Raw genomic sequence first — 57,671 nt, forward strand, 5'->3', positions numbered from 1 at the left:
TGCCGGTCGCGGTCAGTGCCGCGGCGGCCGCGACGGCCGCCGCGATCGCGTGGGAACGGTTCATGATCATGTCGCTTTTTCTCCTTCTCGGTCTCAGAGACAGTCCCGCTGTGACAGCCGGTGCATGATCGAACGTACTCACACCCCCTATTGCTGTCATATCGAGCAAATCGGAACCCCTGATTTGATGGGCCGATCGGGTCTGCGGAAACCCGCCACACCACCCCGGAAAGAAGCTGAACAGTCGTCAAAGTTCTAACGAGCAGGGGAGATTGAAAGTGAATTAGCCCTTGCAGGTGATCTTCTGACGCCTGCTCACCCCCTGCGGCGGGTGGGAAGTACCGGCGAGTCGCTGCTTGACACACGGCCCACCATAGGCGCCAGGAGGCCGAACGACCCCGTTGAAGTGATCAACGCCCACATCGCCCGCTGCCCGGTACCCCTACGAGGACGGCCACTACCACGTCACCCTCATGGAGGATCCGGGCCGCGCTACACCATCACCGCCGCCCTCCAGACCCGGACCGGGAGGCAAGCATGAAACGCAAGGTCGGCTACACCTGGCGGCCGCGCGACGTCATGGCCCAGCACCAGATCTTCACGGCCACCGAACTGGTACCGCTGCTGCGCGAACGCGGCATCGGCCTGTCCGCCTCCCAGGTCCACCGCCTGGTTTCCGGCACCCCGGAACGCCTGTCGTTTGCAGGTCATGGCCGCGCTCTGCGACATCCTGTCCTGCACCCCGGCCGACCCGGTGACCACCACCGCCGAGAACGCCGGAGTCCGTAAGACCGCCACCGCCGACCTGCCGGCCCCGCCCGCGAACGTCGCGAAGCTGCGGCCCCGCGCCGCCCGCATCCTGCCCGACGCATGACCCGCACCTACGCCACCGACGAACAGTGCGAACGCTGGTACAAGGCCGAGTGCTGCCGCTGCGGCCGCCGCAGGCACAAGGCCGACAGCCGGCCGGACGGATACGTCTGCTGGACCTGCTCGGACCGCGCCGTCCGGATACGAAGAACCTGCCCGGGATGCGGCCAAGAGCAACGGCCACCGGCGAGGCGGGCTGCTCCGGCGGCGCGCTCCACGGCCCGCAGCCGGCCAACCCACCAGTACCAAGGCCTCAGCAGAAGGCCATGTGCTCTAGCGGAGGCGGGCCAGCAAGTGGGCGTCGAGGAAGCCCCGCTCAGAGGCCGGATCGTGGAGCAGCCGGGCGAATGTGACGAGCCCGGCCCCGGCCAGCAGCTCGGCGAACCGGTCCGCCGGCCAGCTATAGGCGGGCGTCACCTTGTGGTCGAAGCGGACCGGCTCGGGCGCGTCGGTCGCGAAGAACGAGACCAGGAGCAGGCCCCCTGGTGCCAGGACACGCGCCTGCTCGGCGAGCAGCGCGGGTAGTTCCCCAGGAGGCGTGTGGATCATCGAGTAGTGGGACAGCACTCCCCCGAGCGCGCCGTCCTCAACTGGGAGGGCCTCCATCCGCGCCTCGTCGAACTGCAGCGCCGGATGGGCCTGCCGGGCGTGGTCGACCATGGCTGGGGAGAGGTCGAGCCCGACTGCATCCAGCCCCAGGTCGTGCAGCATGGCTGTCACATGTCCGGGCCCGCAGCCGACGTCGGCCACCCGCGGATTCCCCGTCCCACGCACCAGCTCGGCGAAGGTGCCAATCATGTTCCGCGCGAACGGACGCGTCTCCAGTCGATCAGCGAACATCGACGCATACAACTCGACGACCCCGTCGTAGGCCGCCCTGGTCTCATCCTGGTGCTCTGCCACGGGAAGGAAGTTAACACCCCCATGCGCAGCTGTTCTCCGGCCCCATGCCGAATCCCGCGCCGTCGTAGCGGACTCGCTCGGCTACCACAACAAGACCACCACCTGGCTCCGCAACGAGGCCAGGGGCCCGAGCGTTCCGCTGCTGGCGATCACAATCGGTCACCGACTGGCCGGGTTCCTCAGGAAACCGGCGACAGTTGGTCAGGCGGGCGATCACACCAGTAGACCCCCGCATTGCGATCCTCGGTCGCCTCGAATGATCACGGCGTCCAGCACAAAAGACATCACCGCTGCTGCTTTTCGCCTGGCGTGTGCCGACGCGTGACCCGGCGGCAAGTCAGGAATGCGATCGCGGCAACCACCAGGTACAGCGGAACGAGCAGCACCGCGTCACCGGACGCCTGCACCACCATCACGCCCGCGTCGCGCTCCTCGCCCTGCAGCATGATGCGGTTCACCGTCAGCACGGTCAGGTGCGTGCCGATCGCCGCCCACAGCGGGGCGTGACCCACGCCCGCACGGGCGGCGATCAAGGTCAGGCCGAAGACCGTCAGGAGAATGAGGTAGTCGACCGGGTGCTGCCCCTCCGGGACACTGCCCGTGCGGCCCGGCTCGTCACCGGCCAGCCGGGCGATGCCGACCGTCACCAGCGTCGAGGTGCCGGGTACGAGCAGGAAGACCGCCGTGGTGCCGAGCGCCGCCAGTACGGGCCCGAACCGTCTGCGCAGCGATGTCCACGTGTAGCCGCGCAGTGTCGCCTCCTCGGGCAGGGCTTCGAGCAGGAACGCGACGACGGCGTTGGTGACGAGAAAGCCGGCCAGGGTGAGGAGGTCCAGTTGCTGCCAGATGAGTAACCCCACGGCTGTGCCCGCGCCCAGGACCAGCGCTGCTGCCGCGGCCGTCACCCCAACGCCGGTGAGGAACGACCGTAGGCTCGCACCCGGACTGCCGAAGCCGACCGTCCGGGGGTGTGACAGGCGCAGGACGAACGGCACGGCCACGACGGTGACGAGGGCCGCAGGGATCAGCCGGGCGGCCAGGCCACTGGCTCCGGTGGCGTCCGCCAGTACGGCTCCGAGGCCGTTGCCGGCACCGAGCGCCACCGCCATGATCAGGCCGCCGGCCAACGCGCGGCCCATGGCCCCGGCGGCCGTGGGCGCGGGTGAGAGTGCGGGTGCGGGTTGTCGTATGTGCAGCTCGGTCACAGTGCTCCTGGTGACGGTGGGGCCGACTCCTATCGACAACCCCGTGTGCTTTCCAGGCTCGCCCGGCCACCAGTCAGGGGCGTCGTGCGCGCGGACGACCCCCGTGTACATCCTTCGGCGCAGTGGACGACAGAGGTCGAACGGTCGTTGGCCACCGGCTCCGGCACCGGGAACACCCAGGGGCTGAGTGGATGGTCCATGCGCATTCCAACGCCGCTATGTGACTGATCGGATCAGTTTCATGAACCTCCGGGAAACCGGTGGAAAAGCTCAGTCCATTGACGTGAGCCGGGCAAGGAGTACCGAACGAGCTGCGCTGCAGGATGAGCAGCGAGCGAAGATGCGATGGGCGACCGAGACCAACTGGGTGGGTGACCTTCCGATATTGAAATCGAAGTACTTCAGGCGCCATGTCCGGCCGGGCACCGCGGCGAGCACCTCACCGCGCGGCCGACCCGAGGTCCTGGCTGACCGGCTACCGCCCACTCAACCACCGCTACGAGCGCAAACCAGGCAACTTTCTGGCCTTTCTCGGAATCGCCGCCGCCCTCTGCGGCCACGGTCTTGGGGCGGCTTCAGCAATTGCGGGCCGCAATCGAAGTTGTCCGTGCCGGATGAGGAAGCGTCATGGACGGCCCTGAAGGAAGGACGGCTCGATGTGGTGAGTCATGACGGAGGCTGTCCGCGGGGACGGTGAACGGGTCGGCGTCAGAGTTCTTCCGGGTCGGAACCACCGGTGTACGTGCGCGGTACACGCGCACCGATGCGGGTGACGATCTCGTAGGAGAGGGTTCCGGCAGCACGTGCCCAGTCCTCGGCACCGGGCTCCCCGTGGTCTCCGGGGCCGAAGAGCACGATCTCGTCGCCGACTGCGGCCGTGTCGTCGCCGAGGTCGACGACGAACTGGTCCATGCAGACCGTGCCTGCCACCGTGCGCTGGCGGCCGACGGCGAGGAGCGGACCGGCACCGGAGGCGTGCCGGGGTACGCCGTCGGCGTACCCCAGCGGGATCAGACCGAGCGTGGTCTCACGGGAGGTGCGGTAGCGGTGATTGTAGGAGACTCCGTACCCGGCGGGGACGCGCTTGACGGAGACCAGCCGGGCGGTGAGCGTCATCGCCGGACGCAGCCCCAGGGCCGCCGGCTCGGCCACCTCCGGCACCGGGCTCAGTCCGAAGAGCGCGAGCCCGGGGCGCACGAGGTCGAAGTGGGTCTGCGGAAGGTTGAGGGTGGCTGCCGAGTTGGCCAGGTGGAGAACTTCGGGACGAAGGCCCGCCTTCCGTGCGAGCTCGACCGCGTCGCGGAAGTGTTCCACCTGCCGGTCGGACTCGGGGTGGCCAGGGGAATCGGCGTGGGCGAGATGGGACCAGATCCCAACGACCCGGACATGCCCGGATGCCTCCGCACGTGAAGCCGCCTCCAGCAGCGCGGGCCAGTGGGCGGGGGAGGCGCCGCCGCGGCCCAGCCCGGTGTCGATCTTCAGGTGCAGCAGGCCCGGCCGGCCCGCAGCCGGTGCCGCCCGGGTCGCGGCCTCGACCGCCCAGGGATCTCCGGCCGACAGTTCGATCCCGGCGGCAACGGCGGAAGCCCAGTCGTCACCGGGGCCCAGCAGCCAGGCGAGGATCCGGCTGCCGATCCCCGCTGCGCGCAGCGCCAATGCTTCGTGCATACGTGCGACGCCGATCCACGTGGCGCCGCCGGCCAGTGCCGTGCGGGCGCAGGCGATCATGCCGTGCCCGTAGCCGTCGGCTTTCACCACGGCCATCACTTCGGCGGAACCTGCCGCATCGCGCAGCCGAGTCGTGTTGGCTCGGATCGCCGTCAGATCGATCCGAGCCTCCACAAGCGCGGGTTCTTCGTGAACCCGGTGCGCGCGACTGATGACCTCGCGGCTGTTGGCCGCGTGAGAACTGCTGATCTTCACACCATCGTCCTTCCAGTGAATCCACCGATGCCCGGCTGGGTTATGGAGTGGAGCCATGGTGTCGATGGGGAGAACCCGCCGTCATCGTGTGAACTGCACTGTTCTTGGGCGGCCGGGAGTGCGGCCGGAACAACGCGTCAGTGGATCTGCCGGGCGCGGTAAGGGGCTGTTCGCTTCTTGGCGATTACCCCTCACTCGGGCGGTCAGGCGCGGTGGTCCACCTCGGCGCGCGGGGTGCCCTCCGTGCCGTAGCGGAGGGCCGTGAGCTGAAGGAGCAGCGCGGACCGGACCTCTGGGCTGTCCAACCGCAGCTCCACGATTTCCTGCAGGCGGCGCATCCGGTGGCGGAGCGTGTTCGGGTGGACGTGCAGCCGGGCGGCGGCAGCCTTCAGGTCGCCCATCTCCTCCAGCCAGGCCTCCAACGTCGGCACATAACTGGTGCGGCACTCGCGGTCGTGATCCATGAGTCGTCGCAGAGGTCCGATGTCCGTGGTCCGGGCGGTTGAGGTGGCCAGGGCCATGCGGCGGAGGACCACCTCGGCCCATACGTCGTCGTGGACAGCCTGGGATTTCGCGACCAGGCCTGCCGTGAGCAGCCCGAGCGTGTCGTCGGCCTGCTCCCGGGAGGCGGCAAGTTCCGGAATCGAGGCCGCGAGCCCGCCCACGGCGATGAGCGGTGTTGCCCGGCCGGTGGTCTCGCCGACCTCGTAAAAAGCCAGTCGGGCCGGCGTCCGGAAGTGGTAGTCACCACCTCGGCAGCCACAATGCTGTAGACCACGCCGCCGATATCGGCTGCGGGTGAGCGCAGACGTGACCCGGGGAACCGGGACAGCCGTTCCCGTACTGTGAGGCGCTGCGTCTCGGCCTCGTGGGCATCCTCGCAGCGCACGCCGACGGCGACCACCCGCCACGGTCCTGCCATCAGCCCGAGGAGGCGTGCCGCGCCCGCGGCATCCAACGTCCTTGCGCTTCCGTGCGGCCATGAGCTCTGCCCACGGCGGCCGGTCGCCCGATCGTCCGAGATCAGCGAGCTTGGCGATGTCGTGGACTCCACCACGTCGATTCGGCCGCATGCCTCGCAGCGTCCGGCGACGAGCCAGGTGACCATCTCCTTGCCTTTGGGGTCGACCGGGGCCGGTCGACGGGCGGTTCAGTGGCATGAGCATCAGCCTGTAACCGTGTTGTCCGGCTCCGTCTGGGCTGGCTCGTCACGATGGAGATGTGCCTGCAGCACCAGGGTCACGGCCAGTCGCTGTTCGGGATCCGACAGGTCCACTCTGTGGATGAGCTGCTCGATCCGGCGCATTCGTTGTCGCACGGTATTGGGGTGGAGCCGCAGGATTCGCGCGGCACGGTTGTAGTCGCCCCAGTTCATCAGCCAGGTCAGCAAGGTGGAGGCCAGCACCTGCCGATCGCGGCCCTTGTCATCCAGCCTGCTGAGGTCGTGGATCAGGTCACTAGACAGGCTGGCGTGGGTCCGGCGGATGACCACTTGGGCCCAAACCTCTTCGTAGCTGACGGCCGGGCGCTCCAGAGCCACGCCGGTGCCCAGCACTTCGAGGGCCTCCCGGTTCCTGGCAGGTAGAGCCGTCGCCGAAGAGGTAGGGCGACTTGCGCCGACCTGCCCGATCCGCCCGTTCAAGCTCAGGGAGCGGGCCCAGGTCCAGCTACCCGGTCCGTCACCATCTGTGAGGATCGCGAACACCAACCCCTCCATGTCGGTGAGGATCGGATCGGCCCAAGCGTGGCGTCGGAAAACGGTGCGCCATACGGCGAGGTCATTCTGTGCGCTCGTGCCGTTCAAGCGGCCCAGCGCCGCCACCCGGACTTCTCGAGCGGGCAGGACCAGGGGCTCGGTCGAGGAGCTGTCAACGGGTCTGCGGAACGCCTCACGGATCCGGTCCGCGGTGTAACGGCTGGAGAGCTCGTCGTGCGCACGCAGTCGAACGAGCAGCAATCCCAGGGAACGTGCCATGTCGAGAAGGCGCTGCCGCTTCTGTGGCGTCAGCTCACCGTTGTGGATTGCCCAGACCGAGCCGATGACCTCGGGGCCGACGCGGATGGGGACAACCAGACGTGTCAGGAAGCTGGGATCCTCGATTTCGACCTTGAACGGCTCATGACTCACTGCAAGGCGGCGGAAGGTGCCTGCTGCGCGCAACTGCGTCACGATTCTGTCTGGTACCGCGCGCCCCAGGATGCTGTCCATTCGTACTTGATCGGCCGTCTCTCCAAAAGCCGAGTAGGCCACTACTTGGCTCCGGAGGTCCTCCACCGTGATGGGGGCGGCCAGCAGCTCCGCGACGTCGTCACTGAGTCGGAAGATCCGTTGGTGCGCGTCGTGGGCGTTGTCGAGTGGCGCGTGGACTTGCTGGAGCATGGCATCGGCCATCGAGATGAACTGTACCCAGCCGACATCCTCGGCCAGCTCCCCCAAGGCGAGGTGGCCATCAACGGCCCATTGCCGCACCCGATCGCCGACAGGGCCACGCAGCAGAACACCCGCCGCCTGCCGTTCAGTGGCGCTGTCCATCACCTCGAGCTGAGTCTCTGCCGTGAGAGCTCCGGTGGCGAGAACGAGCGCGCCACCCACCGTCGCGCCGGTCGGGTCGCCGTACACGTGGAGCCCGGTCACTTCCACCGGCCGTCCCGCAACCAGCGTCGTGGCTACACCCGGGCCAAAGCTCTCAAAGATGCGATAAGCCGTAACCATGCTTCAGGAATGTACTCTCGGAACAATCCAGGGTGCCAAAAGTAGCGGAATCCGACATTCAATTGTGATGAGGGCTCACCTCATCATGGAGGCCATGGCGAAGGTGATGAGTGATCGGCCCCCGCGGCGTGCGGCCGTCGTCGGCGCCGGCATGGGGGCACGCTCCACGGCTCGGCATCCCCTCTTCGCCGGTGTACGTGGCGCCGTCGGCAAGTGCGCGCCTTCCCCGCTTCCTCGCTCGCTTCGTCGACAGCAGCACACAGCGGTGCCGGGATGGCGCGATGGCGGCGCACGCCCCGCTGAACCATCAAGGGCGCGCTCTGAGCGACTGGCGCCCCCGAGACGAACTACGAACTCGCCGCCACGTTATCGACCAGCTGATCAGCAACCACCCGACCGACGACACAGCCTGGCGCCCCCACCATCCGACTGGTGGGCCCGTGACCGGATGGCGCGCTGATCCATCGCCGGCGCACACGCGTCAGGCCGCACGGTTCTCGCTCACGTGCCGCTGGTCCATCCCGGCCGACACGAATGTGCACGGGCGTATCACGAAGGAACTCGAGCTTGTCTGCGGAGAGTGTGAACACTTTGTCAAGTGCACGGCGAAAGGTGCGGATATGACCACCCCGAGGATCCCGGAGGCGGCAGCTGCTGACGCCTCCGCAGAGGGCTACGAGCGTGGACTCGGCAGCCGCCAGGTGCAAATGATCGCCATTGGCGGCGCGATCGGCGTCGGACTCTTCCTGGGAGCCGGCAAGAACATCGAGAAGGCCGGTACCAGCCTCATCCTGATGTACGCGCTCGCGGGCGTGATCATCTTTTTCATCATGCGGGCGCTCGGTGAGCTGCTCCTGTACCGCCCGGTCTCGGGCTCGTTCGCGGAGTACGCCCGCGAGTTCCTGGGCCCGTTCTTCGGCTACGTGACCGGATGGACGTACTGGCTGATGTGGGCCGTCACCGGCATGACCGAGCTGACCGCAGCGGCCATTTACATCAACTACTGGTTCCCGGGCATCCCGCAGTGGACCAGCGCGCTTGCCTTCCTGGTGGTGCTCTTCGGCGTCAACCTGATCTCGGTGAAGATCTTCGGTGAGCTGGAGTTCTGGTTCTCGATGGTCAAGGTGACGGCCATCATAGGCATGATCGTCATTGGCGCGGGCGTGCTGACGCTGGGATTCTCGCAGGCCGGCGACACCGCCACGGTGAGTAACCTGTGGTCGCACGACGGCATCTTCCCGAACGGCATCGGATCCAGCCTGATGACGCTACAGGGCGTGATGTTTGCGTACCTTGCTGTCGAGCTGGTCGGCGTCACGGCGGGCGAGTCCGAGAACCCGGAGAAGACCCTCCCGAAGGCGATCAACACCCTCCCGTGGCGCATCATCGTCTTCTACGTCGGCTCGCTGATCGTGATCCTGTCGGTCGTGAAGTGGACGGAATTCCACGCCGGCGTGAGCCCGTTCGTGGCGGCCTTCGACAAGATCGGCATCCCGCTGGCGGCCGGCATCGTGAACTTCGTCGTGCTGACGGCAGCCCTGTCGTCCTGCAACTCGGGCATGTACTCCACCGGCCGCATGCTGCGCGACCTTGCGGCGAACTCCGAGGCGCCGAAGATCTTCGGCAAACTGAACGGGCGGAAGGTCCCGGCCGCGGGCATCACAGCGTCGGTGATCGTGATGTCGATCGGCGTGATGCTCAACTACCTCGTGCCGGAGAAGGCGTTCGGGTACGTCATGTCGGTCGCAACCGCGGCAGCCATCTGGACCTGGGCGATGATCCTGCTCAGCCACATCCGCTACCGCGCCAAGGTGCTCAAGGGGCTGCTGCCGGCCTCTTCCTTTCCGGCGCCCGGCGGCACGGTGTGCAGCTGGATCGCGCTGACCTTCCTCGCCTTCGTCACGGTGCTGACAGCGATGGACCCCGATGGCCGGATCTCGCTGTACGTCGGCGTGGTCTGGGCGGTGCTGCTGACGATCGGCTGGTTCGTCGGCAACCGCGGCAGCCTGGCGGCTGAGACCGAGCCGGACTACGCGGGTGCGACATCGCGCTGACCCACGTGGGGTTCACAGGCCCGTTCCACCGCTCAGGGGCAGCTCGTCGAGATCGGGATCGGGGTCCTCGTCCGCAAGGCCAGGCGAGGTCGGACGCTCTGCACTGACCGTGGTGGTGCATGCCCAAGGACCAGCGCGTCGAGCCGTCGCCTGGCAGGCCCTCCCACCGGAACTGATCCAGGCCCGCCTGGGGCGCCTGAACAGAGAAGTTCTGCTGTTCGACGGGGGCCAGGCGCTCTACGACGGAGCCCCCGCGCTGGCCGAATTTCTCGACTCCTCCCCCGCCCGCAGATACCGGCTGGCAGGGCGCTGCCCGCGGCTTGCCCCTATCAGCCTGGCAGCGCACGTCGTCCACCGAACGGAGGCCAGGAACCGACATCGCATGCCGGGCGGTACAGCGGCCTGCGCACTGCCCCGCATCACAGGCTGAAGGCGCGCCATGTCCCCGGTACCCATCTCAGCAGCAACCACGCCCCCCAGATCAGCCACGGCCACGGCCTCGACCGCTTCGTCCAGATCGGCTCGCCGACCAAGCCGCTCACCGGAACCCTGCTCGCCCGGCTGGCTGAAGCGGGCGCGCTCCAACTCGACAACCCGCTCGACCAGTTCCTCCGCATACCTGCCGGGACCGGCATCACCCTGCGGCACCTCGCGGAACACACCGCCGCGCTGCCCCGGGTTCCGCCGCGTCTACGACGACTCGACCCGTACGCCGACTTCGACTTCGAAGCCCTGAACGCCATCCTGGAACGCCTCGACACCTTCACCGCAAGACCTCCGGGTGGAGAAGCGGAGTACTCCAACCTCAGCTACGCCGTCCTCGGCGCGGCACTCTCCGCTGCGGCGGGCGCACCGTACGAAGAGCTGCTGAACCGTCACGTGCTCACTCCCCTGAACATCACCGAGGTGACCTCGAACCCGCCGTCGGCCAGACGGCTCAGTGGACGCGGGTTCCTGGGCCGGCCTCTGCGCCCCTGGACCATGAATGGCGCGATCCTGCCCGCCGGAGGGATGTGGGCCACCCCACGCGAAGCGGCGCGTCTGGTGACCGAGCTGCTCGTCGAACGAAAGCTGGGTGAACCCGCACTGACCTGGCAGACATCAGGGCGCCTGCGCTGACACAACGGCGCCACCCGGGGCGCCTCCGTCTTCGCCGGCGCCTTGGAGAACGGCACTTGGGTCATGGTCCATCGCCTCTCCGGCCGGCCGGCACCGACCGAGAACACAGCCGTCCAGATCCTGAAGGACGCGATCACCAAACCGTCCGACTAGGGTCTGTGTACGCTGAGGGGCTCGCGCCGGAGGCGCAGCACGGTATCCGGCTTCCGTTGCTCAATTCGTCCGGGCTCAGGGACCGCTGATACGCGAGGGCGACTTGCCCGATCCTTGACGTTCTGATGGTGAGGCTCCCGGCACGGGAGGTGCTGACGAACCAGCTGCTCAGAAACAAGGAGTTGTGGGCGGCGGCCCGGCTGACCGAGGCGCTTGGAGACCCGTTGCCGCGTTGCAGACGGTTAGCCTGTCGGTATGTCAGAGCATGTCATGCCCGGTCGCACGGACGGCCTGATCACCCTGGGGGCCGCGGACGCTCTGTGGGTCGATTTGACGGCCGACAGTGCTGTGCCGACGGCTTCTGGAGCATTCACCCGCTCTCCTGCCCATGCCCGGGTGGGGTACGTCCTGCTCGGCGGCTGTGTGGTGGCGACGGTGAGGGCGAGCGGCGGGCAGTGGGGGGTTCCGGAGGTTGAGGTGTGCCGGGCTGCCGCGGAACTGAACGCGGTTGGGATGGATCGGCAGGACCTGGTCCGCATCGGTCCGTTTCGTGGGACGCCGAGGCAGGAGTGCAACGAGGAAACGCCCCTGCGTTGGCGCCGGCGCATCACGAGGGAGCTGCAGGAACTGGGCGGCCCCGAGCGGGCAGCACGACGTAAAGTCGGCCGGCCGTACCACCTGGCGGGGATCGACTGGCGACAGATAGTCGTGGAACAGACCCGCGACGGGACGCGGCGGACGTGGTGGCTGCCGCGCGCCGTGGTGAAGCTGCTCGACGCGGCCGAGCACTCCGAAACGCAGTGGGTGCAAGCCGCGCGGACCCGCCAGGCAAGCCCAGCCGCCACCGAGCCGCCCTCCCACCTCCGGCAGGCCCGAGACGCCGACGGTCGGCGGACGACGAGCCCCGAGGGCCCCGCCACCTCACTGCGCCCGTACAACGGGGAGCTGGAAGGCCAGCTGTACTCGGTGCTCAGCAGGAAGCCCGGCACCTCCCGCAGGGTGGCCGGGTGGGCGTGCGCCGTCTGCCGCACCGCGCCCGCCACAGTTCTCGACCACTGCCACGAGCACAGCTATGTCCGCGCCCCCGTCTGCCAGTCCTGCAACACACAGGAACGCCCCGACCACCTGTACAGCAACGACATCCGCGTGGCGAACCGCTACACACGCCTCTTCCACACCGACGCCGACAACTGGCTTCCCCACTGGCACCGCTGCCCCGGCTGCCGCGCACGCACCACCCTGCCCCTGCCGCACCTCGCCGCATGGACCGCCCACATAGCCTGCCGATCGCTGCGCCCGACCCACCGCGCGCCCCGCGGTCGCAAGCCTTGCGGTGTCCTGCGCGTGTCCTGGACGGGCAGTCAGAACGCGCCCCGTTCCTGCCTGCTCACTGTCGCCGTCGACTTCTGCCCCTCCGGCGAGCATCGTGTCCTGGCGCGAGTCCCCTACCGCGAAGCCGCCGAGCGGTTTCGTGTCTGGTTGGCCGAGTCGGCCCCTGCCGTGGCCGCCGCGGCCGGCCCTGACCGCTTGGACGGCCTCCCTGCCCAGTTCCGGCCCGTCATCGCGGACACCAGCGGCGAGGGCCTAGCACTGTTCTGAGCATGTCCGCTGATCAGGCTGGTGCACTCGGAATTGCCCGCACCGGGCAATTCCGAGATCCTCGACACGGTCAAGCCGAGTGCTGGTCTACCAGGTCTTCTTGCGGGCAGGGGTCAGGGAGCGGGCGCCAGTGTCGGTCACGAGGATCTGGTCCTCCATCACGCCGCAGCCGAGGCCCTGGATGACGATCATCGGTTCGAGGGCGAACACGTGCCCGGGCTGCAGGACTGTCTCGCTCTTCCAGTGCAGGCTGGGCAGTTCAGCGACGTTGGTGCCGATGCCGTGCCCGAAGCCGGTGGGCCAGTAGTAGGCGCCGTAGCCGGCTTCCTCGGCGATGCCCTGGGCGAGGTCCTGCAGGTCGGCGACCCGCACGCCCGGGCGGGTCTCGGCGAGAGCGGCTTCGAACATGTCCAGTCCGCACTGCAGGACCTCTCTCTGGCGCCGCCCGACGGTGCCGGCGCACAGGGTGCGGGCGGTGTCAGTGAAGTAGCCCTGGTAGTGGACGCCCATGTCCATGAAGACAAGGTCGCCGTCCTCGATCCGGCGCGGGGTCGGGTAGAGGTGTTTGAGTCCGGAACGCGGGCCGCCCGCGATCATGCAGTGGCCTATCCAATCCGCGTCAGCCGCCATCGCCTCGTGCGCGGCTGCGGACAGTTCCAGCTCCGTCACGCCCGGGCGAGCCAGTTCCATGGCCGCTTCCAAGCCCGCTGCGGTGGCCCGGCCCGCGTGCTCGATGAGCTCGATCTCGCGCGGGCTCTTGATCTGCTTGGCCTGCCAGAACAGCAGCTGGGCGTCGGCGAGTTCAGCGTCCGGCAGTGCAGCGCGGATCTCGTCCACGACAGCCGCCGGGATGAAGCGCCCGCCGACCACGCCGATGCGCGCACCGTCCAGGCCCCGCTCCAGGAGGAAATCGCGCACGTGACCGCCGACCTCCTGCGGGTCCACCACCGTGCCCGGCAGGTCGCCCGGCCGGACGTCGGTGATCCAGGTGTGGTGGACGAAGGAGTGCATCGGTGCCGAGTGCAGGATCGAGTCGGTGGTCAGCATCAGCGGCCCGTCGGCAGGAAGCACCACGACGGTGTTGCCGATCACGGTCAGAAAGTTGGATATCCACCGCACGTCGCCGTTGAGCCAGCCCGGGGCGCCGTGGATAACCAGGGCGTCCAGGCCGGTCTCGGCCATCCGCGCGCGCACGGCGGCTACGCGCGCGTGGTACTCCTCGATCGGGAATGGGATCTCCAGCGACTGCTTGCGACTCTCCCAGTCGAACGGGACACGATTGTGGCTCATGTCCAGCTCGGTGAACTGCCTGCTCATCGCTCTTCTCCTCGCCGTCGTACTGTCGTCGTCCTGCCGTCCGCGCGGAGGCCGGCGGCCGTCACCTGCGGGGCGACGGCGCCACCTGCCCCAGGTCCCGCATCACCTCACGCAGGCCGCGGCACATCAGCTGCGCCGCGCCGTCCGGCAGCCCCGCGCAGGCCTGCTGGTTGATCCGGTCGGTAACCGGCCACAGCCGCTCCAGCAGGCCCCGGCCGGCATCGGTCAGTTCCAGCCGGGTGATCCGCAGATCGGCCGGGTCCGCGCTGCGGGTGAGCCATCCGGAGCGGGTCATGCCGTCCACGGTGCGGCTGAGCGTGGTGGGGTCGACCATGGCGTGCTCTGCGGTCTCCTTCAGAGAGATCCCCGGCCGGACCGCGACCGACAGCAGCACCCGCCACTCCGCCACGCGCACGCCGAAGGCCCGGAACTCCTGGGCCAGCAGCCGGTCCCGCCTCCCCGCGACCTGGGTGATCCAGAAGAAGAGGTGGCTGTGGGCCACCTCCGCAGGCACTCCGAGGCGCCCGCCGCCCGCGGCCAGCTCCTCCAGCAGAGGAAGTGACTCGATCGCCGTGGCTGCCTCGGTCACGGGCGGTTGGTCGTTCGTCTGCTCTGTGGACATGTCTTGACGCTACCCCCGAACAACTTGCAATCACAAGCACATCACCCTCCGCGAGGATCTCACAATGGGGCAATGATCAAGCCTGTTGCCAGGTAAGCAACTTTCGATACATGCGATCACATCTAATCCCATCGGGCGGCGGTTTCACTGACGGCGCCGATGCGTCTAACGGCACGGAGGATCGGGGCGGACCTATGCCCTCGCCGTCTCACCTTGGCTCTGGGGGATCTTGGATGGTCGGGCTCAGCTACCGAGGGTTCGCCGGGACTTCGGTCGGAGGATCTCGTTCTGATCCAGAAATGCCTGGAAGGCGGTCGGTTGTCCCGATGAAAAGTTTTTCGGCCACTGACCGTCTAGCGATCGCCGGTCTGCAGCCGCTCGGTCGGCTTGGCGCGAATGGCGGGCCATGGGAAGAGTTGCCGTCCCGCGCTGCGGACGCCGGAGTGCCCGGCCGAGCACCCCACGCACGTTGACGAATCGCTGATGCAGTTCGGGGCAGCTTTGACGTCGTCCTGACCATCGCCGTCAAGAACTCGGGAAAAGACCGGCATGCTGCGCCAAGAACGCGCCAGCACCCGATCCGGCCGGCCGAGAACAGGCGCACGCTGAGCGAACCCTTGCACGGAGGAGCTCTCTACCCCATGTCCGTTCTCAGCTCAGGGCCCAGCGCAGCACCGAGCGCCGAGGTGCCCCCTGGCGACGAGGCCCGTCACAAGCTCACGACCGTTACGGGGCTGGCCGCCCTGTCGCTCGACGCGATGGCGTCGGTGGCGTACGGGCCGGAGGCCATCGTCCTTGTCCTGGCAGCCGCGGGTGGTTACGGGCTCGGCTTCACGCTCCCCGTCACCGTGGCGATCGCCCTGCTGCTGGCGGTGCTCGTCGCCTCGTACCGCCAGGTCATCGCAGCATTTCCGGACGGTGGAGGAAGTTACGCGGTCGCCAGAACACATCTGGGCCGCCGCACCAGCCTGGTCGCCGCCGCGTCCCTGGTTCTGGACTACGTCCTGAACGTGGCCGTCGCCGTGACCGCGGGCGTGGCAGCGCTGACCTCCGCGTTCCCGGAGCTGTACGGCAGTCGCTTGTGGCTGTGCCTCGCGGTACTGATCCTGATCACCGCCGTGAATCTGCGCGGGATCGTGGACTCGGCGCGTGCGTTCATCGTGCCGACCACGGTGTTCGTCGGAGCGATCTTCGTTCTCATCGTGGTCGGCCTGTTCCGCGACGCCCCGGTGAGCACGGAAGCGGTCGCCGGCCACGCGTCGGTACTCGGCACCAACGCCACCTCAGTCGGTGCGTTGCTCCTCCTCAAAGCCTTCGCCTCGGGCTGTTCGGCGCTCACCGGTGTCGAGGCCATCGCCAACGCCGTACCGTCCTTCCGTGCCCCGGCCGCCCGCCGCGCACAGCGTGCCGAGGTCGCCCTCGGCGCACTGCTCGGTGTGATGCTGATCGGTCTGTCCGTGCTGATCTCCCGGTTCGGGTTGCAGCCGGTCGAAGGCGTGACCGTGCTGGCACAGCTCGCCGAAGCGTCCTTCGGGCACAATCTCGCCTTCTATGTCGTGCAGTTCGCCACGATGGTGCTGCTGGCCCTGTCCGCCAACACGTCGTTCGGCGGCCTTCCTGTGCTGCTCAAGCTGCTGGCCCGCGACAACTACCTGCCGCATGTCTTCGGACTCAAGGCCGACCGGCAGGTCCACCGCCACGGGGTCTTCACGCTCGCGGCCGTATCCGCCACGCTCCTGGTCCTCTCCGGGGGCGATACCAACACCCTCGTCCCGCTGTTCGCGATCGGCGTGTTCGTCGGCTTCACCATCGCCCAGACCGGCATGGTCGTCCACTGGCATGCAGTCCGCGGCAGCAAATGGGCGGGCAAGGCTCTGCTGAACGGTCTGGGCGCGCTCCTGACAGGCGTCAGCGCGGTCGTTGTCACGGCCACCAAGTTCCACGACGGCGCCTGGCTGATCGTCGTCACCCTGCCCCTGCTGGTCGCCGGCTTCGAGTCCGTCCACCGCGCCTACACCAGGATCGGTGAACGGCTGGGCGTCGGCCGCGTTCCGGATCCCCCACACCGCGACCGCTCGCTGATCGTGGTTCCGGTCTCGTCCCTCACCCGGCTCACCAGCGAGGCCCTCACCGCGGCGGTATCCCTCGGTGACGAGGTCCACGCGGTGACGGTCTGCCACCCGGACCCCGAGGACCGGGAACAGACGGAGGCGCTGGAGCGGGACTGGGCACTGTGGAATCCGGGTGTCCCCCTGGTCCGGATCACCTCTGACCGCCGCGCGGTCGGCCGCCCGGTCGCCGCGTACGTACGGAAGGTCGCGTCCACCGATCCAAGCGTGCGGATCACCGTGCTCATCCCCGAAGTCGAACCGGCCCAACTGTGGCAACGGCTGCTGCAGAACCAACGTGGTGCGGTCGTCGCCCACGCTGTCCGGCACGAAACAGACGCGGTCATCTGCCGCCTGCGGTTCCGGCTCCTGGACGGCTCGACCGAGCTGCCCACAGACTTCAGCCTGCGATAGGGCGTGGCCTCGGCGAGGGACGCCATCAGGGGACCACCGCCCGCCCCTCGCTGATGGTCACCGGCCCCGCAGCAACGGGGAAGAGCACCGCCCTGCTCCACGTCGGACGCGCCCGTCACCTCGCGCATACCCAGAGGCACCCGCTGTCGACGTCATCCGCGCACCTGATTGCACTAGTGCAGAATTCATTTGCTCCTAGTGAAACATCCAGATACATTCCACGTCATGCCTGCCTCATTTCCCCTGCACGTCACGCTCACCAGCCGCCACGTACGCCTGGAGCCGTTGACGATGGATCATCTCGGCGAGCTGTTCGCGGCGGGAGGCCGTGACGAGGAGGTGTGGAGGTGGCAGGGCGGGCCGGCACCGCAGACCCAGGAGGAGTTGGGCGGCAAGCTCGCCATGCTGTTGGAGGGCGCCGGGCGTGGTGAGTACGTTCCCTTCGCAGTCATCCACCGTGCGAGCGGCCAGGCCATCGGCTGGACCACGTACATGGACATCGACGTGGCCAACGAACGGCTGGAGATCGGCTGGACCTGGTACGGGCGCGCGTACTGGCGCACCACGGTCAATACCGAGTCGAAGCTGCTTCTCCTCACCCATGCTTTCGAAGATCTGGGCATGGGGCGCGTGCAGTTGAAGACCGATCATCTCAATCACCGCTCGCAGGCAGCCATCGCGCGTCTCGGTGCGCACCGCGAAGGGGTCTTGCGCCGTCATCACCGACGACCGGACGGTACCTGGCGCGACACGGTGTACTTCTCGATCCTTGCCCGAGAGTGGCCTGCGGCCAAGGAACGTATGGCCGCCCGCCTGGTACAAGGCTGAGGGGGCGGCCGTTGACTGTGCGGCGCGTTTGGAGTGGTACGACGCCTCCCCGGTGACCGGCCCGCAGCACTCCCCCGACGGTGCCAACCGTGCGCGGGTGCAGGCGGTCGGCTGCGAGCGGGACGCGCGGAGGGTTGCTGAACTGTTCGCATGGGCGGAGGTTCCGAGGCCGAGGCCGCGCAGCGTGCCAATTCGCAGCACGCGGCAGCAGACATGGATGCCATGCGTGCGCGGACGGCACGGCTGTTCTCCGGCGAGGGGGATGAATGGTCCCGCTGGTTTCGACGGACGGCTGTACGGTAATCGCGCTTGCACAGCCGCTGAGGCGGACACCGTGACGGAGCCGACGGGAGCGAACCTGGCGCAAGCGAACCCGGAACGGGCACCGCCGGGGGGGTGACCGACGCTCCGGCCGCAGGAAGGGAAAGGTGCTCTTCTTCTTTGAGGGATGAGGTGTCGGCGGCTGCGCCGGGACTTCCAGCGTTCGTCGAAGTCACCCGGGACAGGGTGCGGTTGTTCTTGTCGGAGCACCGGGGCGATGCCCGACCCGACACGTTGGTCTACCTCCGTATCCGTGACGTCGAGACCATCGCCTCCGAGTTCGGTGTGCAGGCGAAGGACGCTCCGTCGGAACGTGAGATTGAGCTGCGCGATCCTGACGGCAACGTCCAACGGGTCTTGCCCTCTGGCAGGGTCAGGGCTGCGCGAACCGCTCCGCCGCGTCCGGGACTCCCGCCGAAATCTTGTGAACGGTGAAGGAAAGCCCCTTCACGCGGTGCCGTTACGGCCGCCTCGACGCGGTCCACCGGGCCTCCTCAGGTACTCACCTGTCCGCTCGCGGTCATGGCCTGCGAGCGGCCCGGTGCACGAAGGCGGGCGGGAGGTTCGCCCACACCACCTTCGACCGCTCCAGCCGGTCGAAACGGCAGGCCAGCTCGGCGGTGAAGTGGCGAGCGGGCGGGGTCCAGGCCGCGTGCAGATAGGCGAAGGTGGTGAACCGGCCACCGGGCGCGAGAACTTCGGTCACGGCATCCAGGATGCACCCGCGCCGGTCCTGCGGCATGACCGTCCAGGGCAGCCCGGATATCACCGCGTCGACCGGTTTGCCCACCGCGGCGGCCAGCTCGGTGGCCGAGCCCTGGATGACGGTCAGCCGTGTGTCGCGCCGACCGGCCGACAGCCGGGCGGCGAGTACCGGGTTCAGCTCGACCGCGACGAGCCGTGCGTCGGGTGCGAGCCGGGCGAGGATCGCATCGGTGAACACCCCGGTACCCGGGCCGAGTTCGGCAACGAGCCGGGCATGCTCCAGGCCGATGCCCTCGGTCATCGCGTACGCCAGCCGCTGTGAACTGGCCGCCACGGCGCCGGTCATGAGGGGCCGTCTGAGGAACTCGGTGGTGATCGACATGGCGACCATGCTGGAAGCGCCCCGGGTGACCGCACGTCGTATCCCCGGCCGGTGTCTGTACGACTGCGGGAGGACCCCGTGACGCCCCCCAGGACGATGCCGGGGAGCGGGCCCCGGCCGTAGCGTGAGGCGATGCAACGGCTGATCGAGACCCTGCCCCGCCTGCGGCGCGGACATCCGTGGCTGACGGACCTGCTGCTGGTCGTGCTGGTGGCCATGCCCCCTGTGATCCGCCCGCAGCCCGACTGGCGGCCGGTCTGGGTACAGACGGGCGTGTACATGACCCTGGTGCTGCCCCTGCTGTGGCGCCGCCGCCGGCCGGTGCTCGTCGCGGCCCTGGTGACGTCCGCGTTCTGGGCGCAGTACCTCGGACAGGTGTGGGGGCAAGAACCGGGACGCGGCGCCGTCGCCCTGGCCGCGGTCCTGGCCACCCTCACGGTGCGTGGCCTGCGCCGCGCCGCCGCGGCGACGGTGGTCTGCGCCACTGTCTGCGTACTGCTGTGGATTCCCGCATGGCAGCGGGACTACGGGGGCCCGGGCGCCCGCGGTGCCTGGCTCACTCCGCTCGCGGTGGGGCTCCTGCTGGCCGGGGCCTGGGTGTTCGGCGAGTACGTCCGTGCCCGGCGCGCCTATGTCGCCGAGTTCGAGCGGCGGATCGTACTGGCCGAGTCGGAGCGCCTCGCCCTGGCCCGGGTCGCCGTCGCCGATGAGCGGGCGCGCATCGCCCGCGAGATCCACGACGTCCTCGCGCACAGTGTGAGCGTGATGGTGCTGAACGCCGAGGGCGGCAGGCTGATGCGGCATGCCGACCCCACTGTCGTCGACCGCACCCTCGGCGTCATCAGCGCGACCGGCCGTGAGGCCCTGAACGAACTGCGCCGACTACTGGCGGTGCTGCGCGCCCCGGACGCGGGCGCCTCAGTCGGCGACCCCGGACCCGGCCCCGATATCGGCAGGGCCGCCGAGTCCCTCGCGGTCGATCTGCGGCGGCTGGTCGGGCGCCTCAACACGAGCGGCACGCGCGCCCGGCTGGACCTTCGCGGAGAGCCTGTCGGCCTTCCGGCGGATCTCACCTGGCAGACGTACCGCATCGTGCAGGAGGCGCTCACCAACTTCGTCAAGCACGCGCCGCCGGACGCCACGATCCACGTACGGGTCGACACCGGTACCGAGGGCCCCGGGCGGCTGGTGCGTGTCCGGGTGGAGAATTCGGCCGGAGCCGGAGGGGGAGCCGCCCCAGAGGGTCCCGCCCCGCTGCTCTCCTCCGGTCACGGACTCACCGGCATGCGCGAACGCACCGCCCTGTACGGCGGGAGCGTCGACGCCGGGCCCACACCCGGCGGCGGCTACCGGGTCACCGCCACCCTGCGCCCCACCGTGCCCACCCCGGCGAGCCCATGACCGGCCCGACCCCGCCACCCGCTCCCGCCCCGTCATCGTCCCGGGTGCTGATCTGCGACGACCAGGAGCTGATCCGGATGGGACTGCGCATGGTCATCGACAGCCAGCCCGACCTCACCGTGGTGGGCGAGGCCGCCGACGGCGAAGCGGCGATCTCGGCCGTGGCCGCGCTGGAGCCGGACCTCGTCCTGATGGACGTACGCATGCCCGGTCTGGACGGGCTCGCCGCGACCGAACACCTCTGCGCGCAGCCCCATGGCCCCCGGATCCTCGTCGTCACCACCTTCGACCTCGACGAGTACGCCTACGCTGCCCTGCGTGCCGGAGCGAGCGGCTTCCTCGTCAAGGACGCCCCCGCCGAGGAGATCCTGGTGACCGTCCGGGCGGTGCTGCGGGGCGAGGTCATGGTGGCGCCCTCGCTCACCCGACGCCTGGTCGAGCGCTTCGTCCTGCAAGCCCCCGCATCCGCGCCCGCCCAGCGCAGCCGCCTGGCCGCGCTCACCGAGCGGGAACGAGAAGTTCTCGCCCTGGTCGCCCGGGGACTGGCCAACGGCGAGATCGCCGACCGTCTCTTCGTCGGGGAGACAACCGTCAAGACCCACCTCGGCCGCGTCCTGGCCAAACTCGGCCTCCGCGACCGTATCCACGCGGTCATCTTCGCCTACGAGAGCGGGCTGATACGGGCCGGGGACTGAACAGCGACGGGCACCCCCGCCGGGCAGCCCGCGTCGCCGTGGTGAGCGCAAGGCGGTCATACCGCGGACTCGAAAGGCAAGGCGTCGGGGGCCGTGTCGCCAACCATCGGCCGGCAGCAGGGCAGCACGGTGAACGGGCATCGGCCGGTGCAGTAGACAGTGGCCACGGCAGGCACAGCGCAGGCCGGGCGCGCCGCCGAACCCACGTGAGCCCGGTCAGTCGAACGCGCGCAGCGCCAGCCGCACGACTCCGGTGACCCCTCGCCCGATCCACCCGAGCAGTCCTGTCTCGACGGCCAGCTCGGCGGCATCCCCGGCCGCTCCCGCCCGTCCCGGCCCGTACCGGCACCGGAGACAGGAACGAGGCCAACGACGCTTCCGCACGCCACACTTCTTGCATACCGCCATGACCCCATTCTCACAGCCAGAATCCACTGACCATCACCGCGCCCCGACCAGCCGCAGCAGTGGTCGCTCCACGCAGCAGCCGGCCCGGTGCAATGGACGGCGTGGGCGACAGGGTTCGCCGGCCCACGACGCCGTGATCCGCAGACTCCCCACATTCGAGATGGCCGACCCAGCTCAGGTGCCGATGGCCACCGGCGTCCTCATGGCCGCTGCAATGGGCATGGGCAGTCGGGGCTTGGCCCCACATCCTGGCACCACAGACGACGGTTGGGGTAGTGGGGAGTCATCATCCAGGGCCAAAGCCTCGGGGACGGTCACAACTCGGCCGGCCGAGATGCCGTTGGTGCCAAGTGCCGTGTCCGGATGGTGCCAACAAGGGCGTCCCACCAGGTAGAGAACACGAGGTCGCGGCGCTCGGCCGGTGACCGATATCGCGACCCGGCACAACTGCCTTGTGTCTGGCGTTCTTCGCGTTCCGGCCGGATCCACGGCGTGGCCGGCCCACCCTGGATCTTGCTTCGATCCCAGCTTCAAATACCGGCCCGATAGCCGATCTTGTGGAGCCGAAAGCCCGCATGCTTGACTTCCCCGGTGACTGAAAGAGCAGATAGGTTCGGCGACCTCGGCCCGGTGGTCAGCCGGCACGCGGTGGAGCACCGGAAGCGGTGGGTGAACGCAGGCTGCGCACTGCTCATAGCCATCCCGTCCGGCTGGTTGGGCGCGTGGGGCTGGTCGGCAACCGGCGAGGGGTCGGTCGGCAGCAACAAGGCGATCGGTCTGCTGCTCGGCCTTGCGCTGGGCGCCCTAGCGATCGCTGCGACCCAGATCGCGAGGGCCCTGCGCGGCGAGCGCGGCGAGTATTTCGAGGTGCGCCGGGGTGGCCTGGTCCACGGATCCCAGCGGGGAGCCGCGGGTTGGTCCTGGAACCGTGTCACCTCGCTTCATGTCGACGGCGACGCGGTGAACGGCCTCGCGACCCGGCTCGGCAACGGCTACCGCGTTGAGATCGACCTCGACGACGGCACCCGGCTGCGGGCTGACGGGCTCACCGAACGCGCCGGCGACCTGGGGCGCGTCCTGCTGACCCAGTGCCCGCACGTCGCTCTGAAACCGCGGATCCCCTGGTACGGCCGGGCGGGCAGTTGGCTGCTGGCGGGGGCCGCGGCGTGCGCGGCAGCGATCGCCGCGATGATCTTCTACATCACGGATCACCCGGACAAGGAACACCGGATCCCCGCCGGTGAGGGCATGATCATGGTGCAGAGCACCGAACCGGGCATCAGCGAGGCAGGATACTTCTTCCTGACCATGGGCATGCTGGTGTGCGCCATCACCGCGGTCACCCTCGTCATTGCCTACGTACGCGGCAGGGCGTATCGCTGAACCTCTTGACGTACAGCGCCGCGCGGTTGCGCGGGAGTCCCCAGAGCAACTCTGCCGCGACTGCACCACAGGGTGCGCGATGAGGGCCGTCTCGTGAGGGCAAGGCAGTGAGGCCACCTGTGACGCTCAGAATGCAGCTGAAGTGCTCCTTACCTTGTTTGCGGGTTGACTCCGGTCCTTCGCACGATCGGGAGACCCAGGGGCTTGGGTGTGGCCGAAAGCGCTCATGCCGTACGTGTGGCTTTGGCTGATGGGCCGCCCGGCGCCCCGCGACGACACGGCAGTTGCTGAAGTACTTTCCCACTCTGGAGCGGGCGTTCGACCACGCACTCCAAAGGCGCCCTCATGCTGCTGACCGGCTACCGGACACCGGCAGCCCTGCGCCGGATCGGTGCGAGCCAACTGACGAGTCGGTCGAAGAACCGTGGGTTCGTGGCGCCCAGGCCCTGGCAGACGTTGCAGCGGCCACGGCCCAGCCCCAGCGCCCCGCTGTCGCCGGGGAGGCCTCGGCCGCGGCTCGCCCGTCACTGCTTGATAAGCTCATATGAATGAGTAATGTAACCTCACAAATCTGAGTTCATATCGAGTCGGGGGCAGATTCTTGAAGCCAGGACGATCCCACGTGGCGCGACGGGGAAGCGGAGCATGCGCGGCCCTGTCGGTCGTCATCGCGAGCGGCTGCGGCACGAGCGACGCGGCGAAAAACGACGATGACAGCAAGAGACCGCGAACCGCGCTGGTCACCGCGTTACGCCAAGTACAGGACACCCATCTGACACGAGGCTGGATCGAGTTCGGCGACGTGGCCGGGGTCCGCTCCCGGAGCGGCGGCGGGTCCAGCTCGAAGCGGGACCCACTGCTCGGATACGGCGAGCCGAAGCTGGCCGATGCCGCGGCGCTGCTGCCCGATCTGACCGGCATCGATCCATTCGCGGCCCGGACCGCCCTCTCGGTCGGCCGTCCGCCCGACCCGGTCGGTTTCCTCTACGGATCCTTCAATACGACGGCGATCGGCTCGAAGCTGCGGAAGCTCGGATACACGAAGCACGGCCTCGCCGACGGAGAAGCGACCTGGGTCATCCGCGACCACCACAAGATCGACGAGAAGGATCCGCTCGCACAGCTAGGCATCGTCACCGCGCTGAACGTCGTACGGGTCTCATCGCGACACATCGTCTACGGAGGAGCGAGCGCGGACATCGATCAGGCGCTCACCGGTACCAGACCACTGGCCGACAACGAGGCGGTCGGCGGCATCGCGGACTGCCTCGGCCAGGTCGAGGCCGCACAGATCGGCCTCGACCTGAAGATCGCGGCCACGCCGCTCGGCATCGGCGCCTCGGGGTCGCCAGGGACCGACGCCACACAGGTCATCTGCATGACGACGGCGAGCCAGGACGCCGCCGAGGCGATCGCGTCGGCCTGGCCCGGCCGGGTGAAGTCGACGACCTCCGCCCTGTCCGCCGAGCCCTGGTCGAACCTCCTCACCCAGCCACGGGCCGAGGTCATCGGCGGCCCCTACCACGTCGTACGACTGACCGCACGGCCCACCGGTTCGACGCGAGTGCTGTTCGACGCCTGGACGAGCGAGGACCTCGGACCGCTGCTGACCGGCGCGAAACCCGACCCCGAGACCTCGGCTCGATAGGCCGCCGGAAACGCAACGGTCACCGACCATCCAAAGCATCAGCTCATATGAATTAAAATAGCCAACCATCCATATCAGCTGATAACCTCCATGCGCGTCGCCCCTCCGAAAAGAAGAGAAGGTCCGTTGCACATCCGAACAAGGACCATGTCCACGGCGGCGTTGCTTGCCGTGGTCGCCCTGGCCACTGTCACCGCGTGTTCGTCCAGCGACGGTCCCGCTTTCACCGGCGGCGACAAGAGCACCCCGACCGCCATTCCCCCGTCGGCCACTGCCGCCACCGGCGCTCCGACGGCCACCTCCGGTAAGGACGCGTCGGCCTCGGCTGACGTGACGATCGACTCCTGCACGGTCGACGCCGCCACGAAGATCCCCAAGGCCGAACTCACGGTGACCAACCACGGCAGCGACACGGCGACCTACACCATTCGTCTCGAGTTCGTCGACGGCGGCGGGACTAGGGTGGCGGAGGGCGCCGCAATCGCGAACAGTCTGGCGGCTAATCAACAAGCGAAGGAAACGGCCGACGGGACGGCCCAGGTCACCTCGGACGTCACCTGCAAACTCGCCAAGGTCCAGCGCCTCGCCGGCATGTGACCGGCACGGTTCAGTCCGCAGTGATCTGTGCGCGCACCCGGTCGCGGATGTCGCGCACCACACCGGAGTGGGTGAACGCCCGTGCGACACGCACCAGCCAGGCCGCCTCGTCGTCGACGGTCTCCAGGCGTGCCGAGGGCGTGAGCCCCGCCTGGTCGGGCGTGCCGCCATACAACCGTCCGGCCCGTTTGTTCTCCAGTGCCGCGGCGATGAGCGCAGCTTCGAGGACCGCCTCGCGGTCGTCGGCCGCGAGGCCGGTACGGTCCAGTGCCCGCACGGCCCAGTCGAGAGGTTCCGCCCGCTGGTACGGCCGTAGCGCCAGGATGCCGTCCCGGATCTCGATCACCCGGCGGTACCGGGCGAACTCCGCCCGGCGCAGGCCGGGACGGCGACGTGCGGCATCCGGATCCAGTGCGATCTCGGGCAGCTGGGCATGAAGCGCCGACCACAGGGGTTCCAGGTCACTGTGGGCACGCAAGGCATGCAGCCGACGCAGCGGGGCGGCGATGTGTTCGCCCCAGAAGGTGGCGGTCGCGCCGGAGGCGACCAGGACGGCGGTGACCATGCCGAGAGTCGTGGACAGAAGGTCCTCGCCCAGCCCCTGGCCCCCGTCGGTGAGATTGGCGGCGGCATCGTCGAGGGTCCACAGCGTCCACACCACCGCCGTCGCTGTGGCCAGCGCGGCCAGTCGCAGCCCGATGCGCAACGGGCCCGGCGGCGTCCGGCACGCGTGACGGATCAGGGCGCGCGCCAGGGTGTACAGACACCAGCAGAGGTAAGCAGCGAAGAGCACGTTGTACGTGGCCAGAACCCAGCCCCGGCCGGGTGCGGCCACGGCCCGCTCGCCGTCGTCGGTGACATCGGCGGCGAGAAACAGGCCCAGCGCGACCGCCTGGACGACGACAGCGGCACCGACCCGGCGACGGCGCCGGATCCGCACCGGTCTGGACCTCGGCGGTTCGAGAGCCAGTGCGACCAGCGCGAGGAATGTGCCCGCGGCCGCCTTCAGTTCGGATGTGAGCAGCAGTTCGGCATCGGGCGAGGGAACGAACCGGTCCACCGCGCCCAGCACAGCCGGGGCGTTGAGGAGCATCGCCATTCCCGCGCTCAGCGCGAACCCGGCCACGTCGCGCTGAGCCGGATCCGCTCCCCCGCCGCGGGCGATCACGAGCCGATGCCCGGCGAACACCAGGAAGACCAGGGCCGCGAGAAAAGCGGTCAGATTCTCCACAGACGCCGCCGAGCGTCGGGCCGGCCCGTGTTCTGCCGCTCGGGCGGGCCGAAGAGGGAGCGCAGGCGGACCTCTTCCGGCCCGGCGGGCGCGGATACGGCGGCATCGGCCCGGTCGAGCTGTGCGGCACGGTTCAGGATGAGGGAGGCCACGAGCTCGGCCTCCTCCTCCTGCGGCTCGGTGTAGACGGTACGGCCCAGGACCCGCTGGACCAGTGACGCCGGAAGGTGCGGCAGCAGGACCTGGGCCGCTGAGGACGCGGCGGGGGACGTTTCGTGGTGACCGCACAGCAGGTGCGCGATCTCGTGCAGCTGGATGTGCTGCTGGTGCAGGGGGGTGGTGTCAGCGGGGTAGAGGATGCGGTCGGCGTGGTCGGTGGTGACGAGCAGTCCGCACGGAAGGTGGGGCCTGGCGGCGACTGGCACGAGCTCGATCGTCCGGCCCCGGGTCCGGGCCAGCATGTCGATGAACCGGGCCGTGTCGAAGGGGGTCGGCAGATCGAGGTCGTCCGCCAGGCGTCGGCATCGTTGCCACAGGCGCTTGTCGCTCCGCACGTGCTGTACCTCTTCCCCCGTGGTCCTGTGCGTCCACCGCCACGCCAGGTCAGCCGTCGGCCCGGGTGCCACCCGTCGCCGTGCGGCCCTTCGCACCACCGTCCGCGCCTTCCCGCCGGGCAAGGACGTCGATCATGTCGCTGATCGTACTCACGCCCTCCGGCGAGAGGTTCACCGCGCGCAGCGCCACACTCCGGACGCCGGCGTCCCGCAGGGCTCCCAGCAGCTCCAGCTCCCTGGCGATGGCGGCGCCCTTGTCGTCGTCGAAGAAGTAGGCGACCGGTACGTCGAAGAACTGGGCGAGCGCTTCGAGGTGCCGCTTCGTCGGGTTGTCCCGTCGGCCCGTGCGCAGCTGCCACATGTAGGTGGCGGAGAAGCTCTCTCCGGTGGCCTCCCGGCACGCGCGGGCGACGTCCTCATGGCTGAACTGCTCACGGTTGGGACGCCGTACGATGCGGAACAGCGCGTCGATCTTGTCCGCGAGAGTGGTCGGCGAAGACGCGTCGGCGGTGCTCACGTGCGGCCTCCCCTCCGGTACTGCATCAGCTTTGGTGGAACGGTCTCAAAATTTCCATCCACCCTAGCTTACGACCGCGGTGACGGTCCGCCGGTGTCAGGACGACCGGGTCAGCCTGGTGGGGTCTCCCGAGGTCCCGCTGCCGCCCTCCTGGAGGATCAGCGTGTCGGCACCTGTCTTGGCCAGGGTGTAGATGCTTACACGCCTGTGTCCCACCGGAGCGCCTGGACCGGCGACTGCCGCTCGCCCGCGCCTGCGCTCCGCCGATGACCACGGGCTGCCGTGAGTCAGAAGCCGAGCTCATGGGGACCTCTGCCCCGGGCGGCGGACACCCGCCCTCCAGGTCGACGGGCATCTGATCGGCGCGGAGAATGAAGGAGGAGCGGGGCGGTCGGCTGAGCAGCCTGCGGCCCGGGGGCTGGCGTGGCGGTGGCGGCGTGCCGGCGAGGTGGCGATGATGCCTACGTGGCGTTTGCGGGACTTCCATGACGACGATCTGGACCGTGCAATCCAGATATGGGATCAGGACCGGCACGACGACGATGTGCCTCCCGTGTTCCCCGTCTCCGAGGCCATGACCGCGGCGCGGACGGGCGGGACCTCAGTGGTTGCGGTGGTCGGTGAGGACCTGGTCGGCATGGCGGTGGCGCAGGCCCAGGGTGAGCGGGCCTGGATCATATTGGTGGCGCTCGCAAGGATGTGGCGTAACCGCGGACTCGGGAGCGCCCTGATCGCCGAGGTCGAGAGGCGCCTGCGCACACAGGGCGTGCGCCGGATCGGTGCGTTGCTCGCTCCAGGGGCCACTGGGGCCGCGGCACTGGAAAACTCCGGTTACCGGACTCGCGACGGGTTGATCTTCTACGAGAAGGTCGAGCATCTCGGGGCGAGTGACGCGGGTCTGCTCGCCGAGCTCGGCGGGAGGGTCCTGCCGCAGGGGCTCTGGGGCGCCCTCGCGGGCATGGAACGGGAGAAGGAAGCTATTGAGCGGCGGATAGTACTACCGCTGACCGAGCCCGTGCTGGCCGACCGATACGGAGTGACGCCGCCGAAAGCTGTCATCCTCTTCGGCCCGCCGGGTACCGGAAAGACCAGTTTCGCCAAGGCGGTCGCCTCCCGGCTGGCCTGGCCGTTCGTGGAACTTTTCCCTTCCCGGCTCACTGAGGGTGCCAATGGCGGTCTGGCCGCCTCGCTGCGGGACACGTTCGCCGAACTGGCCGAGCTGGAATCCGTTCTGCTGTTCATCGACGAGGTCGAGGAGATCGCCGGTGTCCGGTCCGGTCAGGCCGTCGATCCCGGCCACGGAGTCACCAATGAACTGCTCAAGCTGATCCCCGGTTTCCGCGACCACGACAACCGCCTGCTGATCTGCGCCACCAACTCCGTCCGTTCCCTCGATGCGGCGTTCCTGCGCCCCGGCCGGTTCGACTACGTCATCCCGGTCGGCCCTCCCGATCCGGCAGCACGGGCGGCTATCTGGCAGCGCTACCTCGGCCCCGTCGCCAACGACATCGGGCTGCACCGGCTGGTGTCAGCCAGTGAGATGTTCACACCCGCCGACATCGAGTTCGCCGCTCGCAAAGGCTCCCACGCCGCATTCGAACGCGAAGTCACCGACCGCAAAGGCGCGCCGGCCAGTACCGTGGACTACCTCGCTGCCATCGCCGATACCCGCCCCACACTCACCGATCAGGCTCTCACCCAGTTCAGAGAAGACATCGAGCGCCACGCGCGCATGTGACGCCAGGTGTTCCCGGCCCACTGCTCCGCGCGGTTCGCGCGAACTACTGGGCATGCGTGCGCCACTTGCTCGTGAGGTGCCGGGCCCCTCGCGGGTGCCCGGCACCGGGAAGGGGGTCACCAGTCGTGGATGGTGCCGTCGGCGAGCCGGTTGCAGGGCAGGTACGCCTGCTGGTACGGGTGGGCTGCGGCGGCTTCCTCGTCCAGCTCCACGCCGAGTCCGGGGGTGTCGCCGGGATGGAGCAGGCCGTCCTTGAACGTCATCGACTGGCGGAAGACCGAGTGCGTGGCCTCGCTGTCTCCCATGTACTCCTGGATGCCGAAGTTGTGGATGGCCAGGCCCAGGTGGGCTTGGGCGGCCAGGCCGACGGGTGAGATGTCGGTGGGGCCGTGGAAGCCCGACTTGATCTGGTATTCGGCCGCGGTGTCCATGATCTTGCGCAGCGGGGTGATGCCGCCGAAGTGGGTTGCGGCTGCACGTACGTAGTCGATGAGCCGTTCGGTGAGCAGGGTCCGGAAGTCGGCCGCATGGTTGAACGCCTCGCCCACGGCCAGCGGGGTGGTGGTGTGGTGGCGGATCAGGCGGAAGGCTTCCTGGTGTTCGGCGGGTGTGGTGTCCTCCAGCCGGAACAGGTCGTAGGGCTCCAGGGCTTTGCCGAGCTTGGCCGCCTGGATCGGCGTCATCCGGTGGTGACCGTCGTGCAGCAGCGGAAGGTCCGGGCCGAACTCGTTGCGTACGGCCTCGAAGACGGTGGGCAGGTGGTGCAGGTAGGCGCGGGTGTTCCAGACCTCCTCGGGGGGGACGGCTGCCCCGCCCGGCCGGTTCGTGGTCATAGCGCACGCCGCTGGCCTGGGGTTGTGCCGCCACTCCGTACAGGGCGGTGATGCCGGGGACGGAGCTTTGGATCCGTACGGCCTGGTGGCCCTCCTCGATGTGCCGGCGCACCGAGTCGAACAGTTCGGGCAGGTCGCGGCCGGAGGCGTGGCCGTAGGTCATCAGTCCGGTGCGCGAGGCGCCGCCGAGCAGCTGGTAGACGGGCAGGCCTGCGGCCCTGCCCTTGATGTCCCACAGCGCCATGTCGACGGCTGCGATCGCCGCCATCGTCACCGGCCCGCGTCGCCAGTAGGCGCCGCGGTAGAGGTACTGCCAGGTGTCCTCGATGCGGTGCGGGTCGCGGCCGATGAGCAGCTGGGCGACATGGTCGCGCAGGTAGGCGGCGACGGCGAGTTCGCGGCCGTTGAGGATGGCGTCGCCGAGGCCGGTGATGCCTTCGTCAGTGGTGATCTTGAGTGTGACGAAGTTGCGGGTAGGGCTGGTGACGATGATGTCGGCCGAGGTTATGCGCATGTCCACCTTCTGGGTTGTGGGGAGCGGCGGAGCCGGTTCACGGCGGTCAGGATCGCCGAATCCTCTCCCCAGGCCGGGCTGATCACGGAAAGGAGTGCCGCCAATCGGCGGTTGTCTCCCTTCAAGGCGCAGGCGCGGGCGAGAGCGGGTGCAGCAGAGTCGGGCAGGGCAGCGGGGTCGGGTGCCGTGAGCACGTATTCGGCCCAGGCCGCCACGCAGCGCAGGGCGGGTTCGGGGTCGTGGCCGGCGGCCTGTTCGGCATGGACCACGGGCAGGAGGCGGGCGCGCAGTTTGGTGGTGCCGTCCAGGGCGATCTGGGCCAGCCGGTGGGCGATGCGCGGATTGCGGAAGCGGGCAAGCAACTCCTGCGGATAGGTGACCCCGCCGCCGCCCTGCACGGAGGGAAGGACGAGCAGGCTCTGATAGTGGTGCATGGCGATACCGGCGAAGTACTGCTCGTCCGGGGCGTAGGCGGCATAGACCTTGCCCAGTTCGGCCTCCATGTAGGTGCGGCCTTCTTCCCAGAAGGTGACCGTTTCCGGGTCACCGCCACCGGTGAGATCCTTGGTCTCGACGCCGATCACCACCGACTCCGGCTTGTCGATCCGGCGGGCGTAGGCGACCTCGTGGGCCGCGCGCGCGGTGATGCCGCTGGGACCGTCGGCGCGGTCGACGTAGTCCATCAGCGAGACGTAGTCGCTGAGATCTTGCACGTGGTCGCTGAGCGGCGCGGTCTTGCCGTGCCAGGTGACGGCGGTGCAGCAGGCAGCGGAGGAGTCGAACCAGCTGGGGATGGCGGGCCCGAACAACAGCGGCTGGCCGGAGGCATCGCGCAGGTGGACCAGCTTCTCCAGCAGGTCGAGCCAGACGACGGGGATATTGCCCGAGCCCGGCTCCTTCCACTGCGGCAGGATGTAGGGCTCGATGTCGACGTTCACGCCGTCGAAGCGGGCGTCCGCAGGGGCGGCCAGGTTGTAGTCCAGAACCTTTTGGAACTCGCTGACGGCGTGGTCCTGGTACTGCGGCAGGACGCCCAGATACGGCGGGACGGTGCCGGCGGCGACGACCGCCTGGACGTGATAGCCACGGCCGCGTGCCCAGCGGATGAACGAGGCCACCTGCGGGCGCGCATCGCGCAGCATGTCCTTGCCCTGGTAGTCGTCCACACCGAGGTAGAGGGTCCGGACCGGGTCCGAGCCGGGGAACGTTGTTGTGTCGTCCATCATCCTCCCGAGCCGGTCGCGGGCCGCGGTGTCGAACACCGCCGGGTAGGAGTTCTGCTCCCACACCCACATGGCGCGGTCCTGGTCGTAGGTCTGCCGCGGGGCGGGCGTCGCGCCGCCGAGTGAGACATAGGTGGATGTCGAGGTGCCGACACGGCCGCTCCGATCGGTGGCCCGTACCTCGAGGCCGGCGAAGCCGGGAGTCAGGGAACGCACGTCGACCAGCGCCGCATACCGTTTCGGCGACCCGGGGACGCGGGAGGCCGACTGCCAGGAACCGCCGTTGGCCCGTACCTGCACGCTGCGCACCCCCTTCCTGGAGGCCACCTCGATGACGGAGCGCAGGGTAGTGCCGTGGAGCTTGTCGGACATGCGCGGGGAGACGATGCGCACGCCCGGCCTGGCGGCGGCGGGGTTGTGGACTTCGACCGACCGGAACGAGGACCACTGCGTGTACAGCGTCTGGTTGTTCTTGCCGTACGCGGCCAGGCCGAGGGTGCCGTCCTTGTCGCTGATGTCCACGGTGGCCGACCAAGTGCCGTTGTCCGCGTCGGTGATGACCGGGACGGTCTGCTGTGCGTCGACGACCAGCTTCAGGTCGCTGCTCTCGGAGTAGCGGCCGTGCACGGTCAGCGTTCGGCCTTGGACGGCGGCCCCGTCGCTGGGTGACTCGATGGAGATCACGGGAGTCGTGGCTGCTTGGCTGGCCGCCGCCGCACGGTGGATCTGATCGGGTTCGGCCGCACAGTGCCCGATCGGCACCAGGACGCCGGCGCGCATCGCGGCCTCGATGTACGCGGTCGCCCCTACCCGTTCGGGCGCCAGGGTCACGATGCGCAGCAGCCCGTCGGAGGCGGCGACCCAACGGGCCAGCTCCGCGGTGTCGGGGTCGCGCAGATACCGTGGGTCGTGCGCGCCACGCGCCCCGTCCGCCGCGGAGAGATAGGGCCCTTCGACGTGGATGCCGACGACGGAGTGGGCGAGCAGCGGATCGCGGCGTACGGCGGCCGCGATGGTTTCCAGTGCATGGACGATCTTGCCTTCCGCGGCGGTGATGACGGTGGGGAAGAACGTCGTGGTCCCCGCCGCCCACAGGGCTTCGGCGAGCCGGCGAACGGTGTCGACGGTGATGTCGTCGGCGTTGATGTCATGGCCGCCGTAGCCGTTGACCTGGAGATCCACCAGGCCGGGGATCAGAATGGGCAGGCGTTCCGCCCCGTTCGGTCCACCGTGCTCGACCGAGCGGATACGCCCATGGGTGTCGGTGATCATGCGGGCCGTGCGCCCGTCGAGGAGCCGCCCGCGCATCAGCCCTTGACCGCCCCCGCCACCAGGCCCGAGCTCACCGGGAGTGGACCGACATGAACAGGACGATCATCGGTACGGCGATCAGGGCGGAGCCGGCCATGACGCCGCCCCAATCGGTGGCGGAGGTCTCGCTGCTGAAGCTGCGCAGCCACAGCGGCAGCGTCGCGTGGTCGGTCTTCGTCATGACGATGAGGGCCAGGTTGTACTCGTTCCAGGTGTGCAGGAACGCGAAGACCGACGAGGTGATCAGCCCGGGTCCCAGCAGGGGCAGGGCGACACGGAAGAAAGCACCGACCCGGCTGCAGCCGTCGACCATGGCTGCTTCTTCCAGCTCCGCGGGAATGTTGTCGATGAAGCCGCGCAGCAACCACATCGTGAACGGCACGCTCCTGCCCAGACACAGCAGCGACAGGCCGGTGACGGTGCTGAGCAGATTCCAGTCGTCCAGCATTCGGAACTGAGAGATGAACAGCGCTTCAGCCGGCAGCATCTGCACGACGATCAGCAGCATGACCAGCGCGCCGCGGCCCTTGAAGCGGAACCGGCTGGCGGCCACCGCGGCCATGAACCCGAAGAGCACGGCGAGGACGACCACCACCGAGGTTACAGCGGCGCTCATTCGCAGCGACGACCACAGCTGCTGCAGCATGGCGAACCCGGCGTTGGCCTGGGGGGTGTCGAGCGTGCCCTTCCAGGTGCCGTCGGAGTTCCGCTTGGCGTAGTTGGCGCCGTGGGAGAAGATCCATGCCTCCATGAAGTGGTTGTCGGAGGCCGGCAGGTAGATGCCCTGGAAGTTCTTGCGCTTGTCGATGTTGGCCGCCTTCACCTTCTGCGCGGAACTGACCAGTTCGCCCAGCGTCCTGGGCTGAGCCACGTGCGCCTCTTCGAACAGGTCCTTGCGGTAGTAGATGACGCTCGCCCCGCCGTACAGCGGCAGCGCGTACTTCTTTCCGCCCGACGTGCCCGCCTTGACGAAGCTGGGGATCAACTTCTCGCCGCCGAGCTCCTGGTAGATGGGGCTCAGGTCGGCGAAGGCACCGATACTGGCGAAGGTCGACGACGTCGTGTTGCCGATCTCGACGATGTCACCGGCTCAGCCGGAGCATGCCCCATCAGCTCGCCATCCTGCTGCTCGGGTCGCCGTCCCGGGCCTTGCCGATCGTGTCCAACCTGACGCTCCGTCACCCGTTGGCTGTCCTTGGCGCCGAGGTGGTGCGGCTCGATCCCCTGATGTGTCTGCCGGAGGGGTTTCCCTTCGCCGTGCTGATCATCACCCACGGCGAAACCTCGGTGGCGTGCTTCGTGACGGACTCCTCCCTTCCCTGCCTGTCCACGCTCCCCCGGCGTTGGCACGACGCACTGAAGGATCTCCAGATGACCGGCCACAGCGCAGCGCCGAACAGGTAGACCTGCTCGGGCGCGGTATGCACCGCGGGCAGCCGATAGAGCGCTGGCAGATCGAGGGAACCGCTGGCGCGCAGGTCTGGTACCTGCGACGCCGGGCGCCCGTAACGGGTCGTCGAGGCGATGGTCAGCGTCATAGAGCCCGGCCCGCCGGAGGAATTCGATCAGATCACGGTCATCACGGGCGAGGTCCGGCACGGGAGGGCGGGCCCTGGGCCCGCTGGCTTCGTCTCCTGCGACTGCGGGAAGAGCGGAGACTTCTTGGACTCCCCCGGGCACAGCCATCGCGGTGTCCGTGGGGGGCCACGGGGCTGTCGGCTGCTTGGAGCCCGTGAGCGTATGCCGGTATCGAGCTGCTCCAGATGCATGTGATCCGGATGTGACATATATGGCATGTGTGGAAATATGAAACATATGGCGCTTGGGTGCTGACGAGAGTCGAGAGGAATGCACCATGATCACCAAGCTGCTCGGCAAGCTGTCCTTCACCCGCCACTACGGTGCGTACGGTGAACACGACTGGACATGACCGCACTGTCGGCGGGCTCCCCCGGGCGCCCGCCGGCTCACGGCCACGCTGCCGACGATATCGACCTGGACAGGGACGATCTCATGGGCCGAATGAATGAGCCGCCCCGGTTGCCCGGAGGCAGCTTCGCGGCCTGGAACCGCGACCGGCTGGCACTGGCGCGCCGAGGCGCCGAAGAGTGCGGGAACGTCTGGCAACTGGAGCCAAGTGTCTACGTAGCCGCTACGGCCGGGCCGTGTGAGGAAGTCTTGCACCGCGCACAAGACTTCCTCAAGGTACCCTCGCCTCTCTTCCCGCCGTTGAAGCGGTCGAGCGGGTCACAGACGCCCGAGCAGCGGGCGCACGCTCATGCCGCCCGCATGCGCGGACTACGCCCGCAGGCGGTTGCAGCCCGGATCGGTGAGATTGCGCCCGGGACCGCTCGATTTGCTGACCAATGGCCCACGGGCCAGGACGTCGAGATTCTTCCCCCGCTCCGGCACACCCTCGCAGAGATCGGCGTGCGCTACCTCTTCTCCGAAGACGCTCCCACCCTGCTGCCCTTTGCCCCACAGCTCTTCCTGGCCCGGGAGATGCTCGTACGCCCCTCCCGCTGGGTGTGGCCGCGCTGGATCCCCACACCGGCACGGCGGTTCCGCACACGGCAGCAAGTCGACTTCACCAACGCTTTGCGGTCCGTCGTCCGTCGGCGCCGTTCATCGGGCCACCTCGGTGACGACGTGCTGGGACAGATGCTCCGGCCCTCCTCCCGCTACGGTCCACTGCCGGAAGAGGCCATCCTCGACAGTCTCCCCGGAATCACCGTCGCCACCTTCGAGACACCTTCCCGGGCAGCCGGATGGATCCTGCTCCACCTGGCCCGGTACCCCCAGGCCGCGGGCCGCGTCGCAGCCGAAGCCGCCTTGCTGCCCGTAGACCCGGCCGCAACAACCAGGACCCACCTCGACAGCCTGCAATACACCCAGGCACTGGTACGCGAGGTGCTTCGACTGGACCCCCCAAGCTGGCTACTGACCCGGCGCGCCACGCGGCAGACTCAGCTCGCCGGCTACACCATCGACGCCGGGTCCACCGTTCTCGTCTGCCCCTACACCGCCCACCGCGACGCACGGGAACACTTCGAGCCGGACCAGTTCCGGCCCGAACGCTGGCTCGAGGATTCAGGCTTGCCGGCGAAACCCGAGGCCTTCCTCTCCTTCGGCACCGGGCCGCATGGCTGCGAGGGAGCCGCTCTGGCGATGGCGATGCTGACGCTCCTGACTGCGCAGACCGCCCGCTGCTATCACGTGAGCGAGCCACCCGGACCGGAACCCAGTTACCGGATCACCACCTTCGGAGGTCTCACAACTGTCGGCTTGCGCCTGCGTGCCACCTTGCGCGGCTGAGGGCAGTCCTGCTTTCAGTGACAGGGCCGCAAGCGCCCTTCCTCGGAGAAACCGAGCCGCCGAGCACACCAGAGCCTGCTCGAACTCGCGCCAGCATATGCCTCCGCCGACTCCGGGCCGCGTTCCGAAACGATCAGTTGGCGACGCGGAGATGACCTAGCGGCCGAGGGCCTGTCGCACGGTCAGGTGGTGGTACTTCCGCAGCCGGTACAGTTCCCAGCACGACAACACCGTCACCGACACCGGAGCGCCGAGCAGGAACACGATCCGGGCAAGGACGGGAACATCGGCGTTCTCGTCGTTGACCACGTCGAGGGCGGCCATCACCCACACCAGCAAGGTGGCGAGGATCGGCGGCAGCACCTCGTGGATGTCGGCGGTGCGGAACACATGCATGAGGCAGAGCGCGATCCCGTACAGGGCGAAGCCCAGCGACCAAGCGCAGAGGGTGATGAGGACGACCATGCCCGGGGTCCCGATGGCAGCGCGGAAGCCGACGGTCCCCGGATCGGGCGCGACGGCGAGGGGGAACGTGGCCATGGACGCCACCAGAGCCGCCACCGCCCCGAAGGCCTTCAGGGACCGACGCAGGTAGAGTCCGCGCAACGCGCCCTGCGCGGCGAACGCGAACAGGGCGATCACAAACGGGAAGGCGCACACGAGGACGAGTGTGCTGATCCAGCTCTGGTTGAACTTGTCGCCCGCGACGGTCTCGACGCCCTCGGCGGTGTCGACCGGCTTGTACGACATGACCAGCACGAGCCAGGCGGCAATGCCGAGCCCGGTCCGCCACATCTGGATCTTGCGCACCGTCAGGTCCTCGACAGCATCCGGGCGCGAGGGGCGGAAGGCCCGCTGGGCGGCGTAGAACGGGTTGTAGACGCACTTGAGGATCCGCTGCCCCCGCGTCAGCAGTGGTCGGGGCGGGCGCGGGAACGGCGGCTGCGGGCCACCGCCCTGCGGCTGAGGAGGGTACGGGCCCCAGTTCTGCGGATGCCCCGGGTACCCCTGCGGCGGCACCGGCGCGGGCTGCGGCGGGTAGGGTCCCGCGCCGGGACCGCCGGGGTACGGGTGGTGTCCGGCCCCGGGGTAGGGCTGATGGCCGGGACCTGGGCCACGCTGTCCACCCGGCCCGGGTCCGGGTCCTGGCCCGGGTCCACCCGTCGGACCCCAGTAACCATTTCCGTTCGTACTCATGCCGTGCGCCCCCCGATGTTTCGGTCTGTGCCGTGCGCGGCACGGCTCGAACCGCCCGCTCAGCGTGCGGCGTGATCCTACCCATCGCGGAGACCGAGAAGTGCACGTTCCGGGACCGGGCCGGGCACCGGTGGGTGGCGAGGTACGGCTCTTCCAGTCCGCTTCCACAGCACGGCTCAGGCCCGCCACGGGCGCTCGTATGCCCGGCCCGGGGACGTCACGACACCAGGCCGGTCCCCTCCAGCTCGGTCAGCCGCACGGTACACAGGCCCCCACGCTCGGCCTTCACTTCTGTCACCTTCAGCTGCGTTCCCGGCGCGAGGATGTACTCCTCCTCACCCGTGAACGCGGAGAACCGCCGGATCCCCACCGCCCGCGCGGGCGTCACCTCGAACAGCGTCCGGCGGCCACGCCCGCCGAGGAACGCGCGGGCCACACTCAGCTCGGAGGTGCACGACGACACGCCCCACCACGTCACCGTCCGCCCCACCGGGTACTGGGACCGCAGATCCAGCGCCACACCACGCCACAGCGGCCGCGTCTGCGCCGGCAACGCCTCCATCGCCGAGAACAGCAACCGCAGGTACGGCAGGTACGGCACCACGCGCTCGCGGTCCGACGAGCGCAGCACGGCGTTGATCTCGCGGTAGAAGCCCGACTCGCACGTGTACAGGTAGAGGGCCGAGATCGCGTCGGCCGACAAGGCACCCACGGCCTCCCCGGACAACCCGCCCGTGGACGCCGCCTTCGCGGCCTTCGTCTCCCCGAAACGGCTCGACAGATCGATATGCCGATCCAGATGCGCGAGCACCCGCGAGACCGGCTCCACCGCCTTCCGGAAGTCCATCAGCGGCGTGTCGAACACCCCGGTGACGGGCGGCAGGACGAGGCCCTCGTCCTTGACGCTGGTGAGCCGCTCCAGATACAGCTGGTGCAACTCCATCGTGGACGCGATGAATGCCCCCATCCGCTGCGCGACACCACCGTCCTCCGGCCCGCCGGCCCCGCCCGTCCCCTGGTCCCAGCCCTCGCTTGGCAGCCAGTCGACCGGCTCGGCCCCCACCGCCGCCAGGGCGTCGTTAACCTGGGCGAAGTGGTCGCCCTCGCAGAACAGATCCCCCTGCGCAGCCGGATTGGCGTGGTCCAGGTGACGGACCTGCACCCCTGGGTACTTCTTCTCCAGCCGCTGGACGACCCTCTTCAGACTCCGGGCGTGCGCGCCCCACCAGGCGAACACCACCCCCCGGTCGTCCTCCTCCACCGCGTCCTGCTTCGCCCGGAGGATCTCCTCGATGATCTGCTCGGCGACGGGGCGCCAGAACGCCGTGTGCCGATCGGTCGCCATCGCCCCGTCCGCGCTCGCCGTGAGGGACGCGTTCAGCAGCAGCACACCCTGGGTGAGCATCGCCTGGAACCACTCGGGAGGCTGAACCGTGTCCTCCTTCTTCAACAGGGCGCGGACGTCGGCGATCGGGGTCTTCTTGACGATGCCGTACTTCCACATCGCGGCCGCCTTGATGAGGCAGCGGATGCTGACGACCCGGCCGAACTGGCTGTCCTTCCAGTCGTTGAAGGTGTTGTCGAACATCGCGATGCCGGTCGCGCTCTCCGCCCGCGGATAGGGGTTCTGTCCGAAGACGACCACTTTCCACTTCTCCGGTGGATGCGGCTTCAATGCCTGGAACGTCAGCTCGCGCACCGGAACGACCTCCGGGCTGCGCTTCGGGCCGATGAAGCCGGCGGCTCCCGGCTGCGCCTCGATCACCGGTCCGAGCAGCGGCAGCCACGGCTCGCCGCCACCGGTGAACAGGCCGGCCAGTCCCAGTGGATCCCCGGCCGGGGAACCGGCATCGCCCGCGGTCGTCACGTCGACATCACTCACGAGGGTGGAACTCCCGATACTCGAACCGGACGCCTCCACGGGCGCCCCGGCATGCTGAACAGATGCGGCAGGGTCGTCGCCGGTGTCCGCGACCTGGGCGGCACCGGCCTGCGGGGTCTTCGGGTCAGTGACGAAAGGAAGGCCGCTGCGGCACGTTGATCCGGACCCGCCGTGCGGACCCCGCTCCCTCGATGTCGTCGAGCTGCCCCAGCACGGCGGCCCGCAACTCGTCGTAGTCCGCGAAACCGTGGTCGTGGAAGAGGGTGTAGCCCGTCCACATCAGGTTGGCGCACACCTTCGCGGGCACCTGCCCGGTCTGCGCGCCCATCCCGACGAGGGCCACCGACCGGATGCTGCCCGGCTTCGCCCGGTTCTGCAGATGTACCGCCTGGAAGGCGGCCGCACAGGCCAGGGCCACGTTCATCGTGTCGCTGACGTTCTGCGACGACTGGCGCATGGTGGGCGTCGAGATCAGGTACCGGGGCACATCCGCCCCGGACGGGACGCACACCGCGCTGCCCACCGGCAGCCGTCCGCCGAACCGGTCGCGGATCGCCCGCTGCACCCGCACCTGGATGCCCGCGCCGAGGTACCGCTTGACGACGGCGTCGACCCCACCGTCCATCCGGCCACGCTCGTTGGTGGGAGAGACCCAGGCGTCGGCGTCCACATCGAGAAGGGAACCCCGCCTGATCTCGACCTCCGGCGTATCCGCGAACGCGGACCGCCAGGCCGTCACCACCTCGTCGTTGACGTCGACCAGGACGACGCTCAACGCATGCCTGACATCCACGAATTCACCCCTCTCACCCCGTGATCTCGAACAATCCCGAAGCTATCGCGCACCACTGACAACGCCGTTCGACAGGGTTGTTCGAGCAGCGGAACGGGGGAAGGAGGAGCGGGAGCCGATGACGGGCGGTCAGGAACGCGCCGCCGGCGTGGCGACACCCGGCCCGAAGAGGTCGTCCAGTACCACCCGGCGCCCCGACTCGGCAAGCAGCAGGGAGAGTGCGGGGCCGGTCGCCTCCGAACGGGCGGGCTCCTGCCGTCGACGCGTCCGCGGGATGCTGTGCCCGACACGACCCGCCCACCGGCCTGCGAGCAGCTGACCGAAATACTCCGCGAAAGCCCTCGCTTCAACGCCTGCCTGAACAGCCCGCCCTCCCCCACCCAGGTCACCAGCCACGACCTCAGTGGCCCCCGCGGAGCCTTCCGCGACATCCTCGACGCATTCTTCGACAGCCCGCCCGGCCCTCGTACGCCCGCAGCACCTGAAGCGCTGGCCCCTCCCGCCAACTGTCCGGCCGCCGGATGATCCTGCTGACCCCGCTATTCCCGTTCCCGAAGGGCACGTCCCACGCTTCGGCGGAGTACACGGCGACAACTCAGTCGAGGTCAACATGCTCTGCAGTACTGGGATCCGGGCAGAAATAGACCAGAAAACCGGCGTTGCTGTCAGAAGTTTTTGACAGCCCGCGCGTGTCGGACACCGCCGTCCACGGCGCTCGACGCCAATGCATACGGCGTCCGCCGCCTCGGCCATCCGGTACGCGGCGTTGAACGGCGTCCAGGCCCACCCTGGCGAGTTCACCCGTTCACCGCACTCAGTGGAGCGCCTCCGAGGGCCCCGCAGCCCCTAGGGTCGATCGCATGGGGCGCGTCCGACGGATTCCGCAGCCCGGCGCGGATCGCAGCGAGTGGTCACGGCGCGGATACCTCTCAGCGGTCTGGTATCTGCGGGCCGTCGCCCCCATCAACTTCCTCGGCGCCGTGTGGGTGTATCTCGGAAACGACATCCAGCGGCACAACGACGACAAGTTCTTCACGCCCTATCTGCTGACTGCCGGATTCTTCTCCGGTGTGCTCTCCATGTTTTTGGCGATCACCATGCGGCGGCGCAAACGCGCCGCATGGATCCTCTTCGCCCTCCGCCACGGCAAGAGCGTCACCTGGTCGCCGCCGGGCAGGTCGGCCGTCGCCTACCGAGTGGTCGGCGGGGTCTCGCTGGCGTCCGGTGAACCGATCGGCGACCCGGAAGCGTGGCCTGGAGCGATCGACGCGACGAGGCGGGGTCGACATCGGCGAGTTCACGACGGAAGGCCGTTCCATGCAGAGTGTTCGCCAAGCACACCACCGTGTCGAGCACGCCGGGTACACGGTCCGTGTCAGCCGTCACGAGGACATGTCGGCGGACGAGATGGCCCAGATGATCGAGTTGGCCGCCGACTGGCGTAACGGAGCGACGGAGCTGGGATTCTCCATGAGACTGGGCCGTCTCGGCGATCCGCAAGATGGTCGCTGCATCTTGCTGGTCTGTCAGGACTGCCGAAGTGGCTACACCGCAGATGTCTGGAGAATCGCCGTTGACCACGGCAGCCTCGTTCGCCCGGCGCGAGTGGGGATCCCTCTACGTGACCGTGCGGACGGCCCTGGCCACCCGTGGGTGGCGGGCCGTCCCGCTCACGCTCGCCTCCGTCTGTCTCATCGCGCTCTGCCAGGTCCTCCAGGGCCAGAGCTGGGGATACGGCCTGGTCCAGGACATCGGCTTCGTCCGGGCCGAGGACCCTCTCTGGCTCGCCCTCCTCCGTACCCCGCTCTCGCTCTTCGTGCCCGCGCTCAGCCTGCCCGTCTGGGGCGCGATGGCGCAGGTGCTGGTCGTGTTCGGCGTCGCGGAGATCACTCTGGGCGGGCCCCGTACCTTCGTCATCGCCTATGTCTGCACCGTCGCCGGGACGCTCTACGCGCGGTTCGGCACCGCCATCGGACCCGAGGGACTCCTCGGGCTGCCGGCCTCGGACGCGCGGATCGTCGACACCGGGCCGTCGGTGGCGGTCACGGGGCTCGCGGTCTGCGTCTGTGTATGCATGGGGGCGTGGTTCACCGTGGCGCTGGTGGTCGTGGCGATGGTCGTCGAGCTGATCGTCAAGCCCAATCTGGCCAGCACGGAGCATCTCGTGGCGATCGGGGCCGCGTTGGTGCTGTGCGCACCAGCGGCCCTGCGGCACCGGCGCCCGTCCGACGGCGACGGTGGTGCAGGCGGGCCCGCGGTGACGCCGGCCGGGGATTGAAGCCCGCTGTTCGCAGGTGCCGGCGGGCCGGCCGTACCGCAGTGGCTCCATGTCTCCCGGCCCTCCGTTCGGAGCAACTCTCGCCGCGTCGGAGTGGCCGGGCCGGGCAGGTACCGGGATAGGGAGAGGATGCCGACGGACGTGCCGCAACGGCTGCGCGTCCCGTCGAAACCGGAGCGAGGTTGCCTGTCAGATGCCGACGCCGGCCGCACCTGAGCTGTCCCGGAAGCCGGGTCTGAGGCGAGACATCGGCCTGATCGGACTCATCTGGACCTCCCTGGGATCCATCATCGGCTCCGGCTGGTTGTTCGGCGCGCTGTTCGCGGCGCAGGTGGCCGGGACGGCCGCCCTTGCCTCCTGGGGGATCGGGGCCCTCGCAATCACCGTTCTGGCGTTCGTCCATGCGGAGCTGGGGGCCATGTACCCGGTCTCGGGCGGCACCGCACGCTTCCCTCACTACGCCTTCGGCAGCGTCGCCGGGGCCTCCTTCGGCTGGTTCTCCTGGCTCCAGGCCGTCGCCACGGCACCGATCGAGGTCATGGCATCGCTGAACTACCTCAGCATCCACGCCACCTGGGTACAGACGGGGAAGAACCAGCTGACCGCCGCCGGATACGGGCTGGCCGTCGCCTTCATGGCCTTCTTCGTCCTCGTCAACTTCTTCGGCATCCGCTGGCTCGCCCATACCAACAGCGTGGCCACATGGTGGAAGCTCGCCATCCCCCTGCTCACCATCGCAGTCCTGGCGGGGACCACCTTCCACGGAAGCAATTTCGGCCACCAGGGCTTCGCCCCGTTCGGCGTCGAGGGTGTGCTCTCCGCCGTCAGCACCAGCGGAATCATCTTCGCGCTCCTCGGATTCGAACAGGCCGACCAGTTGGCGGGGGAAAGCCGCAACCCGGCACGGGACATCCCGTGGGCGGTGATCGGCTCGATCCTCATCGGCGCGCTCATCTACTCGGCGCTCCAGGTGGTCTTCATCGGGGCCCTGCCACAGAGCTCCTTCACCCACGGCTGGGCCGATCTGACCTTCGCCGACAAGGCGGGGCCGTTCGCCGGTCTCGCTCTGTCCGCCGGGCTCGGCTGGCTCGCCGCGCTGATCTACATCGACGCGGTCGTCTCACCGACCGGCACCGGCCTGATCTACACCACCGCTGCCTCCCGGGTGTCGTACGGCCTCTCCCGCAACGGCTATGTGCCCGAGGTCTTCGAACGGACGACGGCGCGCGGGGTTCCCTGGTTCAGTCTGCTCTTCGCCTTCCTCGTCGGGCTCATCGTCTTCCTGCCCTTCCCCACCTGGCAGAAGCTGGTCGGTTTCGTCACCTCCGCGAGTGTGCTGATGTACGCGAGCGCGCCACTCGCTCTCGGGTGTCTGCGCAAACAGGACCCGGACCGGCACCGCCCGTACCGTCTGCCCGGCGGTCTGTTCTGGGCCCCCGCCGCCTTCATCGTCTCCAACCTGATCATCTACTGGGCCGGCTGGGACACCCTGTGGCGACTCGGCCTGGCGATCGTCCTCGGCTATCTGCTGCTGGGCGGCTCGGCACTGCTCAGGCTCAACCCGAGGGCCCCGCACCTGGACTGGCGGTCCGCCCAGTGGCTGCCGGTGTATCTGGTGGGGCTGGGCCTGATCTCCTGGCAGGGCGGCTACTGCAGCGGAGGACCGGCGTCGAAGGCGTCCTGTGGTGCGACCGGCGTCATTCCGCTGTGGTGGGACATGGCGATCATCGCCGCATTCAGCCTGCTGATCTACGCCTGGGCGCAGGCCGTCAGGCTCCCGGACGAGGCGGCCCAGGCGTACATCGGCCCGCTCGACGTACTGCCTGGCCACTGACGACGCCGGCTTTCGGGGAAGCCACACGTCCTGCTGCCGGGTCTCGGCACGGGGGTGGGCTTCGGCGTGGTCGAGGTCGCGGTGCGCCTGATCGACTCCCCGGGAGCACTGGTCCGGTCAGGCGCCGACCGAGGGCATGCGGGCTCAGCCGGTCCAGCGCCAGTAGAGCTCGGGCCGGGGCTGTGTGCCGCAGTCGGAGAGCTTCAGCTCGGGGTTCTGCCGGTCGCGGTCGTCCCAGCGGGCGGGGAGTTCACGGTCGTCCTGGAACAGACAGCGGTGGTCACTGCCCACGATCCGCCAGGCGTTACGTTTCCAGGTTGTGCTCTGCCACGGCTCACGGGTCCACCGCTGGCTCCCCCGACCGCCCTCGCACCGCTCAAGTCCGACGGCCGACGAGTTCGCGGTCAGACAGGAGTCGCGGTCGAGCCGTGGCCTGATCGTCCCGCCCTTCCTCATGTCCCACTTCTGCGCGGCTGATCCGTCACAGCTGCGGATGTCGGCCGTACCGGCATGCGTCGGCCCGGCGGTGGCATGGAGGCACTGTGACGGGTCCCTTCCGGTGAAGTACGTCGTCCGGCCGATGTCCCCGAGGATCTCTCCGGCGCGCGGGGGCCGGTGGGTCTGCTGATATTGCCGGTGGATCCAGAGGCTCCAGTCCTTCTGGAGCGGGCCTTCGTAGGCGGCGACGTTCGCGCACGTCCCGGTGGCCCGGCACTTCCGGCTGGCGAGATACCAGCGCGCCACCTCGTCCTTCTCGGCCACGGCTCCGGGCGTGAGATTCGGTGGGAGCGGCGACATGGTGTAGCCGAGGTAGGCCGACACGGGAACCCCGAGCGCATAGCCCACCCTGCGGAAGTACCGGGCGCCGACGCCGTGGTCGGCGTGGTCGACACCGCCGCCGAGCCCGAAGGCGAACGAGGCATTGTCGTGATCCATTGTCAGGACGCGCCCTGCCCGGCTCAGCCGGACCAGTGCGGACACCACCGCGAGCAGCCGGTCCTCCGTGTAGCTCGTGGTGCTCTGGAACGGCTCGATGCTCTTCTTGTTCCGGTCGAACAGCCTGAGCAGGCTGTTCGCCCCCTGGCCGTGTGGCAGTCCGTCGTGGAGGTCCAGGAACGTCAACCGCACATCGGTGTCCCTGGCATCGTCCGCCAGCCGGTAGGACCTGACCCGGACGCCGTCCGCCCGTACATCCGACCGTTCCCAACGGTTGGCCGCCTCCGCCATCTCCGCGTAGGCCGCCCGCACCCCGTACTCCCTGCGGTCCACGTACTCCAGCGCCTCGACCCGGTTCTTCTTGGCGTCGTCGCCGGCGGTCAGATACACCGTGTCGACCGGGCACCCGGCGCGGATGGTCTGTCTGATCTCCGGGTTCAGAAAGGCCAGGTCGTCATCAGGATGTGCCACGCCGACCAGGGTGCGACGGCACTGCCCCGGATCCTTCGAGTGCGCGGCCGGACGGGACGCCCCGGCCGTCGTGCCCGTCCCGGGAGCCGAATCACGCATAGCCGAGCAGGCGGACCCCAGCAGGGCGCAGAAGACCAGTGCCGCCGCAGTCGCCGACGTACGAAAGGAGCAGCCCGGGCGACACCTTCTCCAGCCCACCGAGGGCTCCTCTCGCCGCCGTCAATCCCCTGACGGAGGATCTTCCAGCGGACGGAGCGGAAGCAACCGACACGCCGTCGAGCAGCCCGGCGCCTGCGCCGGAACTCCGGTTTCAGCCACGTGCCGGAGATGCACCCCGACCCGGACGCCGCAGTGGGCCTCGCCGAAGCTCACCTTGAGCCTGCCGCGCCCAGCAGTGTCGAGGCCGCCCTCACCGACGCCGGACTCGCCGACCGGATCACCTTGACCAACCTGCGCCACGCACCGCGCGACACGCAGGGTGCACCACTGCTCGACGGGGTCCGGTTCCAGAGCTCCCATCCGAGCACCCCGGTCCCTGAGGCGTTCGATGCCGTACTCGCCGTCCCGACAGTTACCCGGGACCGCACAGTGCGCTTCTGACCAGCCTGAACCCGAGCTGGTGGGGCCTGCGTCCGCAGACCCCACCTGTCTACGGCTCAAAGAAGCGGATCCGGTACCGCCCGTACCGGACACGGGATACGCAACTCGCGCGGGTACAGCCGAACGGGTCCACCAGAACGTCACTGAAACTTCAACTCCCTTACTACAGTGCGGCCTGCGGGAGACGTGGCAGCGGCCGACTGAATCGCCCTCCATAGAGTGGGGGCCGATCACGTGATCCCATCCGAGGAGCTGTCTGCCATGCCGCAGATCACCGTCGACTACTCCGGCCTGCTCGACGCAGCCTTCGACCGCCCGGCCTTCGCGCTCGCCCTGCACCCGATCGTCGTCGACACCGCCGACGCCCGCCCGGAGGCCTGCAAGACCCGCTTTCGTCGGGTCGAGGACTTCACCGTCGGGACCGAGACCGAGGGCCATGCCGTCCTGCACGTCGAGATCGGCCTGCTCCACGGCCGCACCGACGCGACCAAGGCCCGCCTCGCGGCCGCAGTGCTCGCCCTGGTTGCCGCCCAGGTCAAGCCAGTCGCTGGCGTCGCTCTGCACGCCTCCGTCGAGATCCCCGACCTGGATGCGTCCTACCGAAAGAGCTGACACACGCGCTTTCCCGAACACAACGAACGAGCCGCCCGCCGGCTTCCCTGCCAGGGCGGGCCCCCGCCCCAGTGAGGATGTGCGCAGTGCCAGTCCGCACGGCCTCGCGTACTGACTGGCCTGCAGTAGCACGGCCAGGAGCCGAGCGATCAGAGCGAGCAGTACGAGCGCACCAAGCACGATCCCGGTGATCTGCGAGGTTCGTCTCTGGTGAATCCAGCAGCACCCGTAGATCCCCGGGGGTGCCGCGCTGCCGATGCCGGATCCGGCCAGACAATCGGTTTACCGTCAATCACTGGCAAACCCCCAGCAGTACGGCCGAGCCCCCACTACACAAGAAGACCGACGTCGCCCTCCGCCTCCACGCCCGAGGAGGCCCGGTCCGACGGGGAGGTCCAGCAGATTGCTGACGATCAACGTGGCAGTGCTGCTCGCGATCAACGTCATCCTCCGGCTGCGCCGCCGGACCGAGGCACGCAGCCGACCGGACGAGAGATTCACCGCGATTGCCGTCCTGTGCTACAAGTTCTGGCCTCCGAGCCGATCACTCCCGGTTCCCCGCTCCCGCTGCTGCTGACGCCCGACAGCGTCCTGGCCTCCCGGGCCGAGCGCATTGCCTCGGGGGCCACTGAGCCGGCTCCGGATGTCTCTGGACCGCGTCTGGATCCGGTCCAACGACTGATCGAACAGGGCGTGCCGACGGAGCTGACCGACCGAGCACGCCCGCCGCACGGGAGGACCACGCACAGCACTGAGCGCGGCGCACAAGCAGGGAAATCGCCCGACAGCGGGAGGAGTGGGCCTGCATTTCCGCAGAGTTGGAGCGACGCCGGCGCCTTCCGCTCGCGATGCGACAGGCCGAGGACGCGGTGCGGCAGCACCTGCATCTCCGTCTGCAGCAGTCTTCGCCGCCACATATGCCACCGCAGCCCGAAGCGCCCCACGTACAAGGGTCCCAGCAGCGCCCTCCAAACCGCGGCCAGTCGCTCAGGCCTCGATGCCGGTAACTTACGAGTTGGTGCTTCGGTATGCGTTTGACTCGCACAACGCCGCCGCGACACGGGCGAGCGTTTCCTCCGGGGTGGTGATCGAGTCCCCGCGCCGTTCGGTCCGGGCAGCGCGAAGACCGAGCCTGCCGGGATGCACGGATGCGGTGAGGGCGGCGTTTCGAGTGTCAGGACGGAACCTGGCGGCGGCGAAGGCGCAGCAGTACCCCGCCCACCACCAGTGTCGCCACGGCGCCCGACGCGATACCGATGGCCAGTCCGCCACCGAAGCCCGGCCCTTCGTTCGATGCCGCACTCTCGTCCTGACCCGACACCGTCACTTTCGAGCGCAGGACGATCGCGGGGTAGTCGCACACGTAATCGCGGTCCTTTTCCGTCACGCAGTCGGCGCTCTTGTGCCGCAGTGTGAATGTCACCGGATATGTTCCTGGCTTCACCGTCTTCTTGATCCGGCCCGCGCCCACCCAGGCGCTCTTGGTGTCACCGAGGGCGGTGTTGTCGGTCAGCGCCGGGCTTGAGACCTCAACTGCCGTCGGGTGCGGGTTGCCGGGGCGTTCCTTGACCGTCAGGTCCACTACCTCGCCAGGCGCCGCGGGGCCGCCCACGGAGCCGTACCCCTGCTTCGGGAAGGGGAGCTGATCGGCGTGGGCCGCTCCGGCCTGCCCGAGCAACATCAACGGCAAGGCAGTTGCGGCGAGTCCCCAGCGGATGGATGAACGTGTGAAGTCGATCATATGCGCTTCCCCGTGCCAGTAGTGGTCATACGATCTTGACTGACCTTGACGCAGCCACGCCAGACGGCATGGCATGCGTCTCTTTCCATGTGGGGGAACAACCATGAGATTACGCAGAGCGCTGGGCACTGCGGCGGGCGCCGCAGCACTCATGCTGCTGCCGGGCTTTCCGGCGATTGCCGCCCAAGGCGATCCGACTCCCTCGAAGAGCGCCACCCCGAGCACCCCGGCAGAGCAGTCCTCCGTTTCGCCGCCTGCCGTCCCGGAGCAGCCTTCTGTTCCGCCGGCCTCCGTCCTGCCGGAGGAATCTTCCGCTTCGCCGACCGTCGCCCCGGAGAAGCCGTCTTCCGTTCCGTCGCCCCCTGTCCCGGAGCAATGGTCTTCCGTTCCGCCGACCCCTGTCCCGGCAGGCGGGGACGACGACGCGCGCGGGTTCACGCCGGCTGACGCCGACGACTACTGGACCCCGGAGCGCATGCGGGCCGCGAAGCCCGTCAAGGAGCAGGAGGCCAAGCACTTTCCCGTTCCGACCAGGATGGATCGTGCCGCCAGCCGGCCGTTCGAAGGGCTGCCCGTCGTCGGCACCTTCTTCTGGAACGACGGCACCGAAACCGGCCGCTTCTGCGGTGGCACCGTCGTCAAGAGCCCCGGCAAGAACATCGTGATGAGCGCCGGTCACTGCTTCGACGACCAGGACGCGCGCAAGAACCTTGCGTTCGTCCCGCAGTACGACGACGGGAAGAAGCCGCATGGCTCCTTCACCGTCAAGCCTGGGCGTATCTACGTCGACAAGCGGTACCTGTCCAAGGGCCCGGACGCCGCGGCCGACCTCGACTTCAACTTCCTGCAGCTCGAACCGCGCGGCGGCAAGAATGTCGAGGACGTCGTCGGCGGTGCCGAGCTGATGATCAACGCCGGGTACAACCACGATCCCGTCCGTCTCATCGGATACCCGGCCAACCAGAAACGCCCGCTGGACTGCACGGACAAGACCGTCCGTTACGACAGCACCGACCCCAAGATCCCTGGCAGCTTCCTGCGCATCGCCTGTGACAAGTACTCGGGTGGTGCCTCCGGTGGCCCGTTCCTCATCAAGCGGGGCAGCGACTGGGGCGTCATCGGCGTCATCGGCGGCTGGAAGACGGGCGGCGACAAGGACGACATCTCCTACAGCTCTTACCTCGACGGCGACGCCAAGGCGCTGTACGACGACGCGGTCAACAACCGTCAGCCGGCGGGCCGTGGTGTCCTGGGCAAGGCCGAGACCTGGCAGCATGCCGACGTCATGACGGGTGGCTACTTCACTGACGGCAATCCGGGATCCTGGGACTACTCCGACCTGATCGTGCGCTGGTCCGACGGCGAGCTGACCCTGTACCGCGGTGCCGGGGAGGACGCCGACAATTTCGACAAGGAGATCCGTCTCGTCGCGCCCAACGGAACCTGGAAGCACGCCGCAACCATGGCCGCGGGCGACTTCACCGGGGCCGACCGCGACGACCTCATCGTCCGATGGACGGACGGCGAACTGACTCTCTATCCCGATGTCGACGAGAAGGGGCTCCACGGCGAGGTACAGCTGCAGAAGCCCAACGACCTGTGGAAGCACGCCATTTCCATCACCGGCGGTCGCTACACGACCAGCAACAAGTGGGCCGATGATCTCCTGGTCCGCTGGAGCGACGGTGAAGTCACCCTGTACACCGACGTCAACCGCGACGGTTTCCACGGCGAGAAGAAACTCGCCGCGCCCAACGGCACCTGGAAGCACGCATCGACGATCACGTCGGGCGACTTCACCGGCAACGACCAGCACGACCTCATCGTCCGATGGACGGACGGCGAACTGACCCTCTACAAGGACATCGACCAGAACGGTTTCCACGGCGAGATCCAGGTCAAGAAGCCCAACCGGCTCTGGACGCACGCCACCGTCCTGGGCGCCGGAGACTACTCGGACAACCGCCACCCGGACGACTTCCTGGTGCGGTGGTCCGACGGTGAGGTGTCCATGTACCCGGATGCCGACGAGACCGGCCTGAACCGCGAGATCACCCTGGTGTACCCGCCCGCGTAGGGCCTCCTGCCAACTGGAGAAGGGCTTTCCCCCGGGGGGAGAGCCCTTCTCTCGTCGGATCGCCCTCCTCACATCCGGGAGGGCTTCTTCTTGTCGAAGAGCCAGGTGTGGAAGAGCGCGGTCAAGTCCTTCCCGGACTTGCTCTCGCACAGGGCGATGAACTGCCGGGTGTCGGCATTGCCGTGCCGGTGCTGCCGGGTCCAGGTGCGAAGGATATCGAAGAAGGTCTCGTCGCCGACGGCCCTGCGCAGCTTGTGCACGACCATGGCACCGCGTCCATAGACGGGCGGGTCAAAGACGCGCCCTCCGCTGGGCGGATCCGCCGGCGGGAACGCCCAGATGCCCCCGCTCTCGGCGTCCGTGCCGTCGTAGAAGTCCTCGAAGATCTCCGTGGTGCTCCTGTTGCCCCGCCCCTCCTCCCAAAGCCACTCCGCGTAGGTGGCCAGACCCTCGCTGAGCCACATGTCCTTCCACTCGCGCGGGGTGACGGAGTTACCGAACCACTGGTGTGCCAGTTCGTGCACGAGCAGCGTCTCTTCGGGCGCCTCGCCGAAGTAGGGCTTGGTCTGGGTCTCCAGCGCGTAGTCGAGTCCGGGCAGGTGGTCGACGATGGCACCGGTCGAGGAGAAGGGGTAAGGACCGAAGCGTTTGCCGGCCCAGTCGACGATCTCGGGCACCAGGTCTGCGACATCGGCGGAGTCCTCGGCCTCGTCGGGGTCGATGGCGACGTAGACGGGCACGTCATCGTCCGTTCCACCCTGGTGGATCTCGAAGCAACCGACGGAGACGTGTGCGAGGTAGCTGGCCATGGGCTCCTCGGTGCGCCAGTGCCGGGTCACCGTTCTGCCCTTGTCCTCCTCCGTGATCAGCTCACCGTTGCTGATCACGTCGTAGGGGTCGCCGTCCTCGTCCTTGGGCACCGTGACCGTGGTGTCGTACGTTGCCTTGTCCGACGGGTGATGGTTGCCGGGGAACCAGGTCATGGAGCCGGACGGCTGACCCAGGGCCGTCGAGCCGTCGTCGGTCTCTATCCAGCCCTCCATGCCTCCGTCGCCGTCCTTGAGCGTTCGCGGTGTGCCGTCGTAGGTGACGACTGTCTTGAAGACTTCGCGGTTCCTCACCGTCTTCGCCGGTGTCACGAGCATCTCGTCCCCCGAGCAAGCGACTTTGGCCCTGGCTCCTTGCACTGTGGTGGTGCGTACCCGCAGCCCTGACAGGTCGAGGTTGAAGCGGCTCAGGTCCTCGGTGGCCCGCGCTGTGATGACCGCCGTGCCCTTCAGGTGGTTGGTCTCGGGCACGTAATCCAGCGTCAGCCCGTAGTGCACCACGTCATAGCCACCATTGCCGAGCGCTGGGAACAGACGATCCCCGACTCCGGCCGTTCCGGGCTTTCCGACGACGGCTCCGCTTCCCGGTGCGGAGCCGGTGCAGGACGTCGTCACGGCCAGGAGGAGTGCTGTGGCCGGAGCCCAGCCGGACAGACGGCCCGGGACCGCCGACCGGGACCGGCTGCCCTTCGCCATATGCGGTTTCATCTCATGTCTCCCATCGATCGCAGGACGCGAGACGTCAGAAAGCCGACATCGTCCATTGGTTGCCTCAAGACGGGCAAAAATTCTCTACGCGCACCAGGATGTCGTCATGCTCCTGAGCGACGGCGGCCACGAGGTCCCGGCCGGTCGCAACTACGGGGGGCAGGGACGAGGACACGGACGGTGGCGAGGACGAGGCGAGGCTCTGGTGACCGTCATCGTCTTCACCAACTCCCCCGCCGACCTGAGCGGGTTCCTCACCTGCTGGCTGCGCGAGGTCTCCGCCGGTGTCTTCATCGACCCGTCGGCGAGAATCCGCGACGTGCTGCAGGACGAAGCACAGCAGTACGCGGACCAGGGTCGCGCTCTGCGCGCCCATAGACGAACGACGAACAAGGCTTCACCTTCCGGACCCACGAACACAACTGGCACCCCGTCGACCACGAGGGCCTGACACTGATCCGCCGCCCGAATGCCGTGGCGCCACCGCCCGCGGTGGCGACGTCCCTAAGACAGGCTGGAGCAAGGCTTCCAAACAGCCCCGCTTCGGAAGGGCATGTGCCAGTCATGCACTGTTCTGTTGGTTTGCGGAGTCCGTGAAAGTGCTCCAGAACGGCCCACGCCCGCGCTAAAACCGCAGGTCGTGGAACTGCTTTCCGCGCCCGTGGGGATGGTCCCAGGTCAGAGTCGACCTGGGCTCGCCTCGCCGGCTGTGATGGTCCATTGGCGTCCGCTACGGAAGGGGCACCGGCACAATGCGAACATGACTGGATGCCAGGCTGGGCTGTGCGGCTGCATCCCGGATGCCCTCTGTCGGCCGTCGGACGGAAACGGCTAGCCCGTCCGAGCGGACATCCCTTTCCATCTCCTAACTGCCGTGCGTCGACGGGGGCATCATCAACACCGCTCCCCGAGATACGGTGCCGCTGCCTTCGGTGCCGGGAGCACCCTGCGAACCCGGGACTTCTGAAGGAGCTACCTGTTCATGTTCATCCGTAAGCCCTCGGCGCTCGTCGCGCAGGCAGTCTGCGCCGGAGCCATCGCGACGGTCATCGGTACCGCCACTCCCGCATCGGCGCAGACGAACGTCCCATGCAGTGCGAGTGCCCTATTCACTGCCATCGCCAACGCCAACACCTCAGGGGGCGGAAGCCTGGTGCTGGCGCCGGGCTGCACCTATAGGCTCTCCTCGCCACTGCCGGACATCACCAGCACCATCGCCATCAACGCCCGGCACAGCACCATCACCCGTGTGTCCACGACCAGCTTCGGCATTCTCTCCGTCAGCCCCAGTGGCAACCTCGCGCTCACGGACGCCACCATCACCAACGGCGACGCGCCGGACTTCGGCGGCGGCATCGCCAATCGCGGCACGCTGACCGTGACCGACAGCGCCATCCGCAACAACCACGCCAACTTCTCGGGCGGAATCGGCGGCGGATCGGGTACCACCACCCGGATCGTGAGAACCTCCATCATGGGTAACACCGCCAACGTGAACGGTGGCGGCGTCGCCAACGACGGAAACATGACCATCTCCAACAGCCGCATCATCGACAACACGGCTGGCGGCGCCGGAGGTGGCGCGGCCAACGACGGCACTCTGCGAATCGTCGACACCAACGTCAACGAGAACAGCGCCGGACGGGCCGGAGGTGTTGCCAACTTCGGAGGCGGCACGACGAGCATCACGTCCAGCAACGTCAACAGCAACGCGGCCCTCGTCGCCCCCGGCGGCGTCCTCAACGCCGGCGGCGTCGTCACCCTGCAATCCTCCCGCGTCAAGGGCAACCAGCCCACCAACTGCGCCGGCAGCGACATCCCCGTCCCGAACTGCGTCGGCTGAAACAGCAGAGACCCCGCCCACCGATGGGATGCGTCAGAGGCCCCGGATCTCTCCGGGGCCTCTGATCCGTGTCATGACCTCCACCAGCACGCAGACGATCGCGGCGAACAGCGTCTCATCAGCTCCACCTTCTTGCTGGGCCTGCCCCAGCCATTCGTTGAGGCACCCACGGGAGCTGGGTGTGGCTTTCATCAGGCTGCCGCTCGTGGCTTGAGACGCTTGGCCGCCCGGCTCCCCACGACGACTCGGCCGCCGAGTGGGAAATGCGAACAGGTCGCTGTGTAGAGCAATGCCGGCGAGATCGTCCGTGGTCTGTGCTGCACGCACAACGAGCTGGAGCACGATGAACCGGATATGGGCCGGAACCGACTGCGGCAAAACCCACTACCACACTCTGGTCCTGGACAGTGAGGGTGAGCCCCTGCTGTCGCGGCGGGTGGCCAACGACGAGCCCGAGCTGCTGAAGCTGATCGGCGACGTCCTGGATCTTGCCGGCGGCCGACAGGTCACGTGGGCGTTGGACATGGCGGGCGACGGGCCTCGCGCTCGGCGTTCTTGACGGATTTCTTGTCGGCGGAGATCCGGATGCAGCCCGCTTCGGCGAGAACGTGGATCTGCCGGTCGAGCTACTACCCCTTCCTTACGTGGTGGTCAAAGCGTTCACCGGACCGCTGGTGGACCGGGTCGGCCCGCGGGCCGCTTCCTGGACGGCCCATCTGGCCAGCGCGCTCCACGCCCTGGACCTGCTCTCCTTTCCCGTTCTGCTGGCCCTGGTCGCACTGATCGGCACGGCCCGGGGCCCCGGCGACCCGGCCAACGAGGTGACGGTCCCGGAGCCGGCCGAGCGCGGCCGAGTGCCGCTGGAGCGGGCCGCCGGTCTGTCCGGCGTGTCCGAGCGGCTCGCCTCCACCGTCGGCCTGGCGGTCGGCGGATCCCTGGTGGCGCTGCTCGGTCCCCTGACAACGCTGACCGTCAATTCGGGCTGCTTCGCCCTCGGATCATTGATCATCAAACTCGTGCTGCCTCGTGGCAGGGGCACGCGGCCGAGGAAGCCCCCTCGCCGACCACGGAGACGGGCCCCGGCTACTGGCAGTGGTTCTGCGAGGACTTCACCTTCCTGCGCGACGAGCCGTTGCTGCTCACCGTCATCGTCATGGTCGGCATCACCAAGCTGCTGGACGCAGCGTTCACCGCGGTGTCCGTACCCGTCTGGGGCCCGGGAGTCCGGCAATGGGCCGACCGTGATCGGCCTGATGGGCAGCGTGATGGGGGCCGCGGCGGTCGGCGGGAGCCTGATCGCCGCGGTGGTCGCACACCGGCTGCAGCGGCGGATAGTGGTTCTCACCGGTTCCTGCCGGCCGGGGCACCGAGGTTCCTGGTCCTCACCTTCGACGCCCCGTTGGGGATAGTACTGGCCATCTTCGCGGTAAGCGGGTTCGGTGCCGTCCTCGTCGAGCCGCTCGGCCCGTGTTCACTGGCTCACCGATCAAGTGGGCGACCAGTTCACAGGCAGGGTGGAGCTGGCACCTCTATAACCTTTCAGCAGACAGACAAGACCGCCGTCTCCCTCTGCGTCTGCCAAATGATCGGCCGAACAAGTCCAAGCCGTCGGAGTTGCTGTTCTGTCTCGATGAGACATTCTGCGGCCGGGCTGTGGGTCGCGTGAGGCAGAGTTTCCGTCATGGGAACGAGTCTTGGGACTGTGGTGGTCACCGGTGCGGCCGGGCGAATTGGGTCGGTGGTACGGGTCGGTCTGCGCGGTGAAGCGGAACGCTTGGTGCTCGTCGATCGCGTCGGCCTTGCTGCGCAGTCGCCGGCCGAGGAGGTACGACAGCTTGATCTGCGCGACGCCGAGGCGGTGACAGCGGCCTTGGAAGGTGCGGACGCGGTGGTGCATCTGGGCGGGGTCCCGGATGAGGCACCGCTGCCGGAACTGTTGGATGGCAATGTTAAGGGAACGCACAACGTGCTGGAGGGTGCACGTCGGCAAGGGGTGGGGCGGGTAGTCCTCGCCAGCAGTAACCGGCTCACCGGCTTCTATCCGGTCTCGACGACCGTCACACCCGAGCTGCCGCCACGCCCGGACGGTCTCTATGGGGTGAGCAAGGTAGCGGTTGAGGCTCTGGGACGTCTGTATGCGGACAAATTCGGTCTGTCCGTGGTGTGTCTGCGTATCGGGAGCTTTGAAGACGCGCCGACCGAGCAACGTCATCTGGCCACCTGGCTGAGCCCGCGCGACTGTCTCGGCTTCGTCCGCGCGGCTCTCACCGCCATCGACATCAACTTCGCAACCGTGTATGCCGTTTCCGCCAATACGCGGCGGTTCTGGGACATCGAGGCCGGGTCGGCTCTGGGATACACGCCCATGGACGACGCGGAAACCTTCACACCGCGCATTCCGCCGGCAGGGGACGCGGCGGAACACGATGTGCAGGGCGGTGCATACGCCAGCGCGGAATACACGCTCCGACACGTCTGAGAGGACGGTTCGTGAGCTGATATCCGTTTCTGGGTGAGGTTGGGGCAAGGCTGCTGGTCCCGGGGCTTCGGCGGGCTACTGCTGCCTGGCGAAGCCGCCGGCGTCGGCTTTGTCGAGGACGTTGAATCTGCCTGAGCGCTCGTCCGCGTAGGATGCGCTCCACGAACTGGTCGTACGGGTGAGGGGTTGGGGACTGAAGGTGTTGGGGGGCAGGAAAAAGGAGGGCGGGCTGCCGAGGATCCCGCGGAGCGTGGATCCACGGCGAGCCCGTGCCTTGCCGGTTCCGGCCGAGGCGCAGGCCGACGCGCGCATGTTCATGCTGGGTGGCGACACCCTTCGAGCGGTCAAGGTGATCGTGGACGCGACGGGCTACGACCTGCGCCAGGCCCGGGACATCGTGTATGCGCTGGTCTACGACATTGAGGTGCCGAGGGGGAGCTGAGCCGAGGCGCGACGCACGCGGATCCGGATGTCCTCCGTGATCGTCGAGGTGAGGCTTGGGGCAGGTGATCAGAGGACAGGTTTCGAAAGCTGATATCCGTTTCTGGGTGAGGGTGGGGCAAGGCTGCTGGTCGCGGAGCTTCCGTCGACTACTGCTTCCTGCTGAAGCTGCCAGCGTCGACCTCGGTGAGGACGTTGAGCTTGACGAGGCGTTTCAGCTTGGCGCGGGTGCCTTCGATGTTCTTCGGCAGCAGTTCGTGGTCGAGGGCTTGGCAGACGTCGCGAGCCCGGAGGGGGCCGGTGGCCTCGTTGAAGACGGTGAGGATGCGGGGGTAGTCCGGGTGCTCG

Annotated in this window: 45 protein-coding genes and 6 pseudogenes (1 of these 51 running past the window's edge); 29 read left to right on the forward strand and 22 right to left on the reverse strand. The window is 68.4% G+C overall.

Going from position 1 to position 57,671, the window contains the following annotated elements; all coding sequences use genetic code 11:
- Window positions 1-579 precede the first annotated feature (579 nt).
- Together IE107_RS35455 and IE107_RS35460 are read left to right on the forward strand one after the other, a co-directional pair.
- Complete coding sequence (locus tag IE107_RS35455; RefSeq protein WP_229867409.1) at window positions 580-789, forward strand: helix-turn-helix domain-containing protein; 210 nt, start codon at window positions 580-582, stop codon at window positions 787-789.
- Complete coding sequence (locus IE107_RS35460) at window positions 710-874, forward strand: hypothetical protein (RefSeq protein WP_229867413.1); 165 nt, start codon at window positions 710-712, stop codon at window positions 872-874. Before IE107_RS35455 ends, IE107_RS35460 begins: the two co-directional genes overlap by 80 nt.
- 269 nt (window positions 875-1,143) lie before the next feature.
- Here IE107_RS35460 and IE107_RS31635 read toward each other — a convergent pair whose 3' ends face one another.
- Window positions 1,144-1,773, reverse strand: a complete 630-nt coding sequence (locus IE107_RS31635; RefSeq protein ID WP_189547796.1) for a class I SAM-dependent methyltransferase — start codon at window positions 1,771-1,773, stop codon at window positions 1,144-1,146.
- Between the two features lie 284 nt (window positions 1,774-2,057).
- A complete protein-coding gene (locus IE107_RS31640; protein ID WP_229867397.1) occupies window positions 2,058-2,978 on the reverse strand; it encodes a CPBP family glutamic-type intramembrane protease in 921 nt (306 codons plus the stop codon).
- A gap of 461 nt (window positions 2,979-3,439) precedes the next feature.
- Between IE107_RS31640 and IE107_RS35465 the strand changes: the two are divergent.
- Window positions 3,440-3,619: pseudogene (locus tag IE107_RS35465) on the forward strand (hypothetical protein); the annotation flags it as partial.
- 67 nt (window positions 3,620-3,686) lie between these two features.
- Here the strand turns inward: IE107_RS35465 and alr are convergent.
- The 3 genes from alr to IE107_RS31660 all read right to left on the reverse strand — a co-directional run bounded on the left by alr (window position 3,687) and on the right by IE107_RS31660 (window position 7,614).
- A complete protein-coding gene (alr, locus tag IE107_RS31650; protein ID WP_373302544.1) occupies window positions 3,687-4,859 on the reverse strand; it encodes an alanine racemase in 1,173 nt (390 codons plus the stop codon).
- 245 nt (window positions 4,860-5,104) lie between these two features.
- Complete coding sequence (locus tag IE107_RS31655; protein WP_189547799.1) at window positions 5,105-5,566, reverse strand: PucR family transcriptional regulator; 462 nt, start codon at window positions 5,564-5,566, stop codon at window positions 5,105-5,107.
- 500 nt (window positions 5,567-6,066) lie between these two features.
- Window positions 6,067-7,614, reverse strand: coding sequence for a PucR family transcriptional regulator (locus IE107_RS31660; RefSeq protein WP_189547800.1), 1,548 nt, complete (start codon window positions 7,612-7,614; stop codon window positions 6,067-6,069).
- A 620-nt stretch (window positions 7,615-8,234) separates the two neighbouring features.
- Between IE107_RS31660 and IE107_RS31665 the strand changes: the two genes are divergently transcribed.
- The 3 genes from IE107_RS31665 (at window position 8,235) to IE107_RS31680 (ending at window position 12,539) form a co-directional block, all read left to right on the forward strand.
- Window positions 8,235-9,668, forward strand: a complete 1,434-nt coding sequence (locus tag IE107_RS31665; protein ID WP_189547830.1) for an amino acid permease — start codon at window positions 8,235-8,237, stop codon at window positions 9,666-9,668.
- A gap of 516 nt (window positions 9,669-10,184) precedes the next feature.
- Window positions 10,185-10,787 carry a serine hydrolase domain-containing protein gene (locus IE107_RS31670; RefSeq protein WP_268246628.1) on the forward strand — a complete coding sequence of 201 codons (603 nt, stop codon included), beginning with the start codon at window positions 10,185-10,187 and terminating at the stop codon, window positions 10,785-10,787.
- Between the two features lie 408 nt (window positions 10,788-11,195).
- Window positions 11,196-12,539, forward strand: coding sequence for an endonuclease domain-containing protein (locus IE107_RS31680; protein WP_189547801.1), 1,344 nt, complete (start codon window positions 11,196-11,198; stop codon window positions 12,537-12,539).
- A gap of 87 nt (window positions 12,540-12,626) precedes the next feature.
- Here IE107_RS31680 and IE107_RS31685 read toward each other — a convergent pair whose 3' ends face one another.
- Window positions 12,627-13,856 carry a M24 family metallopeptidase gene (locus tag IE107_RS31685; RefSeq protein WP_189547802.1) on the reverse strand — a complete coding sequence of 410 codons (1,230 nt, stop codon included), beginning with the start codon at window positions 13,854-13,856 and terminating at the stop codon, window positions 12,627-12,629.
- Between the two features lie 61 nt (window positions 13,857-13,917).
- Window positions 13,918-14,478: a MarR family winged helix-turn-helix transcriptional regulator gene (locus IE107_RS31690; protein ID WP_189547803.1), complete on the reverse strand. Its 561-nt coding sequence runs from the start codon at window positions 14,476-14,478 to the stop codon at window positions 13,918-13,920.
- A 641-nt stretch (window positions 14,479-15,119) separates the two neighbouring features.
- On the opposite strand from IE107_RS31690, the gene IE107_RS31695 reads away from it, so the two are divergent.
- The 3 genes and pseudogenes from IE107_RS31695 to IE107_RS35470 form a co-directional block, all read left to right on the forward strand.
- The gene (locus IE107_RS31695) at window positions 15,120-17,000 is read left to right on the forward strand and encodes an APC family permease (protein ID WP_189547804.1); all 1,881 of its coding nucleotides are present in this window, start codon (window positions 15,120-15,122) and stop codon (window positions 16,998-17,000) included.
- A 225-nt stretch (window positions 17,001-17,225) separates the two neighbouring features.
- A complete protein-coding gene (locus IE107_RS31700; protein WP_189547832.1) occupies window positions 17,226-17,828 on the forward strand; it encodes a GNAT family N-acetyltransferase in 603 nt (200 codons plus the stop codon).
- Window positions 17,829-18,296: 468 nt separating this feature from the next.
- Window positions 18,297-18,584, forward strand: a pseudogene (locus tag IE107_RS35470) (VOC family protein); the annotation flags it as partial.
- Between the two features lie 85 nt (window positions 18,585-18,669).
- Here IE107_RS35470 and IE107_RS31705 read toward each other — a convergent pair.
- Window positions 18,670-19,236, reverse strand: coding sequence for a class I SAM-dependent methyltransferase (locus IE107_RS31705; RefSeq protein WP_189547805.1), 567 nt, complete (start codon window positions 19,234-19,236; stop codon window positions 18,670-18,672).
- Between the two features lie 132 nt (window positions 19,237-19,368).
- Between IE107_RS31705 and IE107_RS31710 the strand changes: the two genes are divergently transcribed.
- Window positions 19,369-20,637, forward strand: coding sequence for a sensor histidine kinase (locus tag IE107_RS31710; protein ID WP_189547806.1), 1,269 nt, complete (start codon window positions 19,369-19,371; stop codon window positions 20,635-20,637).
- On the forward strand, window positions 20,634-21,332 hold the full coding sequence (locus tag IE107_RS31715; RefSeq protein WP_189547807.1) for a response regulator: 699 nt from the start codon (window positions 20,634-20,636) through the stop codon (window positions 21,330-21,332). The genes IE107_RS31710 and IE107_RS31715 overlap by 4 nt, the downstream gene beginning before the upstream one ends.
- Before the next feature lie 216 nt (window positions 21,333-21,548).
- Here IE107_RS31715 and IE107_RS35475 read toward each other — a convergent pair whose 3' ends face one another.
- The gene (locus IE107_RS35475; protein ID WP_229867400.1) at window positions 21,549-21,716 is read right to left on the reverse strand and encodes a hypothetical protein; all 168 of its coding nucleotides are present in this window, start codon (window positions 21,714-21,716) and stop codon (window positions 21,549-21,551) included.
- Window positions 21,717-22,409: 693 nt separating this feature from the next.
- Here IE107_RS35475 and IE107_RS31720 point away from each other — a divergent pair.
- From IE107_RS31720 to IE107_RS31730, 3 genes are all read left to right on the forward strand, one after another.
- Window positions 22,410-23,123, forward strand: a complete 714-nt coding sequence (locus IE107_RS31720) for a hypothetical protein (RefSeq protein ID WP_189547808.1) — start codon at window positions 22,410-22,412, stop codon at window positions 23,121-23,123.
- 622 nt (window positions 23,124-23,745) lie between these two features.
- Entirely contained in the window at window positions 23,746-24,771 is a 1,026-nt protein-coding gene (locus IE107_RS31725) for a hypothetical protein (RefSeq protein ID WP_189547809.1), read from the forward strand.
- 147 nt (window positions 24,772-24,918) lie between these two features.
- Window positions 24,919-25,368 carry a hypothetical protein gene (locus tag IE107_RS31730; protein WP_189547810.1) on the forward strand — a complete coding sequence of 150 codons (450 nt, stop codon included), beginning with the start codon at window positions 24,919-24,921 and terminating at the stop codon, window positions 25,366-25,368.
- Window positions 25,369-25,378: 10 nt separating this feature from the next.
- On the opposite strand, the gene IE107_RS31735 is transcribed toward IE107_RS31730, so the two are convergent.
- From IE107_RS31735 to IE107_RS31745, 3 genes are read right to left on the reverse strand one after another with little or no spacing between them, the layout of a single operon-like run.
- Window positions 25,379-26,599 carry an MAB_1171c family putative transporter gene (locus IE107_RS31735; RefSeq protein ID WP_189547811.1) on the reverse strand — a complete coding sequence of 407 codons (1,221 nt, stop codon included), beginning with the start codon at window positions 26,597-26,599 and terminating at the stop codon, window positions 25,379-25,381.
- Entirely contained in the window at window positions 26,587-27,153 is a 567-nt protein-coding gene (locus IE107_RS31740; RefSeq protein ID WP_229867401.1) for a ParH-like protein, read from the reverse strand. The genes IE107_RS31735 and IE107_RS31740 overlap by 13 nt, the downstream gene beginning before the upstream one ends.
- A 49-nt stretch (window positions 27,154-27,202) precedes the next feature.
- Window positions 27,203-27,670 (reverse strand): helix-turn-helix domain-containing protein, encoded by a 468-nt coding sequence (locus IE107_RS31745; RefSeq protein WP_189547812.1) that lies wholly within the window; start codon window positions 27,668-27,670, stop codon window positions 27,203-27,205.
- A gap of 457 nt (window positions 27,671-28,127) precedes the next feature.
- On the opposite strand from IE107_RS31745, the gene IE107_RS31750 reads away from it, so the two are divergent.
- A complete protein-coding gene (locus IE107_RS31750; RefSeq protein WP_189547834.1) occupies window positions 28,128-29,408 on the forward strand; it encodes an ATP-binding protein in 1,281 nt (426 codons plus the stop codon).
- Window positions 29,409-29,524: 116 nt separating this feature from the next.
- Here the strand turns inward: IE107_RS31750 and manD are convergent.
- The 3 genes and pseudogenes from manD to IE107_RS31765 form a co-directional block, all read right to left on the reverse strand.
- A pseudogene (manD, locus tag IE107_RS31755) lies at window positions 29,525-30,755 on the reverse strand (D-mannonate dehydratase ManD).
- Window positions 30,746-33,286, reverse strand: coding sequence for a mannitol dehydrogenase family protein (locus IE107_RS31760; RefSeq protein WP_189547813.1), 2,541 nt, complete (start codon window positions 33,284-33,286; stop codon window positions 30,746-30,748). The pseudogene manD and the gene IE107_RS31760 overlap by 10 nt, the downstream one beginning before the upstream one ends.
- Window positions 33,287-33,320: 34 nt before the next feature.
- Window positions 33,321-34,370, reverse strand: a complete 1,050-nt coding sequence (locus IE107_RS31765) for an extracellular solute-binding protein (protein ID WP_308434271.1) — start codon at window positions 34,368-34,370, stop codon at window positions 33,321-33,323.
- A gap of 20 nt (window positions 34,371-34,390) precedes the next feature.
- On the opposite strand from IE107_RS31765, the gene IE107_RS31770 reads away from it, so the two are divergent.
- Window positions 34,391-34,693 (forward strand): hypothetical protein, encoded by a 303-nt coding sequence (locus IE107_RS31770; protein WP_189547815.1) that lies wholly within the window; start codon window positions 34,391-34,393, stop codon window positions 34,691-34,693.
- A 1,026-nt stretch (window positions 34,694-35,719) separates the two neighbouring features.
- Entirely contained in the window at window positions 35,720-36,604 is an 885-nt protein-coding gene (locus IE107_RS31775) for a cytochrome P450 (protein ID WP_229867402.1), read from the forward strand.
- 156 nt (window positions 36,605-36,760) lie between these two features.
- Here IE107_RS31775 and IE107_RS31780 read toward each other — a convergent pair whose 3' ends face one another.
- From IE107_RS31780 to IE107_RS31790, 3 genes are all read right to left on the reverse strand, one after another.
- Window positions 36,761-37,624 (reverse strand): hypothetical protein, encoded by an 864-nt coding sequence (locus tag IE107_RS31780; protein WP_229867403.1) that lies wholly within the window; start codon window positions 37,622-37,624, stop codon window positions 36,761-36,763.
- Window positions 37,625-38,018: 394 nt separating this feature from the next.
- On the reverse strand, window positions 38,019-39,683 hold the full coding sequence (locus IE107_RS31785) for an ADP-ribosyltransferase domain-containing protein (protein ID WP_189547816.1): 1,665 nt from the start codon (window positions 39,681-39,683) through the stop codon (window positions 38,019-38,021).
- 124 nt (window positions 39,684-39,807) lie between these two features.
- Entirely contained in the window at window positions 39,808-40,476 is a 669-nt protein-coding gene (locus IE107_RS31790; RefSeq protein WP_189547817.1) for a macro domain-containing protein, read from the reverse strand.
- An 860-nt stretch (window positions 40,477-41,336) separates the two neighbouring features.
- Here IE107_RS31790 and IE107_RS31795 point away from each other — a divergent pair.
- From IE107_RS31795 to IE107_RS31805, 3 genes and pseudogenes are all read left to right on the forward strand, one after another.
- Window positions 41,337-42,009 (forward strand): annotated as a pseudogene (locus IE107_RS31795) (phosphatidylglycerol lysyltransferase domain-containing protein); the annotation flags it as partial.
- 22 nt (window positions 42,010-42,031) lie between these two features.
- Complete coding sequence (locus IE107_RS31800; RefSeq protein ID WP_189547818.1) at window positions 42,032-42,754, forward strand: hypothetical protein; 723 nt, start codon at window positions 42,032-42,034, stop codon at window positions 42,752-42,754.
- 193 nt (window positions 42,755-42,947) lie between these two features.
- Window positions 42,948-44,588: an APC family permease gene (locus IE107_RS31805; protein ID WP_189547819.1), complete on the forward strand. Its 1,641-nt coding sequence runs from the start codon at window positions 42,948-42,950 to the stop codon at window positions 44,586-44,588.
- Window positions 44,589-44,732: 144 nt separating this feature from the next.
- Here IE107_RS31805 and IE107_RS31810 read toward each other — a convergent pair whose 3' ends face one another.
- Entirely contained in the window at window positions 44,733-45,995 is a 1,263-nt protein-coding gene (locus IE107_RS31810) for a ricin-type beta-trefoil lectin domain protein (RefSeq protein ID WP_229867404.1), read from the reverse strand.
- A gap of 318 nt (window positions 45,996-46,313) precedes the next feature.
- On the opposite strand from IE107_RS31810, the gene IE107_RS31815 reads away from it, so the two are divergent.
- The gene (locus IE107_RS31815; RefSeq protein WP_229867405.1) at window positions 46,314-46,595 is read left to right on the forward strand and encodes a hypothetical protein; all 282 of its coding nucleotides are present in this window, start codon (window positions 46,314-46,316) and stop codon (window positions 46,593-46,595) included.
- Between the two features lie 261 nt (window positions 46,596-46,856).
- Window positions 46,857-47,207: a 5-carboxymethyl-2-hydroxymuconate Delta-isomerase gene (locus IE107_RS31820; RefSeq protein ID WP_189547821.1), complete on the forward strand. Its 351-nt coding sequence runs from the start codon at window positions 46,857-46,859 to the stop codon at window positions 47,205-47,207.
- A 1,174-nt stretch (window positions 47,208-48,381) separates the two neighbouring features.
- On the opposite strand, the gene IE107_RS31825 is transcribed toward IE107_RS31820, so the two are convergent.
- On the reverse strand, window positions 48,382-49,023 hold the full coding sequence (locus IE107_RS31825; RefSeq protein ID WP_189547822.1) for a hypothetical protein: 642 nt from the start codon (window positions 49,021-49,023) through the stop codon (window positions 48,382-48,384).
- 400 nt (window positions 49,024-49,423) lie between these two features.
- Here IE107_RS31825 and IE107_RS31830 point away from each other — a divergent pair, with 400 nt between their 5' ends.
- Window positions 49,424-51,025 (forward strand): trypsin-like serine peptidase, encoded by a 1,602-nt coding sequence (locus IE107_RS31830; RefSeq protein ID WP_189547823.1) that lies wholly within the window; start codon window positions 49,424-49,426, stop codon window positions 51,023-51,025.
- Between the two features lie 68 nt (window positions 51,026-51,093).
- On the opposite strand, the gene IE107_RS31835 is transcribed toward IE107_RS31830, so the two are convergent.
- The gene (locus IE107_RS31835) at window positions 51,094-52,560 is read right to left on the reverse strand and encodes a M1 family metallopeptidase (RefSeq protein ID WP_229867407.1); all 1,467 of its coding nucleotides are present in this window, start codon (window positions 52,558-52,560) and stop codon (window positions 51,094-51,096) included.
- Between the two features lie 205 nt (window positions 52,561-52,765).
- Between IE107_RS31835 and cas2e the strand changes: the two are divergent.
- The 6 genes and pseudogenes from cas2e to IE107_RS31865 form a co-directional block, all read left to right on the forward strand.
- Window positions 52,766-53,111, forward strand: a pseudogene (gene cas2e / locus IE107_RS31840) (type I-E CRISPR-associated endoribonuclease Cas2e); the annotation flags it as partial.
- Window positions 53,112-53,542: 431 nt separating this feature from the next.
- Window positions 53,543-54,403, forward strand: coding sequence for a hypothetical protein (locus IE107_RS31845; RefSeq protein WP_189547824.1), 861 nt, complete (start codon window positions 53,543-53,545; stop codon window positions 54,401-54,403).
- Window positions 54,404-54,746: 343 nt separating this feature from the next.
- Window positions 54,747-54,944, forward strand: a pseudogene (locus IE107_RS31850) (IS110 family transposase); the annotation flags it as partial.
- Window positions 54,945-55,077: 133 nt separating this feature from the next.
- Window positions 55,078-55,812 carry an MFS transporter gene (locus IE107_RS31855; protein WP_373302545.1) on the forward strand — a complete coding sequence of 245 codons (735 nt, stop codon included), beginning with the start codon at window positions 55,078-55,080 and terminating at the stop codon, window positions 55,810-55,812.
- Window positions 55,813-56,084: 272 nt separating this feature from the next.
- The gene (locus IE107_RS31860) at window positions 56,085-56,882 is read left to right on the forward strand and encodes an NAD-dependent epimerase/dehydratase family protein (protein ID WP_189547826.1); all 798 of its coding nucleotides are present in this window, start codon (window positions 56,085-56,087) and stop codon (window positions 56,880-56,882) included.
- Window positions 56,883-57,132: 250 nt separating this feature from the next.
- Window positions 57,133-57,324, forward strand: a complete 192-nt coding sequence (locus IE107_RS31865; RefSeq protein WP_189547827.1) for a hypothetical protein — start codon at window positions 57,133-57,135, stop codon at window positions 57,322-57,324.
- Window positions 57,325-57,472: 148 nt separating this feature from the next.
- Here the strand turns inward: IE107_RS31865 and IE107_RS31870 are convergent, their stop codons facing one another.
- Window positions 57,473-57,671, reverse strand: the 3' end of a protein-coding gene (locus tag IE107_RS31870; protein ID WP_189547828.1) for a hypothetical protein. 206 nt of this gene lie beyond the right edge of the window; the window shows 199 of its 405 coding nt (coding positions 207-405); its start codon lies beyond the right edge, outside the window — the gene reads right to left on this strand; its stop codon occupies window positions 57,473-57,475.

This window comes from Streptomyces gelaticus, from assembly GCF_014649535.1.
GTDB classification, from domain to species: Bacteria; Actinomycetota; Actinomycetes; order Streptomycetales; family Streptomycetaceae; genus Streptomyces; species Streptomyces gelaticus.

Coding starts and splice junctions, on each gene's coding strand:
- IE107_RS35455 (WP_229867409.1), top strand. CDS start 580: ATGGCCCAGCACCAGATCTTCACGGCCACCGAACTGGTACCGCTGCTG.
- IE107_RS35460 (WP_229867413.1), top strand. CDS start 710: ATGGCCGCGCTCTGCGACATCCTGTCCTGCACCCCGGCCGACCCGGTG.
- IE107_RS31660 (WP_189547800.1), bottom strand. CDS start 7,614: ATGGTTACGGCTTATCGCATCTTTGAGAGCTTTGGCCCGGGTGTAGCC.
- IE107_RS31665 (WP_189547830.1), top strand. CDS start 8,235: ATGACCACCCCGAGGATCCCGGAGGCGGCAGCTGCTGACGCCTCCGCA.
- IE107_RS31680 (WP_189547801.1), top strand. CDS start 11,196: ATGTCAGAGCATGTCATGCCCGGTCGCACGGACGGCCTGATCACCCTG.
- IE107_RS31685 (WP_189547802.1), bottom strand. CDS start 13,856: ATGAGCAGGCAGTTCACCGAGCTGGACATGAGCCACAATCGTGTCCCG.
- IE107_RS31690 (WP_189547803.1), bottom strand. CDS start 14,478: ATGTCCACAGAGCAGACGAACGACCAACCGCCCGTGACCGAGGCAGCC.
- IE107_RS31695 (WP_189547804.1), top strand. CDS start 15,120: ATGTCCGTTCTCAGCTCAGGGCCCAGCGCAGCACCGAGCGCCGAGGTG.
- IE107_RS31700 (WP_189547832.1), top strand. CDS start 17,226: ATGCCTGCCTCATTTCCCCTGCACGTCACGCTCACCAGCCGCCACGTA.
- IE107_RS31705 (WP_189547805.1), bottom strand. CDS start 19,236: ATGTCGATCACCACCGAGTTCCTCAGACGGCCCCTCATGACCGGCGCC.
- IE107_RS31710 (WP_189547806.1), top strand. CDS start 19,369: ATGCAACGGCTGATCGAGACCCTGCCCCGCCTGCGGCGCGGACATCCG.
- IE107_RS31715 (WP_189547807.1), top strand. CDS start 20,634: ATGACCGGCCCGACCCCGCCACCCGCTCCCGCCCCGTCATCGTCCCGG.
- IE107_RS31730 (WP_189547810.1), top strand. CDS start 24,919: ATGTCCACGGCGGCGTTGCTTGCCGTGGTCGCCCTGGCCACTGTCACC.
- IE107_RS31750 (WP_189547834.1), top strand. CDS start 28,128: ATGCCTACGTGGCGTTTGCGGGACTTCCATGACGACGATCTGGACCGT.
- IE107_RS31760 (WP_189547813.1), bottom strand. CDS start 33,286: ATGCGCGGGCGGCTCCTCGACGGGCGCACGGCCCGCATGATCACCGAC.
- IE107_RS31770 (WP_189547815.1), top strand. CDS start 34,391: ATGCCCCATCAGCTCGCCATCCTGCTGCTCGGGTCGCCGTCCCGGGCC.
- IE107_RS31800 (WP_189547818.1), top strand. CDS start 42,032: ATGTCTGGAGAATCGCCGTTGACCACGGCAGCCTCGTTCGCCCGGCGC.
- IE107_RS31805 (WP_189547819.1), top strand. CDS start 42,948: ATGCCGACGCCGGCCGCACCTGAGCTGTCCCGGAAGCCGGGTCTGAGG.
- IE107_RS31820 (WP_189547821.1), top strand. CDS start 46,857: ATGCCGCAGATCACCGTCGACTACTCCGGCCTGCTCGACGCAGCCTTC.
- IE107_RS31825 (WP_189547822.1), bottom strand. CDS start 49,023: ATGCCATGCCGTCTGGCGTGGCTGCGTCAAGGTCAGTCAAGATCGTAT.
- IE107_RS31830 (WP_189547823.1), top strand. CDS start 49,424: ATGCGGGCCGCGAAGCCCGTCAAGGAGCAGGAGGCCAAGCACTTTCCC.
- IE107_RS31835 (WP_229867407.1), bottom strand. CDS start 52,560: ATGAAACCGCATATGGCGAAGGGCAGCCGGTCCCGGTCGGCGGTCCCG.
- IE107_RS31845 (WP_189547824.1), top strand. CDS start 53,543: ATGTTCATCCGTAAGCCCTCGGCGCTCGTCGCGCAGGCAGTCTGCGCC.
- IE107_RS31860 (WP_189547826.1), top strand. CDS start 56,085: ATGGGAACGAGTCTTGGGACTGTGGTGGTCACCGGTGCGGCCGGGCGA.